48 protein-coding genes and 1 pseudogene (1 of these 49 cut by a window edge) are annotated in these 57,406 nt (G+C 71.8%); 34 read left to right on the top strand and 15 right to left on the bottom strand.

Features of this window, described 5'->3' with window-relative positions; genetic code table 11:
• Positions 1-2,424, top strand: the 3' portion of a protein-coding gene (locus ACFV9W_RS00800) for an AAA family ATPase (protein ID WP_385753911.1). 339 nt of this gene lie to the left of the window's left edge; 2,424 of the gene's 2,763 nt are visible here — the last part of the coding sequence; its start codon lies beyond the left edge, outside the window; its stop codon occupies positions 2,422-2,424.
• 244 nt (positions 2,425-2,668) lie between these two features.
• On the opposite strand, the gene ACFV9W_RS00795 is transcribed toward ACFV9W_RS00800, so the two are convergent.
• The 3 genes from ACFV9W_RS00795 to ACFV9W_RS00785 all read right to left on the bottom strand — a co-directional run bounded on the left by ACFV9W_RS00795 (position 2,669) and on the right by ACFV9W_RS00785 (position 6,120).
• Positions 2,669-3,910, bottom strand: a complete 1,242-nt coding sequence (locus tag ACFV9W_RS00795; protein WP_385753908.1) for a hypothetical protein — start codon at positions 3,908-3,910, stop codon at positions 2,669-2,671.
• A 175-nt stretch (positions 3,911-4,085) separates the two neighbouring features.
• Complete coding sequence (locus ACFV9W_RS00790; RefSeq protein WP_385753905.1) at positions 4,086-5,507, bottom strand: MFS transporter; 1,422 nt, start codon at positions 5,505-5,507, stop codon at positions 4,086-4,088.
• 10 nt (positions 5,508-5,517) lie between these two features.
• A complete protein-coding gene (locus ACFV9W_RS00785) occupies positions 5,518-6,120 on the bottom strand; it encodes a hypothetical protein (protein ID WP_385753901.1) in 603 nt (200 codons plus the stop codon).
• Positions 6,121-6,243: 123 nt separating this feature from the next.
• Here ACFV9W_RS00785 and ACFV9W_RS00780 point away from each other — a divergent pair, with 123 nt between their 5' ends.
• Positions 6,244-7,176 (top strand): LysR family transcriptional regulator, encoded by a 933-nt coding sequence (locus ACFV9W_RS00780; protein WP_385753898.1) that lies wholly within the window; start codon positions 6,244-6,246, stop codon positions 7,174-7,176.
• A gap of 57 nt (positions 7,177-7,233) precedes the next feature.
• Here ACFV9W_RS00780 and ACFV9W_RS00775 read toward each other — a convergent pair whose 3' ends face one another.
• Positions 7,234-8,118 carry a LysR family transcriptional regulator gene (locus ACFV9W_RS00775; protein ID WP_385753894.1) on the bottom strand — a complete coding sequence of 295 codons (885 nt, stop codon included), beginning with the start codon at positions 8,116-8,118 and terminating at the stop codon, positions 7,234-7,236.
• Between the two features lie 179 nt (positions 8,119-8,297).
• Here ACFV9W_RS00775 and ACFV9W_RS00770 point away from each other — a divergent pair, with 179 nt between their 5' ends.
• Positions 8,298-8,870 carry a dihydrofolate reductase family protein gene (locus tag ACFV9W_RS00770; protein ID WP_385753891.1) on the top strand — a complete coding sequence of 191 codons (573 nt, stop codon included), beginning with the start codon at positions 8,298-8,300 and terminating at the stop codon, positions 8,868-8,870.
• 104 nt (positions 8,871-8,974) lie between these two features.
• Here ACFV9W_RS00770 and ACFV9W_RS00765 read toward each other — a convergent pair.
• Positions 8,975-9,418: pseudogene (locus ACFV9W_RS00765) on the bottom strand (PhzF family phenazine biosynthesis protein); the annotation flags it as partial.
• Between the two features lie 392 nt (positions 9,419-9,810).
• Between ACFV9W_RS00765 and ACFV9W_RS00760 the strand changes: the two are divergent.
• Positions 9,811-10,182, top strand: coding sequence for a hypothetical protein (locus tag ACFV9W_RS00760; RefSeq protein ID WP_385753889.1), 372 nt, complete (start codon positions 9,811-9,813; stop codon positions 10,180-10,182).
• A 49-nt stretch (positions 10,183-10,231) separates the two neighbouring features.
• On the opposite strand, the gene ACFV9W_RS00755 is transcribed toward ACFV9W_RS00760, so the two are convergent.
• A complete protein-coding gene (locus ACFV9W_RS00755; protein WP_385753886.1) occupies positions 10,232-11,122 on the bottom strand; it encodes an NAD(P)-dependent oxidoreductase in 891 nt (296 codons plus the stop codon).
• Positions 11,115-12,080 (bottom strand): NAD(P)-dependent oxidoreductase, encoded by a 966-nt coding sequence (locus ACFV9W_RS00750; protein ID WP_385753884.1) that lies wholly within the window; start codon positions 12,078-12,080, stop codon positions 11,115-11,117. The genes ACFV9W_RS00755 and ACFV9W_RS00750 overlap by 8 nt, the downstream gene beginning before the upstream one ends.
• A 119-nt stretch (positions 12,081-12,199) precedes the next feature.
• Here ACFV9W_RS00750 and ACFV9W_RS00745 point away from each other — a divergent pair, with 119 nt between their 5' ends.
• The 5 genes from ACFV9W_RS00745 to ACFV9W_RS00725 all read left to right on the top strand — a co-directional run bounded on the left by ACFV9W_RS00745 (position 12,200) and on the right by ACFV9W_RS00725 (position 17,578).
• Positions 12,200-15,307, top strand: coding sequence for a BTAD domain-containing putative transcriptional regulator (locus ACFV9W_RS00745; RefSeq protein ID WP_385753881.1), 3,108 nt, complete (start codon positions 12,200-12,202; stop codon positions 15,305-15,307).
• Positions 15,304-15,867: a GNAT family N-acetyltransferase gene (locus ACFV9W_RS00740; protein ID WP_385753878.1), complete on the top strand. Its 564-nt coding sequence runs from the start codon at positions 15,304-15,306 to the stop codon at positions 15,865-15,867. The genes ACFV9W_RS00745 and ACFV9W_RS00740 overlap by 4 nt, the downstream gene beginning before the upstream one ends.
• A 121-nt stretch (positions 15,868-15,988) precedes the next feature.
• A complete protein-coding gene (locus ACFV9W_RS00735; protein WP_385753875.1) occupies positions 15,989-16,333 on the top strand; it encodes a GNAT family N-acetyltransferase in 345 nt (114 codons plus the stop codon).
• Between the two features lie 43 nt (positions 16,334-16,376).
• Positions 16,377-17,066: an aspartate/glutamate racemase family protein gene (locus tag ACFV9W_RS00730; RefSeq protein ID WP_385753872.1), complete on the top strand. Its 690-nt coding sequence runs from the start codon at positions 16,377-16,379 to the stop codon at positions 17,064-17,066.
• A gap of 68 nt (positions 17,067-17,134) precedes the next feature.
• Positions 17,135-17,578 (top strand): nitroreductase family deazaflavin-dependent oxidoreductase, encoded by a 444-nt coding sequence (locus ACFV9W_RS00725; protein ID WP_385753869.1) that lies wholly within the window; start codon positions 17,135-17,137, stop codon positions 17,576-17,578.
• A gap of 295 nt (positions 17,579-17,873) precedes the next feature.
• Here the strand turns inward: ACFV9W_RS00725 and gndA are convergent, their stop codons facing one another.
• Complete coding sequence (gene gndA, locus ACFV9W_RS00720; RefSeq protein ID WP_385753867.1) at positions 17,874-19,313, bottom strand: NADP-dependent phosphogluconate dehydrogenase; 1,440 nt, start codon at positions 19,311-19,313, stop codon at positions 17,874-17,876.
• A 116-nt stretch (positions 19,314-19,429) separates the two neighbouring features.
• Here gndA and ACFV9W_RS00715 point away from each other — a divergent pair, with 116 nt between their 5' ends.
• Both ACFV9W_RS00715 and ACFV9W_RS00710 read left to right on the top strand, forming a co-directional pair.
• On the top strand, positions 19,430-20,401 hold the full coding sequence (locus ACFV9W_RS00715) for an acetylxylan esterase (RefSeq protein WP_385753864.1): 972 nt from the start codon (positions 19,430-19,432) through the stop codon (positions 20,399-20,401).
• Positions 20,402-20,488: 87 nt separating this feature from the next.
• Positions 20,489-21,613 carry a transglycosylase family protein gene (locus ACFV9W_RS00710; RefSeq protein ID WP_385753862.1) on the top strand — a complete coding sequence of 375 codons (1,125 nt, stop codon included), beginning with the start codon at positions 20,489-20,491 and terminating at the stop codon, positions 21,611-21,613.
• A gap of 35 nt (positions 21,614-21,648) precedes the next feature.
• On the opposite strand, the gene ACFV9W_RS00705 is transcribed toward ACFV9W_RS00710, so the two are convergent.
• Positions 21,649-22,644, bottom strand: a complete 996-nt coding sequence (locus tag ACFV9W_RS00705; RefSeq protein WP_385753859.1) for a DMT family transporter — start codon at positions 22,642-22,644, stop codon at positions 21,649-21,651.
• Between the two features lie 301 nt (positions 22,645-22,945).
• Between ACFV9W_RS00705 and glgA the strand changes: the two genes are divergently transcribed.
• Genes glgA through ACFV9W_RS00690 form a run of 3 tightly spaced genes read left to right on the top strand, consistent with a single transcriptional unit; the run spans position 22,946 to position 25,759 of the window.
• Positions 22,946-24,103 carry a glycogen synthase gene (gene glgA / locus ACFV9W_RS00700; RefSeq protein WP_385754875.1) on the top strand — a complete coding sequence of 386 codons (1,158 nt, stop codon included), beginning with the start codon at positions 22,946-22,948 and terminating at the stop codon, positions 24,101-24,103.
• 17 nt (positions 24,104-24,120) lie between these two features.
• Positions 24,121-25,338 (top strand): glucose-1-phosphate adenylyltransferase, encoded by a 1,218-nt coding sequence (gene glgC, locus ACFV9W_RS00695; protein ID WP_385753857.1) that lies wholly within the window; start codon positions 24,121-24,123, stop codon positions 25,336-25,338.
• A gap of 49 nt (positions 25,339-25,387) precedes the next feature.
• Positions 25,388-25,759 (top strand): hypothetical protein, encoded by a 372-nt coding sequence (locus ACFV9W_RS00690; RefSeq protein ID WP_385753854.1) that lies wholly within the window; start codon positions 25,388-25,390, stop codon positions 25,757-25,759.
• Positions 25,760-25,766: 7 nt separating this feature from the next.
• Here ACFV9W_RS00690 and ACFV9W_RS00685 read toward each other — a convergent pair whose 3' ends face one another.
• Positions 25,767-26,390, bottom strand: coding sequence for a TetR/AcrR family transcriptional regulator (locus tag ACFV9W_RS00685; RefSeq protein ID WP_385753851.1), 624 nt, complete (start codon positions 26,388-26,390; stop codon positions 25,767-25,769).
• Positions 26,391-26,525: 135 nt separating this feature from the next.
• Between ACFV9W_RS00685 and ACFV9W_RS00680 the strand changes: the two genes are divergently transcribed.
• From ACFV9W_RS00680 to ACFV9W_RS00660, 5 genes are all read left to right on the top strand, one after another.
• Positions 26,526-28,076 carry a long-chain fatty acid--CoA ligase gene (locus tag ACFV9W_RS00680; RefSeq protein ID WP_385753847.1) on the top strand — a complete coding sequence of 517 codons (1,551 nt, stop codon included), beginning with the start codon at positions 26,526-26,528 and terminating at the stop codon, positions 28,074-28,076.
• 18 nt (positions 28,077-28,094) lie between these two features.
• Positions 28,095-29,294, top strand: a complete 1,200-nt coding sequence (locus ACFV9W_RS00675; protein ID WP_385753845.1) for an acyl-CoA dehydrogenase family protein — start codon at positions 28,095-28,097, stop codon at positions 29,292-29,294.
• Between the two features lie 66 nt (positions 29,295-29,360).
• The gene (locus ACFV9W_RS00670; RefSeq protein WP_385753843.1) at positions 29,361-30,581 is read left to right on the top strand and encodes a M20 family metallopeptidase; all 1,221 of its coding nucleotides are present in this window, start codon (positions 29,361-29,363) and stop codon (positions 30,579-30,581) included.
• Entirely contained in the window at positions 30,578-32,029 is a 1,452-nt protein-coding gene (locus ACFV9W_RS00665) for an MFS transporter (RefSeq protein ID WP_385753840.1), read from the top strand. The genes ACFV9W_RS00670 and ACFV9W_RS00665 overlap by 4 nt, the downstream gene beginning before the upstream one ends.
• 35 nt (positions 32,030-32,064) lie before the next feature.
• Positions 32,065-35,184, top strand: a complete 3,120-nt coding sequence (locus ACFV9W_RS00660; RefSeq protein WP_385753837.1) for an ATP-binding protein — start codon at positions 32,065-32,067, stop codon at positions 35,182-35,184.
• Positions 35,185-35,386: 202 nt separating this feature from the next.
• Here the strand turns inward: ACFV9W_RS00660 and ACFV9W_RS00655 are convergent, their stop codons facing one another.
• Positions 35,387-36,184, bottom strand: a complete 798-nt coding sequence (locus tag ACFV9W_RS00655) for an ABC transporter permease (protein WP_385753834.1) — start codon at positions 36,182-36,184, stop codon at positions 35,387-35,389.
• A complete protein-coding gene (locus ACFV9W_RS00650; protein ID WP_385753831.1) occupies positions 36,181-37,161 on the bottom strand; it encodes an ATP-binding cassette domain-containing protein in 981 nt (326 codons plus the stop codon). Before ACFV9W_RS00650 ends, ACFV9W_RS00655 begins: the two co-directional genes overlap by 4 nt.
• A 122-nt stretch (positions 37,162-37,283) precedes the next feature.
• Here ACFV9W_RS00650 and ACFV9W_RS00645 point away from each other — a divergent pair, with 122 nt between their 5' ends.
• The 3 genes from ACFV9W_RS00645 to ACFV9W_RS00635 all read left to right on the top strand — a co-directional run bounded on the left by ACFV9W_RS00645 (position 37,284) and on the right by ACFV9W_RS00635 (position 44,018).
• A complete protein-coding gene (locus tag ACFV9W_RS00645; RefSeq protein ID WP_385753828.1) occupies positions 37,284-40,103 on the top strand; it encodes a PA14 domain-containing protein in 2,820 nt (939 codons plus the stop codon).
• 19 nt (positions 40,104-40,122) lie between these two features.
• Positions 40,123-42,474, top strand: a complete 2,352-nt coding sequence (locus tag ACFV9W_RS00640; RefSeq protein ID WP_385753824.1) for a GH92 family glycosyl hydrolase — start codon at positions 40,123-40,125, stop codon at positions 42,472-42,474.
• Positions 42,475-42,650: 176 nt separating this feature from the next.
• The gene (locus ACFV9W_RS00635; RefSeq protein WP_385754871.1) at positions 42,651-44,018 is read left to right on the top strand and encodes a wax ester/triacylglycerol synthase family O-acyltransferase; all 1,368 of its coding nucleotides are present in this window, start codon (positions 42,651-42,653) and stop codon (positions 44,016-44,018) included.
• On the opposite strand, the gene ACFV9W_RS00630 is transcribed toward ACFV9W_RS00635, so the two are convergent.
• On the bottom strand, positions 44,015-44,515 hold the full coding sequence (locus ACFV9W_RS00630; RefSeq protein ID WP_385753822.1) for an Lrp/AsnC family transcriptional regulator: 501 nt from the start codon (positions 44,513-44,515) through the stop codon (positions 44,015-44,017). The genes ACFV9W_RS00635 and ACFV9W_RS00630 overlap by 4 nt on opposite strands.
• A gap of 259 nt (positions 44,516-44,774) precedes the next feature.
• Between ACFV9W_RS00630 and ACFV9W_RS00625 the strand changes: the two genes are divergently transcribed.
• The 8 genes from ACFV9W_RS00625 (at position 44,775) to ACFV9W_RS00590 (ending at position 53,089) form a co-directional block, all read left to right on the top strand.
• Complete coding sequence (locus ACFV9W_RS00625; RefSeq protein ID WP_385753819.1) at positions 44,775-45,626, top strand: polysaccharide deacetylase; 852 nt, start codon at positions 44,775-44,777, stop codon at positions 45,624-45,626.
• A gap of 20 nt (positions 45,627-45,646) precedes the next feature.
• Positions 45,647-46,696 carry a C45 family autoproteolytic acyltransferase/hydolase gene (locus ACFV9W_RS00620; protein WP_385753816.1) on the top strand — a complete coding sequence of 350 codons (1,050 nt, stop codon included), beginning with the start codon at positions 45,647-45,649 and terminating at the stop codon, positions 46,694-46,696.
• Positions 46,697-46,711: 15 nt separating this feature from the next.
• Positions 46,712-47,137, top strand: a complete 426-nt coding sequence (locus ACFV9W_RS00615; RefSeq protein WP_385753813.1) for a VOC family protein — start codon at positions 46,712-46,714, stop codon at positions 47,135-47,137.
• Positions 47,134-47,898, top strand: coding sequence for an SDR family NAD(P)-dependent oxidoreductase (locus tag ACFV9W_RS00610; RefSeq protein WP_385753809.1), 765 nt, complete (start codon positions 47,134-47,136; stop codon positions 47,896-47,898). Before ACFV9W_RS00615 ends, ACFV9W_RS00610 begins: the two co-directional genes overlap by 4 nt.
• Before the next feature lie 34 nt (positions 47,899-47,932).
• Positions 47,933-48,955 (top strand): Rieske 2Fe-2S domain-containing protein, encoded by a 1,023-nt coding sequence (locus tag ACFV9W_RS00605; protein WP_385753807.1) that lies wholly within the window; start codon positions 47,933-47,935, stop codon positions 48,953-48,955.
• Positions 48,956-48,959: 4 nt separating this feature from the next.
• Positions 48,960-49,898, top strand: coding sequence for a PDR/VanB family oxidoreductase (locus ACFV9W_RS00600; RefSeq protein WP_385753804.1), 939 nt, complete (start codon positions 48,960-48,962; stop codon positions 49,896-49,898).
• Between the two features lie 70 nt (positions 49,899-49,968).
• Positions 49,969-51,417 carry an APC family permease gene (locus ACFV9W_RS00595; RefSeq protein WP_385753802.1) on the top strand — a complete coding sequence of 483 codons (1,449 nt, stop codon included), beginning with the start codon at positions 49,969-49,971 and terminating at the stop codon, positions 51,415-51,417.
• Positions 51,418-51,565: 148 nt separating this feature from the next.
• Positions 51,566-53,089, top strand: a complete 1,524-nt coding sequence (locus tag ACFV9W_RS00590; protein WP_385753799.1) for an SDR family NAD(P)-dependent oxidoreductase — start codon at positions 51,566-51,568, stop codon at positions 53,087-53,089.
• On the opposite strand, the gene ACFV9W_RS00585 is transcribed toward ACFV9W_RS00590, so the two are convergent.
• Both ACFV9W_RS00585 and ACFV9W_RS00580 read right to left on the bottom strand, forming a co-directional pair.
• Positions 53,068-53,907, bottom strand: coding sequence for an SDR family oxidoreductase (locus ACFV9W_RS00585; protein ID WP_385753796.1), 840 nt, complete (start codon positions 53,905-53,907; stop codon positions 53,068-53,070). The two genes, ACFV9W_RS00590 and ACFV9W_RS00585, sit on opposite strands and share 22 nt — an antisense overlap.
• Positions 53,908-53,987: 80 nt before the next feature.
• Positions 53,988-54,551, bottom strand: coding sequence for an HD domain-containing protein (locus tag ACFV9W_RS00580; RefSeq protein ID WP_385753793.1), 564 nt, complete (start codon positions 54,549-54,551; stop codon positions 53,988-53,990).
• A 130-nt stretch (positions 54,552-54,681) separates the two neighbouring features.
• Between ACFV9W_RS00580 and ACFV9W_RS00575 the strand changes: the two genes are divergently transcribed.
• The 4 genes from ACFV9W_RS00575 (at position 54,682) to ACFV9W_RS00560 (ending at position 57,363) form a co-directional block, all read left to right on the top strand.
• Entirely contained in the window at positions 54,682-55,050 is a 369-nt protein-coding gene (locus ACFV9W_RS00575) for a hypothetical protein (protein WP_385753791.1), read from the top strand.
• A gap of 59 nt (positions 55,051-55,109) precedes the next feature.
• A complete protein-coding gene (locus tag ACFV9W_RS00570) occupies positions 55,110-55,880 on the top strand; it encodes a DsbA family protein (RefSeq protein WP_385753787.1) in 771 nt (256 codons plus the stop codon).
• Entirely contained in the window at positions 55,877-56,719 is an 843-nt protein-coding gene (locus ACFV9W_RS00565) for a cytochrome c biogenesis CcdA family protein (protein WP_385753784.1), read from the top strand. The genes ACFV9W_RS00570 and ACFV9W_RS00565 overlap by 4 nt, the downstream gene beginning before the upstream one ends.
• Before the next feature lie 467 nt (positions 56,720-57,186).
• Entirely contained in the window at positions 57,187-57,363 is a 177-nt protein-coding gene (locus ACFV9W_RS00560; protein WP_385753781.1) for a hypothetical protein, read from the top strand.
• The last annotated feature ends 43 nt before the right edge of the window (positions 57,364-57,406 follow it).

Genomic DNA, 57,406 nt, shown 5'->3' with positions numbered 1-57,406 from the left:
CTCAGCCTGCTGGGCGCGATCAGCGAGTCCGGCCCTGTCCTGGTCGTCGTCGACGACGCGCAGTGGCTCGACCCGTACTCCCTGGACGCCCTCGCCTTCGCGACCCGCCGCCTGGGCCGCGAGGGCGTGGTCGCCCTCTTCGCCACCCGCGACAGCGACGAGACCGCGTCCCGCCTCGCGCCCGTGGAGTCCCTGAGCCTCCAGGGGCTCGACGCCGGGGCGGCCCGCGAACTCGTCGCGGAGGAGGCCGCGCGGCCGCTGCCGCCGCACGACGTCCAGTGGCTGCTGTCCGAGGCCCGCGGCAATCCGCTCGCCCTCGTCGAACTCCCCGCCCTGCTCGCCCACGGCGGCCACCGCCCCGACACCGGCGCCCCGCTGCCCATCGGCGACATCCTCGCCCGCACCTTCCACAGCGCCATCACCCGGCTCCCGGACGCCACCCGGGACGCCATGCTGCTGCTCGCGGTCCTCGGCCCCCGACCGCTCGCCGGAACCGAACGGGTGCTGCGGGCCCACGAGTTGACCTACGCCGACCTCGAACCTGCCGAGCGGGCGGGCCTGATGACCGTGGAGGAAGGCGCGTACATCTTCCGCCACCCGCTCGTCCGCTCCGGCGTCTACCACGGGGCGAGCGCTGTCCGCCGCTGGCGCGCGCACCGCACCGTTGCGCGGGCCCTCCAGGGCGCCCGTGCCCCCGCCGCGCTCGAACGCTACGCCTGGCACCTGTCCGAATCGGGCGCCGACCCCGACGAGGACGTCGCCGCCGCGCTCGCGAAAGCGGCCTCCGGCGGCCCCGCGAGCCTCACCTTCCCGCTCGCCGCCCGCCTGTACGCCCACGCCGCCCGCTTCACCCCCGACGACGAGGGCAAGGCGCGGCGCCTCCTCGCCGCGGCCCGCGCCGCCCAGGCCGCCGGCTCCCTCGACGAGGCCGCCGACCTCCTGGACCGCGCCCTCGACCACGCCGCCCACGAACGCACCCGCCTGGAACTGCGCCAACTGCGCTGCTACGTCGACATCCAGCGCGGCCGACCCGCCCGCGCACGCGAGCAGCTGCGGTCCGCCGTCGACGAGGCCAGGCGCGTCGATCCGGTGCTCGCCGCCGTCATGCTCGGCGGCATCACCCTCACCGAACTCGCCATCGGCGACCTCACGGCGGCCCGTGCCACATCCGCCGAGTCGATGCAGCTCGCGGACGCGTTCGGCGACGCGTCGGCGGCCCTGCCCGTACGCCTGCTGCACGCGCTCGTCGAACTCCTCGGCGGCGACGCGGAAGAGGGCCGCGGCCTGCTCCACGAGCTCGAAAAGCCGCTGGCCGCACCGGACTTGTCCTTCCCGTACCCGGTCTCGGGTGTCGGTGGCCTCTGCTACCTGGCCACGGAGGAACTGGACCAGGGCCACGCCCTGCTCGACCGCGCGGTGCACGCCGCCCGCTCCTCCAGCACGGTGGGTCTCCTCGCCCACCTCCTCGGCACGCTCTCCGTCGTCGAGTTCTGGCGCGGCGAGTGGAACGCCTCGCTCGCCCACGCCGACGAGTCCGCCCGGCTCGGCGAGGACACCGGACGCGTCATCGAGGTGTGCCGCGCACTGGCGGCACAGGCCCGCACGGAAGCGGTCCTGGGCAGGGAGGCGGACTGCCGCAGCCACGAGGCGCAGTGCCGCTCCCTGGCCGCGGCCGCCGAACTCCCCATGGACGCCGCACGCGCGCGTGGCGCCCTCGGCCTCCTCGAACTCGGCCTCGGCCACTACGAGGAGGCGGCGTCCCACCTGGAAGAGGTACGCGCCTTCTCCCTCGCCAACGGCCGCGGCGACGGCCTCTACCTCTCCTGGGCCGCCGACCTCGCCGAGGCCTACGTCCACCTCCACCGCACAGACGAGGCGTACGAGGTGCTGCGCGTCCTGGAGCACGAGGCGGGCCGGGGCAGGCGCCCCATCACGGCTGCCGCGGCGGCCCGCTGCCGCGGCATGCTCGAACCGGCCTACGCCGAGCGGCACATGGACCGCGCCCTGGCCCATCTCGGCGACGTCCAGGCCCCGTTCGAGCGGGGCCGCACCGACTTCGCGTGCGGCGAGCTGTTGCGCCGCCTCGGCCGCCGCAGCGAGGCGCGGCGCCGACTCCAGCGGGCCCTCGCCACGTTCGAGCGGCTCGGCGCGGTGGGCTGGGCGTCCCGCGCCGCCGCCGAACTCCACGCCGCGGGCGGCGACCGGGTCGACGCGGGCCCCACACCGCTCGACGGCCTGACTCCTCAGGAACTCCGCGTGGCCCTGGCGGTCGGCCGCGGTGTCACCAACCACGAAGCGGCGGAGCTGCTCTTCCTCAGCGTCAAGACGGTCGAGTTCCACCTCGGCAACATCTACCGGAAGCTGGACGGGGTGCACCGGCGGGCCCAACTGGTGCGCCTGCTCAGCGAGTCGGCGCATCCCTGACGCGCCTTCGCGGTACGCACAGACAGTGGGGGTGCCCGCGCCGGGCACCCCCCGTCCCCCGTATCCCCCGTGGGTTCCCCGTTGTTTCCCCCGTCGGATCCCCCGTGTCGAAAGCCCCCGTGTGCTTTCGTGTCTCCACGATGGACCCGGCCGGGCCCCTGGGCCACGGGGAAAACCCTGGGATCGGGGGCCAGGGGCCTACGACGAACTGTGTAGACGCGGCCGGGGCCTGCCAGGTCGGCGGTCAGGTGTTCCGCTGGAGTGCCTTGAACTGCTCGAACCAGACGTTGCGGCCGAGGGTACCGCCCGCGCCCGCCCGTACCGTCCGGTTGGCGTACAGGGGGTTGAGGATCCACGGCGTCTTGTCGGCTCCCCAGCCCGTGGCCATCGAGTCGATCTGCAGGCCACCGTAGGTCGCCACCGCCAGTTTGCCGGTGTCGCGGAAGGCCTTCGTCTGCTCGGTGAGGTAGTTCCTGCTGCTGTCGAACCACTGGGTCATGGAGACGAAGTCGTTCCACTTCTGCTGCGGGAACGGCTGCTCGATGGCGTCCCCGATCACCTGCCAGACCTTACGGGCCGGGTCCACGTCGTAGCGCTTGGCGAACGCGGGGGAGACCGGGTCGTTCATGTGCGCCTTCCAGAACTGCACCAGGGAGAACTCCGTGGCGAGGAACTTCTGGTCCGGGCGCAGCGTGGGCACCACGTAGTTGACGAACTTGGCGGCGTTCTGCAGCGACGTGACGTGCGGGTGGATGTCGACGCCGTCGATCTCGGGCGTCTTGTTGACGAAGCGCAGCCACCGCTCGGTCGCGGGTGTGCGGCCCTCGGGGCTGTCGAGGTTGTTGAGCGCGCCCATGTAGAGGCTCGTGCCGGAGCCCGCGCCGCCGTGCTGCTTGCGGTACTCGATGACATGGCGGGCCAGCGCCTCGTAGAAGACGTTGAGGGTCTTGTCGCGCTCGCCCTTGAGGGTCTCCAGGAACGGCTCGTTGCCGATCGTGAGGATGTCGACCTTGCCGATGACGGCGGCGAGGACCCGGTCCACGAGGGCCAGCAGATCCTTGAGTTCGGGGCTGCCAGGGGCGGGGAGCGGGCCCTTCGTGGGGCCGAGCGCGTAGGGGAACTTGAGCGAGAGGATCGTCCTGCGGCCGTCGCCGTGCGCGGTCAGCAGGGCCTTGACGGCGCGCTGCTGCGTGACGTCGCCGTCGAGGTCGCCGGGCGTCACCGGGACGAAGCCGCGCACCCAGGTGGCGGAGAGCGCCTGCAGTTGGGCGGCGCCGAGGCCCGCGGGGTCCTCGTTGAAGTTCACACCGAGGGCGCCGTCGGGCGCGCCGCCCGGGGCCCGGCCCGCGGCGGCCTTGCCCTCGACCGCATCGGAGGACTTGGTTCCGGAAGACTTGGCGTCGGTCGACGGCGAACACGCGGCGGTCAGGAGTGCGGCGCCCGAAGCGCCGAGGAGCATGCGGCGGGAGGTGGTGTGGCGAGTCACTGCAGTCCGTTTCTGTGGGGGGATCGCTGTCCACTGCCCGGCCACCGTAGGCACGGTTGTGCGCGCAATTGTGGCGCTGTGACAGCCCCGCGACATCATCCGGACAACGGCAGAACCCCGGTCACACAAGTTTCAACAGATGTGACCGGGGCTCGGGACGCGGGCGTGGTGTGCCTCAGGCGCGGGCCGCCGCGGCCGGGACCTTCACCGCGGGGGCCTCCACCGCCGGGGCCGAACCCGGCAGTGGCCGGCCCGCGGACTCCGCCGCGAAGTAGGCGGCCACGGCGCCGATCGCGCCCGCCGCCATCAGGTAGTACCCGGGCACATTGACGTCGCCGGTGGCCTCCACCAGCAGCGCGTTGACGACGGCGGTCGTGCCGCCGAACAGCGAGACCGACAGGTTGAACGCGATCGACAGACCGCCGTAGCGGATGTCCGTCGGGAACAGCGCCGGGAGCGTGGACGGGATGGTGCTGTTGAAGCAGAGCAGCATCAGCGACATCAGGACCAGGCCGGAGAACACCGACATCAGGGTGTTCTGCTGGATCAGGAGCACCGACGGAATGCCGAGCGCGATCAGCATGCCGCAGCCGAAGTACAGCACCGGCTTGCGCCCGATGCGGTCCGAGAGCCGGCCGACGAAGGTGATGAGCAGCATGCCGATCGCGAGGACCGAGATCTCCAGGAGCTGCGCCCAGGTGGGGCTCACCGACGGGGCGAACTTGGCGATGTACTCCAGCATGTACGTCGTGAGCATGTAGTTGGTGACGTTGAAGACGAGCACCAGGCCCATGCAGATCAGCATCGGACGCCAGTGGTCGGTGAAGACCCGCTTGATCTCCTTGAGGGTCTGCTTGCCCTCACGGCCCTGCTGCTTGGCCGCGGCGGCCTTGAACGCGGGGGTGTCCTCCAGCTTGAGGCGGAGGTAGAGCCCGATGATGCCGATCGGACCGGAGATCAGGAACGGGATGCGCCAGCCCCAGGACAGCAGGTCCTCGTGCGACATGACGCCCGGCAGCTGGATGACGAGGCCCGCGACGCCGCCGAGGAGGTAGCCGGTGAGTGTGCCGAACTCCAGCCAGCTGCCGAGGAATCCGCGCTTCTTGTCGGGGGCGTACTCGGCGATGAACGTCATCGCGCCGCCGTACTCGCCGCCGGTCGAGAAGCCCTGCACGAGGCGGGCGAGCAGCATCAGCAGCGGGGCGGCGGGGCCCCACGTCTCGTAGCCGGGGATGAACGCGATCACGAACGTGCCGATCGCCATCATGATGACCGTGATCGACAGCACCTTGGTGCGGCCGATCCGGTCGCCGAGCGGTCCGAAGAACATGCCGCCGAGCGGGCGCACCAGGAAGGCGACCGCGAACAGGCCGAGGGTTCCGATCGTGCCGACGGTCTGGCTCGCGCCGGTGAAGAACACCGCGGTGAGCACCGGGGTCAGATTGGCGAAGACGCCGAAGTCGAACCACTCGGTGATGTTTCCGATGGCTGCGGCGCCGACGGCCCGCCTGGTCACCTTGGGGTCGGTCACCAATGTCTCGTCGGCCGGGCCCGCCTCGGTATCGGGAAGCTCGGAAACGGTGTGCGCGGCTGGCACGTACTACTCCTCAGGATTGCGCGGTACTGCGGGTGGGACGCCCGCACAGGGGCTTCGGGTCGATCCAATGAACGGGGAGGTGCTGCCCGCGCCCGCGTGCGGTGCGGCCGGCCTCCAGGACGAGCCCGGTCGCCGGGAAGACGAGCAGGGCGAGCGCCGAGGCGACCAGGGCCGTCGCGGTCGCGAAGGAGCTCAGCGGCGCGAGCAGCGCGGTGGCGAGCACCGGCAGGCCGAGACCCAGGCGGGTGGCGGCAGGCGTGCGCACGCCGAGGGCGGCATCCGCTCCGGCGCGGCCGAGCCCGTGCCCGCATCCGGCGAAGGCGGCGGCGCCAAGCGTCGGCCAGGTCGACGTGCCCGCCGTCAGCGACAGCACGGCCAGACTCACCAGCAGCGCGGTGAGACCGGCGAACCGCGCGCAGCGGCCGCCGACTTCGGCGGCGAGCGGCCGCGCGAGCGCCGAGCAGACGAGCACGCACAGCGGCACACCGCAGACGACGGCCGGATCGGTCCGGCCCGAGACGATCAGGGCGGCGGGAACGACGGCGAGAAACTGGCCCGCCGTGGCCCAGGCCAGAAAGCGGACGGCCCGGACCATGACGAACAAGGCGCGCATCCCCGTCGGGATCCGCTGACTCCCGTGCGGGGAAGGACTCTTGGACAACACCCGGGAAGGGTGCCAGCCGCGACTCATCGACACAATTGCGCGATCTTGCACGGGACCGTGCAAGATGGTCGAATGATCGATCCCAAGCTCAAGGTGCTCCAGATGGTCGAGGAGCACGGCGGGGTGACCGCGGCCGCCGAGGCCATGGGGCTCAAGCCGTCGACGGTCTCGTACCAGCTGAGGCAGCTTGCCGCGCAGGTCGGCGTGGTGCTCATGGAGCCCGCGGGCCGGGGCATCAAGCTGACCGCCGCGGCTCGTACGCTGCTCCAGCACGCGGCGGTCCTTGAGGCCCAGTGGGAGCGGGCGCGCAGCGACCTCGCGGCGATGGCCGACGTGCAGACCGGCTCCTTCACGCTCTGCGGCTTCTCGACGGCCGCCACGCGCCTGCTGCCGTCCACCGCCGCGACCCTGCGCGAGCGGCATCCGCAGCTCGGGGTGCGCCTGGTGGAGGCCGAGCCGGCGCGCTGCTTCGAGCTGCTGCTCACCGGGGAGGCCGACCTCGGCCTGGTCGTCGTCACGGCCGACTCGCCGCCGCTGACCGACGAGCGCTTCGAGCAGCAGCCGCTCCTGGACGACCCGCTCGACCTCGTCGTCCCGGCGGACCATCCGCTGGCGGCGCGCGAGCGGGTGGTCCTCGCGGACGCGGCCCGCGAGACGTGGATCGTCGGCACACCGGGCACGACGTACCACGACCTGCTGGTCACGGCGTGCATGGCCGCCGGGTTCATGCCCGACATGGGCCACCAGTCCGACGAGTGGGACACCGGCACGGCGATGGTGGCGCACGGCCTCGGCGTGATCCTGGTGCCGCGGCTGGCCCGTATCAACACCGAATGGCCGGTGGCCCGCATCCCCCTCTCCGGCGAACCGGCTCCAGCCCGCCGCATCCTCGCCGCCACGCGCAAGGGCGGGGCGCGGCATCCGGTGGTGGCGCAGGCCCTCGACCTGATCAAGGCGTCGGCGTCGAACCTGGTGCCTGCGGGACAGCCGCCCGCACCACTGTGAACCCGCCCGCTCTTGGCCTGCGGGCCGGGAGGCCGGCAGGTCACGTGGCCCGGACCCCTACCGTTCCAGCGGCCCGAGCTGCTCGACGACCTTGGCGAACGACAGGATCGCGTCGGTCTCGGCGCTGGTGCGCCAGATCAGGGTCCACCGGCACGGCGGGGCGTCGTGGATGGGGATGTAGGCGACGTCGGGCCGCGCGAAATAGCGGGCTGCCTGCTGGTGCGACGGCGACACCGCCTCGCCGGTGGACAAGATCGGCAGCATCTCCAGGAAATCGGAGGCCGTCGGCCCGACCGGGATGGGACGGCCGCTGGGAGTGTGCGTCGGCACCATGCCCGCCCGCCAGTAGGCAGGCGCGCAGCCGCCGATGGTGACTTGGTCGGCGAGATCCTCGTAGGAGACCGACGTCCGGAGCGCCAGCGGGTGGGCGGAGGAGACGGCGAGCACCACCGGCTCGATGTGGATCACAGGGCCCACCGTCAGATCCGGTTCCCGGACTGGGAGCCACAGCATGGCGATGTCGAGCTCTCCGGCGCGCAGCCCGGCGAAGGGATCGGAGAATCCGATGCTGCGGATCTGCACCTCGACGCCGGGGCAGGCAGCGGTGAACGCGTCGAAGTAGGGCCGCAGATCGTCCACATTGGCCGCGATCATGCCGACGCGCAGTACCCCGGTCGTCCCCCGAGCCGCCTGCTCGGCGCTTCGCAGACTCTCGTGCAACTGGCGCTGGACCGATCCCAGATCGTCGACCAGGCGCCGCCCGAGCGGAGTGAGCACCACCTTGCGGCTGGTCCGCTCGAAGAGCGTCGCGCCTATGCGGCGCTCCTGCGCCTTGACGCACTGGCTGACCCGGGACGGAGTGATGTGAAGCCGCTCCGCGGTCCTGCCGAAGTGCAACTCCTCGGCGAGCACCAGCAGGATCTCGATGTCCCGCAGCTCCATGACAACCCCCGTGATGTGACCTGCTTGGGAACGCGCCACGCTACCGCGCTGCGGGCCGGCGCACCGGATCGTGTAGCTGCGGGTTAACGCCGCTGCCGGATTCGAGCGTTGATCCCCTCAAATGCCGTGGCGCAGTCTGGGACGGCACCACCAACCACCAAGAAAACAGGAGACGTTCGATGCGCACTCTGATCAGTTCCGCCTTTGTCTCGCTCGACGGTGTGGTGGAGGCGCCGGGCGGCGAGTCCGGCTACCGCAACTCCGGATGGACGTTCAAGGACATCGAGTTCATCGAGGCCGCCTACGAGATCAAGGGCCAGGAGCAGAAGGAAGCCGCCGCCATGTTGTTCGGTCGCACCAGCTACGAGGCGTTCAGCCCCGTCTGGCCGGACATGGCGGAGTTCGCCGACTACAAGGACCTGCCGAAGTACGTCGTCTCCAGCACTCTCGCCGAGCGGGAGTTGGTGGGCGGCTGGGGCAGGACGACGATCCTTCGGTCGCTGGAGGAGGTCGCCTCGCTGAAGCAGTCCGACGGTGGTCCGATCATCATGCACGGCAGCGCCACGTTGAACCGCAACCTCTCCGACGCCGGCCTGATCGACCGCTACCACCTGCTCGTCTTCCCGGTCCTGCTGGGCGCGGGCAAGCGCCTCTTCAGCACCACCGACAAGGACCAGCAGAACCTGCGGCTGATCGAGCACGAGGCGTACGCCAACGGCATGCAGAAGAACGTCTTTGACATCGTGCGGTGAGGCGTTGTGCGGTGACAGGGCCTCCGCAGAGGCGGGTGCTCAAGAGGTGGCGATCGCGGCTCCGGTGACACGCACCCGCGGATCGTCGGCGTGCAGGTCGACCGGTCCAGATCGGCCAGGCGCTCGCGGGTGCCTGCGGCCAGTACGAGGTGGCGCACGCCCGCGAAGGCGATCCTCGGTGGCAGGGCGGCATCGAGCTCGCCGGGCTGCCAGCCGAGCGCCGCCAGGGCCTCCGCCACATCGGCAGGGTCGGCGTCGTGCGCCCAGGGCTCGACGCTGGTGAGGGTGGCCTTGAGCACGCCGTTCTCTTCGCGGACGGTGACGGGCACGTGGCCCGCGGCGGTGTGGAAGCCGAAGTCGCCTGCGCCGAGGCGCTCGCCGAGCGCCACCGCGGTGGCCACCGTCGCATGGCCACAGAAGTCCACCTCGGCCCTGGGGCTGAAGAACCGCAGCGTGAACGACCGGCCGTCGTCCGGGTCGGGTCCGGGGGTGACGAAGGCGGACTCCGAGTAGCCGAGTTCGGCGGCGATCGCCACCATCTCGGGGTCGTCATGGAGAGATCATCGAAGCCAGTCACTTCGTCACTCATCAAAGTGTGGATGTCATACGCTGCGCTGATGAGGGACGAGCCGCTCAAGCGGCAGACCGACATCGCCCGGACCGCGGCCCTGGTCGCCGACCCCTCGCGGGCCCTGATGCTCAAATGCCTGGGTGACGGCCGCGCCCTGCCCGCGTCCGCGCTCGCAGGCGAGGCTGGTGTCAGCGCCGCCACCGCTTCTACCGCCTGGCCGGCCCGGACGTCTCCGCCGCCCTGGAAGCCCTCGCACTGATCGCCCCGCCACTGCCTGTCGCCTCCCTGAAGCAGAGCAACCGAGCAGGCGCCCTGCACCGTGCCCGCACCTGCTACGACCACCTGGCCGGACAGCTCGGCACCGGCCTGATGGGCGCGCTGCTCGACCGCGGCGTGCTGACCGGCTACGACGGGGTGCACCGCCCCGAGGAGGCCCTGCGCGACCGCCCCGCCTCCTACGGACGCGACATCCGCTACGAGGTCACCGACAGCGGCCGGGCACAGTTGCGTGAACTCGGCGTCGACACCGGCCGGTTGCCGCCACGCCGCCCGGCGGTGCTCTACTGCGTCGACTGGAGCGAGGACCTCCACCACCTCGCCGGCGGACTCGGCGCGGCACCGACGGCCCGGCTGTTCGCGCTGGAGTGGGTGCGCTGGGGAGCGGCGCCGCGCGTGGTCCAGCTGACCGACGAGGGGGCCACGGGTTTGGAGCGTGCGCTGGGCCTGACACTCGCGCGGTAGCGCGACGGCCGACGTGTGCGGCCTCCTCCCGTCGTCCCGTGCTCTGCGTTCATTGCTGCTCAGGGGCTCGTGCTCTCAGCAGCTCGAACACGCTGGAGAAGCTGTCCTGCCCGTGGCCGTCGGCCGATCGCCCGTCGAGCAGGGCCTTGAGCGGTTCATGGACGTCGGTGGTGATGCCGCTGGCTCTGCTGAGCTGGATGAGGCTGTCGACCCCGGCCCGGTTGAGGTCGACCGTGGAGGTCCCGCCCGCGTACGCCGCCCTTCCTGCCTCGCCGGCCAGTTCGGGCAGGAACCCGGCCATCCCGTGCAGCCATCGGGCCGCCAGTGGTGCGAACACCTCGGGGGAGGTACCGACCGTGTCGAGCAGTGCCGCGGCGTGCAGAAACCCGGTGAGGGCCGCGTATCCCGTGCCCAGCAGGGCCAGATCGTGGATCTCCGCAGCGCCGGGGTCGGCGCCGAAGTAGTGGGCCGGTGCCATCACTTCCAGCTCGCGCCGGTACGTGGTGAAGGCACGCCGGGAACCGCTGTAGAGGAAGAAGCCGTCCGGGGTGGCGACGGTCTCGGGGAGGGCCAGCATCGCGCCGTCGAGGTAGTCGGCGCCGTGGCCGGTGGCCCAGGCGGCCAGGTCACGGGCATGGTCGGGGGTGCTGTTGGCGAGATTGACCAGCGTGCGGCCCCGCAGGACGGAGGCGATGGGGTCGAGGGCCTGCCGGACAGCGGCGTGGTCGAGGAGCGGGGCGATCACCAGCGAGCCGGCCGTGACCGCCTCCGCGGCGGTGGCCGCGCGGACGGCGCCTTGCGCGACGAGTGCGTCGGCTTTGGCGGCGGTGCGGTTCCATACGGTGACCGGGTAACCGGCGACGAGGAACGCGGAGGCGATCGGTGCGCCCATGCGGCCCAGGCCCAGGACTGTGACGTGGGGCTTCGTCCGGTCAGACATTCCGCTCGCCCTTCGTGATCGTCTCGATGACGCTGGCGATGCCGTCGGAGCCGTGTCCGGTGGCCGCCGCCCGGTCCAGCAGGCTCCCGATCAGCTCCGGAACGTCGGTGCCGAGGCCGTGGGCCCGGCTGGTGTCCAGGAGGTGCTCCATCGCCGCCGCGTGCACCTCCACGGTGCCGTCGTCGTCCGGGAAGCGGCCGTCCTTGATCTGCCGGGAGTGGTCGGCCATCAGCGAGGTGACGAACGGCATGTGTTCCGTCGCGACCGCCGCGAACGCCGCCGGGTCGACGCCGGCCGAGCCCGCCAGGGCGACGGCGTGGTAGAAGCCCGCCAGCGCACCCCAGGCCATGCCGAACAGCGCGGTGTCGTACACCGGGGCAAGCGCCGGATCGGCGCCGAGGTGGACGGAGTTGCCCAGGCTCGCCAACACCGTCCGGTGGGTGGTGAAAGCCTCCCGGGAACCGCTGAAGACGAACAGCGCCTCGGGCCGCCCGACAAGACGGGTGCCGCTCATGGCAGCGCCGTCGAGGTAGCCGGCGCCGTGCTCAGCCGCCCAGGCGGCCATCCCGGCGGCATCCTCCGGAGTGCCGGAGGTCAGGTTCACCAGAACCCGCCCGCGCAGGCGCGTCACCACCGGTCCGAGCAGATCGCTCACGGTTGCGTAGTCCGGCAGGCAGACCACGACCAGGGCACTCGCGGTGGCCGCCTCATCGACGGTCGCCGCACGGACGGCGCCCTGGGCGACGAGTGCGTCGGCCTTCGCGGCGGAGCGGTTCCATACGGTCGTGGCGTAGCCGGCGGTGAGGAACGCCTGGGCGAGCCGGGACCCCATCTGCCCCAGTCCGATCACCGACACCGCGGCCTGCTCGTGGTTCTCGTTCTCCGACATGAGGTGTCTCCTGATTCTTTGGTTCTTGGTTCTTCGTTTTTGGCGCTTTGGTTCTTCGACTGACCGCACCGCACGGTTCGTTCGGTGTGCGGTGTGTTCTCACTGTGCCGACCGGCGCCGGCGGAACTCTGTCGGTGCGCTGTCGGTTCCGAGACCGCGGCTGTCGGTCGGCCGGATAGCGTGCAGCCATGTACTTCTCGGTGCTCGGCCCGCTCACCGCCCGGACGACGGCCGGCCACACGGTCGACATCCCTGAGGTGAAGGTGCGTGCCCTGCTGGCCGCTCTGCTCGTCCACGCCGGTCAACCGGTCTCGGTCGACCGGCTCGTGGACGATCTGTGGGGCGAGCGGCTGCCCGGAAATCCTGCCGGTGCCCTCCAGACGAAGGTCTCGCGGCTGCGCCGTGCACTGGCGCGGGCCGAACCCGGGGCCGAGAGGCTGGTGGAGTCGAGGCCCCCGGGATATCTGCTGCGCACCGGCCCCGATGATGTGGACTCCCGCCGGTTCACCGACCTGACCGCCACCGCGTACGACACCGAGGACCCGCGCACCAGGTCGGAGCTGCTGACCGAAGCCCTGGGGCTGTGGACGGGGGAGGCCTTCGCCGGCCTGGGCGACCTGGAGTTCCTTCGCGCCCCGTCAGAACGCCTCGCGGAGCAGCGCCTCACGGCCCTGGAAGCGCTCGCCGAGACCCGCCTCGAGATGGGTCAACACCACACACTGATCGGTGAATTGGGCGAGCTGGCGGCCCGCCACCCGCTCCGGGAGCGGCTGCGCGCTGTCCAACTGCGGGCGCTGTACCGGGCCGGTAGACAGTCCGAGGCGCTGACCGCGTACGACGAACTGCGCAAGCAGCTGGCCGACGAACTGGGCGTGGACCCCGGGCCGGAACTGGCCGCCCTGCACCAGGCGATCCTCGAACACGATGCGGCTCTTGAGGCGCCGCCGGTCTCCCCGAAGAGGAGACACGGCGACCTGGCGGCCCCGCTCACCGACCTGATCGGCAGGAGGGATGCGGTGCCCGCGCTGGGTGAACTCCTCGCCGCCCACCGGCTGGTGACGCTGACCGGCCCCGGCGGGGTGGGCAAGACCCGCCTGGCGGAGGAGGCGGCAGGCCGTGCGGCCGACACCTACCCCGACGGCGTACGGATGGTCGGGCTCGCCGGATCCACCGAGGTGGCCGAGCAGCTCAGCGCCGCCCTCGGCGTACGGGAAGAGGGGGCGACAGCACTGGAGGACGCGCTGCGTTCGAGGCGACTCCTGCTGCTCCTCGACAACTGCGAGCACGTCGTCGACTCGGCGGCCGACGTCGTACGCCGGGTCCTGGCCGCCGCCCCCGGGCTGAGCGTCCTGGCCACCAGCAGGGAACCTCTCGGCCTGGCCGCGGAGGTGGTGTGGACGGTGCCGCCGCTGCCGCAGGCCGAGGCCGAGGAGCTGTTCGCCGCGCGGGCCGCGGCCGGGGCACCCGGATTCGCCGTCACCGAGGACAACGCGGAGGCCGTCGCGACGATCTGCCGCCGTCTCGACCGCATACCTCTGGCCCTGGAACTGGCCGCCACCCGAGTCCGTGCGCTGGGAGTGCACGAGCTGTGCGCCCGTCTCGACGACAGGTTCCGTCTCCTCGCCGGCGGCCGACGGGACGTGCCACCACGCCAACGAACTCTCCGGGCAGTGATCGACTGGAGCTGGGAGCTGCTCGGCGACGACGAGCGAAGGCTCCTGCGCCGCCTGGCCGTCTTCACCGACGGCTGCACTCTCGAGGCGGCCGAGGCGGTGTGCGGCGGCGATGGCGAGGACGTCCTCGATCCCCTGATCCGCCTGGTGGACCGCTCACTGGTCAGCGTCACCGACAGCCGTCGCTACCGGCTGCCGGAATCGATCGCGGCCTACGCCCGTGAACGCCTGGCGGAGGCGGGCGAGTCCGCCGCCCTCGAACTGCGCCACCAGGCCCACTGCATCGAACTTGCCGAACATGCCGCGGCCCGGCTCCACGGCCCCGAGCAGCAGAGCTGGCTGACCCGCCTTGATCAGGAGAGCGCCAACCTGCGCGCGGTCCTGGAACGCGCCGTGCGGCGCGGGGATGCCACCGGCGCCGTGCGGATGGTGCTCGCCTCGACCTGGTACTGGTTCCTGCGCGGTCGGCTGAGTGAGGCCCGGCGGGCCCTGGGGGAGGCCCTGCACGTCAGTGGGGACGCGCACACGCCGCTCCGTTCCCGAGTTGCCGTGGCTGCCGTCTGGTACGCCGCTTTCAACCTGCTGGCCGGGGAGGGGCAGAGCGGCACGACCCATCCGCCCGACGTAGCGGTGGGCGGCGAAGCCGGTGGCGCACGTGCCACCTGGTTCCTCGGCTACGCCGCGCTCCACGCGGGAGAGGATCTGGCCCGCAGTGAAACTCTGGCGGACCGCGCCCTGGCCGACTCCCGCACGGCGGGCGACCGCTGGGGTGTCGCCGCGGCTCAGAGCACCCGGGCCACCCAGGCCCTGCTGCGGGGCGACCTCGCGACACTGCGCCACAGTGCCGAGGACGGCCACGCACTCTTCACGGAACTGGGCGACCGGTGGGGGCAGTTGCAGACCACCTATCCATTGGCGGCACTGGCCGCGATCACCGGCGACTACCCGCGCGCCGCAGGGCTGCACCAGGACGGCCTCCACCTCGCCGAGGAACTGGGCTTCTGGCCGGACGCCGCCGACCGGCTCACCGGTCTTGGCAGGGTCGCCCTCCTGGCAGGTGACTTCCCTCGGGCCAAGGAGCTCCACCACAAGGCGATGGCCCTGGCCGCCGAACACGGCTACGCGGCGGGCGAGATCCACGCCGAGATCGGCCTCGCCCTCACGGCCCGGCGCGAGGGTGACTTCGATGGCGCCGAGAAGCACCTCCACCGCACGCTCGCATGGCACCGCGAAGTCGAGTTCGGCCCCGGCCCCGCGCTCCTCCTCGCCGAACTCGGCTTCCTCGCCGAACAGCGCGGTGACGCATCCGAGGCCCTGTCCCTGCACCGCCAGGGCCTCTCCGTCGCCAGTGACAGCGGCGACCCCCGGGCCCTGGCTCTCGCCCACGAGGGCCTCGCCGGTGCCTACGCCCTCGCAGGGCAACCCGTTCAGGCCGCCCGCTTCCTGGGCACAGCCGCTCGGGCCCGGGAGTCCTCCGGCGCCGCGCTCCCGGAGGCCGAGCGCGGCGATGTCGAGCGCATCAGGGCCAAGGCTGTCGCAGTGTTGGGCACGGCGATCTTCGCCGCTGAGTTCTCCGCCGGTGTCGAAGGCGACGCCGACCCCGCTGGGGAGGCCTCCCGATGATGACCTGGCGGCGGCTCACCGAGCACGACTTCCCGTTGCTGATCTCCTGGTTGGAACAGCCGCACGTGGCCCGTTGGTGGAACCATGAGACCTCGCTCGATGCGGTGTCACGGGACTTCGGCCCCGCCGCCAGGGGCGAGGAACCCTCGGAGGATCTGCTTGTCCACCTCGGTGGCAGACCGATCGGCCTGGTGCAGCGTTGCCGGCTGTCCGACTACCCCGAATACCTGACCGAGCTCGCCACCGTGGCCGAGGTGCCTCCCGGAGCGATGACCATCGACTACCTGATCGGTGAGCCACAGCAGACCGGCCGAGGGCTCGGACCCCGGATGATCCGATCGGTCATCCGGGCGACCTGGAACGACCACCCCGCCGCGCCCTGCGTCCTGGTCCCGGTGCCGACGGCCAACCGGGCATCCTGGCGGGCCCTTGAGAAGGCCGGACTGCGCCGGGTCGCCGAGGGCGACCTGGAGCCGGACAACCCCGTCGACGACCGTGCCCACTACGTCTACCGCATCGATCGGCCGGGCGCGGCAGGATCAGGGCGGACGCCCTCGTGATCATCCTTGGCTACTGTCAGGCTGAGGATGCCGAAGCGCGCACCCTGCGGGCAGGTGACGCGCGGCCCGCACGCGGTACCCGCGGGCCGAGAACCGGTCCGGCCACGACGCAGGAGAGCCCATGAGTGACATCGAGATCCGCGACGACCGCGAGCACGGGCTGCTGCGGGCCAGTTCCGGCGGCGAAGTCGTCGGCCGCATCCAGTACTTCGTGCTGGAGGAGCCCGAGCGGGCGCTCGTCGCGGTGCACACCGTCGTCGAGCCGGAGCACGAGGGCAAGGGCATCGCGGGCTCGCTCACCCGGGAGCTGTACGGCATCGCGGCGGCCGAGGCGCTGGCCGTGGCGCCGCTGTGCCCGTTCGTCGTCCGCTGGGCCGAGCGGCATCCGGGCGAGGCGCCCCAGGCCTCCGCCGACCTGCTGCTGGCCGCGAAGGCCGCCCTCGAGGCCGACCCCGACAAGTGGTGAGACGGCCCGGCGCGCGATGATCACCCGCGCGTAGGGTCCGGTCATGAACCTGACGCTCCTGCACACCTCGCCCGTCCACGTGCCGGTCTTTGACGCCCTGCGCGACGCCGACCACCCTGGTCTTGAGCTGCGCCACGTCGTACGCGAGGAACTGCTCGCGCGGGCCGGCGCCGAGGGGCCCGAGGCCGTCACCGACGAGGTCCGGGCGCTGCTCGCGGCGGCCGTCGCCGACGGGGCGGACGCCGTGCTGTGCACGTGTTCCACGCTCGGCGCCGTCGCGGAGGGCCTCGCCGCGGAGGCCGGTGTGCCGGTGCTGCGCGTGGACCGGCCGATGGCCGCGCGGGCCGTCGCCGAGGGGAATGGGGTCTCCCCTGCTCGAACGGAGTTGAGAGCTCGGGGAAGGGTCGCCGTCGTCGCCACGGTGCGCAGCACCTTCGGGCCGACCCTCGACCTGATCGGGGAGGAGGCCGCGCGGGCCGGGCGCGCGGTGGATGTGCGGACCGTGTTCGTCGAGGGCGCCTGGGAGCTGTTCCTCGCGGGGGACCAGGACGGGTATCTCGCGCTCGTCGCCACCGCCATCGACGGCATCGCCGGCGCCGACGTGATCGTCCTCGCCCAGGCCTCCCTCGCCGACGCCGCCGAGCGGACCCGCACCACCCTGCCCGTGCTCTCCAGCCCACGCCCCGGACTCGCCGCGGCCGCCTCGGAATGCGCGGGCGCCAAGAGCGCTTAGCTTGAAGGAAGTTGTCCGCACCGGTACAGCGGTCCCGGGCAGGAACCCCGCAGCAGGAGGCAGCGCACATGACCGACCCCGACACCGACGTCGTCGTCAGCCCGAGCGGCTGGGCCGCCGAGCAGGCCCGTACCTACGAGGAGTCCGGCGGCACCAAGGGCACCACCATGCAGGGGGCGCCGTGCCTGCTCCTCGACTACGAGGGGCGCAAGAGCGGCCAGTGGCGGCGCACCGTCCTGATCTACGGCACGGACGGCGCCGACCAGCTGATCGTGGCGTCCTACGGCGGCTCGGACAAGCACCCGCAGTGGTACCTGAACCTTCAGGCCAATCCGGAGGTCCGGCTGCGCGTGGGGACCGAGCGGTTCACGGCCCGCGCCGAGACCCTTTCGGAGCAGGACAAGGCGCGGGTCTGGGACTCGCTGGTGGAGCTGTTCCCGCCGTACGCGGAGTACCAGAAGAAGACGAGCCGCGACATTCCCGTCGTCAGGCTGGTGCGAACCGACGGCTGACGACGCGTGGACTCGGCGGGCGTGGGCACGCGAGCCGGGAGACAGTGGAGAGGTCCCCTCCGAACCGTTGGAGGAACCAACGATGACCCATCCGTTCCCCGATCCCGTCCCGCCGACCCCCACGCCGGGGCCGGGCCCCGGGCCCGACCGGCCGGATCCCGGCCCGATGCCGGACCCGTTCCCGACGCCGGTGCCCGAGCCCACGCCGCGGCCCTCGCCGTCCCCGACGCCGCCGCTGCCGGACCCGGACCCCGACCCGCACCCGCCGGAGCCCGAACCGTCACCCGCTTAGCGGTCAGGCCTCGACCTCGGAGCGGTCACCGCCCCACAGCGTGTGGAACGAGCCCTCCCGGTCGACCCTGCGGTACGTGTGCGCGCCGAAGAAGTCCCGCTGGCCCTGCGTGAGCGCGGCCGGCAGGCGCTCGGCGCGCAGCGCGTCGTAGTAGGCGAGCGCGGCGGCGAAGCCCGGCGTGGGCACGCCCTGGATGGTCGCCGCGACCAGGACGGAACGCCAGTCGTCCTGCGCCGCGGCGATCTCGTCGGCGAAGCCCTTGTCGGACAGCAGCGAGACCAGGTTCGGCTCCGCCTCGTACGCCGCCGTGATCCGGTCGAGGAACGCGGCGCGGATGATGCAGCCGCCGCGCCAGATCCGGGCCACCGCGCCCGAGTCGATGTTCCAGTCGTACTGCTCGCTGCCCGCGGAGATCTCGTGGAAGCCCTGCGTGTACGACACGATCTTCGAGGCGTACAGGGCCTGTTCGACGCGGTCGGCGAACGCGGCGGCCTCGGACTCGCTCAGCGTCACGGCGGTGGGCCCCGCCAACTCCCGTGAAGCGGTGCGCAGTTCCGCGTGCCCGGACAGGGAGCGCGCGAACACCGCCTCCGCGATGCCGGACACCGGCACGCCCAGGTCGAGCGCGATCTGCACCGTCCAGCGGCCGGTGCCCTTCTGTTCGGCCTGGTCCTGGACGACGTCCACGAAGGGCTTCCCGGTCGCCTCGTCGACGTGCGAGAGGACCTCCGCGGTGATCTCGATCAGGTAGGAGTCGAGGCGGCCCGTGTTCCACGTGCGGAAGATGTCGGCGATCTGCGCGGGGGAGTACCCGGCCACGTCGCGCAGCAACTGGTAGGCCTCGCCGATGAGTTGCATGTCGGCGTACTCGATGCCGTTGTGCACCATCTTCACGAAGTGGCCCGCCCCGTCGGGGCCGACGTGCGTCACGCAGGGCGCGCCGTCCTTCGCCTTGGCGGAGATCTTCTCCAGCATCGGGCCGAGCGAGGCGTAGGACTCGACGCTGCCGCCGGGCATGATGCTCGGCCCGTGCAGCGCGCCCTCCTCGCCGCCCGAGACGCCGGTGCCGACGAAGTGGATGCCCTGCTCGCGCAGCTCCTTCTCGCGGCGCCGGGTGTCCGCGAAGTGCGCGTTGCCGCCGTCGATGATCATGTCGCCCTCTTCCATGAGGGGTGCGAACTCCTTGATCACCGCGTCGGTCGGCTCGCCTGCCTTCACCATGACGACCAGGCGGCGCGGCCGTTCGAGCGCGGCCACGAACTCCTCGGCGGTCTCGGTCGGGACGAAGATGCCCTCCTCGCCGAACTCCTCGACCAGCGCGTGCGTGCGGGACGCCGTGCGGTTGTGGAGGGCGACCGTGTAACCGTTGCGGGCGAAGTTCCGGGCGAGATTGCGCCCCATGACAGCGAGCCCCGTGACACCGATCTGGGCTGTAGTGCTCATGTCTGCCGCTCCTGTATGTGGAAGATGAAGGATTTTGTTCATTGTTGGTCGGCGGACGGGTTACCTTGGCGTCCGCCCGCCCCCACCGTGGACTCTCTACGAATTTGGAGCCGTGCGTGCCTCATTTCGACCTGTCGCTCGACGCGTTGCGTGACTACCGCCCGGAGCTGACCGCCCCCGACGACTTCGACGCCTTCTGGGAGAAGACGCTCGTCGAGGCCAGGGAGCACGACCTGGACGCACGCTTCGAGCCCGTCGACGTCCCGTACACGGCGGTCGACGTGTTCGACGTTACGTACGCGGGCTTCGGCGGGCATCCCGTGAAGGGCTGGCTGGTCCTTCCGGCAGGCACGAACGAGCCGCTTCCGGCCGTCGTCGAGTACATCGGCTACGGGGGCGGACGCGGCCTCCCGCACACCCACCTGCGCTGGGCCGCCGCCGGGTTCGCGCACTTCGTGATGGACACCCGCGGGCAGGGCAGCGGCGGCAGCGTCGGCGACACCCCCGACCCGGTCGGCTCCACGCCGTCCCAGCCGGGATTCATGACCAAGGGCATCCAGGACCCGCACGAGTACTACTACCGGCGCGTCTACACGGACGCCGTGCGCGCCGTCGACGCCGCCCGCTCGCATCCGCTGATCGACGCCTCGCGGGTCGCCGTCACCGGCGGCAGCCAGGGCGGCGGCATCACCATCGCCGTGGCGGGACTCGTGCCCGACCTCAGGGCCGCCGCGCCCGACGTGCCGTTCCTGTGCGACTTCCGGCGCGCCGCCACGCTCACCGAGCGTCACCCGTACCGCGAGATCGCGCTCTACCTCAAGGCGCACATCGGCGAGGACGAGCGCGCCTTCCGCACGCTCTCCTACTTCGACGGCATCAACTTCGCGGCCCGCGCCACGGCGCCGGCGCTGTTCTCCGCCGCCCTGGAGGACCTCACCTGCCCGCCGTCCACGGTCTTCGGCGCGTACAACCACTGGGCGGGCTCCGAGCGGTCGATGGAGGTGTACGCCTTCAACGACCACGAGGGCGGCGGCCCCTTCCAGCAGGCCGCACAACTTCGGTGGATTCCTGGTCACTTGAGGGACTGAATCCCGCCAAGGTGGCTCGGGGCACTCTTGTCCACTTACGTAGGAGCGGCTAATTTGCCGCTCCTACTTGTGGCTGAGGGGGCATTCATGGCGTTACGCGGCCGGCACCGCCGGTACCAGCCGAGCCGGGTCAACCGGGCGTCGCTCACCGTGACGGTGGGCGGTGTGGGCATGGCCATCCCGATCGTCGGCGCGGGCACGGCGCAGGCCGCCGACGCGCACACGTGGAACAAGGTCGCCGCGTGCGAGTCCTCGGGCAACTGGAGCATCAACACCGGCAACGGCTTCTACGGCGGGCTCCAGTTCACCCGCTCCACCTGGGCGGCGTACGGCGGCACCGCCTACGCGGCGCGCGCCGACCTCGCCACGAAGGACCAGCAGATCGCCGTGGCGGAGAAGGTCCTCAAGGGGCAGGGCCCCGGCGCCTGGCCGGTGTGCTCGCAGCGCGCGGGCCTGACCCGTACGAACGCGACACCGGACGTACGGCCGCAGACCACGCCGCAGTCACGGGCGGGACGCGCCCAGATGTACCGCGTGGTCAGCGGGGACAGCCTCTCCGGCATCGCCGCCGAGCGGTCAGTGAAGGGCGGCTGGCGGGCGCTGTACGCGGCGAACCGCGCCACGATCGGCGGCGACCCGGACCTGATCACGCCCGGGCAGCGCCTGTCGATGCCGGGCGGGAAGCAGTCGCAGGCCGGGAAGAAGGCCGCACCCAAGGCGACCCCCAAAGCCGCCCCCAAGCCGACCACTCCCAAGGCCGCCCCGAAACCCGCCGCCAAGAAGTCCGACACGGCGAAGGCCACCGCGCACAACGCCGTCGCCCCCGTCGCTGCCTCCCTCGGCACGCCCTACCGCGCCGCCGGTTCCTCCTGGTCGAAGGGCTACCACACGGGCGTCGACTTCGCGGTGCCCACCGGGACGTCCGTGAAGGCGGTCTCCGCGGGCAGCGTCGTCTCGGCGGGCTGGGGAGGCTCGTACGGCTACGAAGTGGTGATCCGGCACGCCGACGGCAAGTTCAGCCAGTACGGGCACCTGTCGGCGCTGACGGTCAAGAGCGGGCAGCGCGTGGTCGCGGGCCAGCGCATCGCCCGCTCCGGCTCCACGGGCAACAGCACCGGCCCGCATCTGCACTTCGAGGTGCGGACGGGGCCCGGCTTCGGCAGCGACGTGGACCCGCTGGCGTATCTGCGGGCCCGCGGCGTCAGGATCTGAGTCCGTCGGCCCGGCGCGGGGCGACGGGCCGGGCGTCAGGAGCGGATGTCCTCGGCCGTCCAGCCGCCGCACGGCGGCTCCTGCCGGGACTTCGGCGCGCGCGGCGGCAGCGGCACCGAGTCGAGACCGGCCGGGCTGTCCGGCACCACGGGCGGGATCGCGGGCGGCCCCGCGTGCGCGACCACGGAGGCGCCTGCCCGGCGGCCGCGCCCGATGCGCTCCGTCGTCAGCAGGATCAGGCCGCCCGCCGCCACGACACCGCAGCCCAGCGCGAGCGCCGTGCCGATCGTGCCGTACCGGAACGATTCCCCGAACATGGTGAGGCCGATGGTCGCCGCCACCACGGGGTTCACGACCGTCGCGGTCGCCAGCGGCGCGGCGAGCCCGGCGCCCCGGTAGGAGGCCTGCGACAGCAGCATCCCGGTCACGGCGAGGCCCGCGATGGCCAGGAGCGTGGCGAGCTGTTCCAGCGGCCGCCCGGTCCAGTTCTCGGTCACGGACTTCGTGAACACCGACGCCATGCCGAACGCGCCGCCGGCCGCCACCGCCAGGAGCACCGCACGCACCACGGGGTGCCGGTGTGCCACGCGCGCGGACGACATGAGGGTCAGCACGCCGCCCACGGTGATCAGGCCGACGAACAGGCGCTGCGTCGCGTCCAGCGACTGCTCGGTGGTCGCCCCGGTCAGGGACAGCAGCCCCGCGAGCCCGACCGTCGCCATGATCGCGCCGCGCCAGGCCGTCGCACCGGCCCTGCGCCCCACCAGGAGCGCCGACATCGGCAGCGCCAGCACGATCGTCAGGGCGCCCAGCGGCTGCACGACGCTCAGCGGGCCGAAGGCGAGCGCCGCGACGTGCAGCAGCGCGCCCAGGCCGTTCAGGCAGCCCGCGCCCCACCAGGCGGGCCTGCGCAGGGGGGCGTACGCCGCCTTGGGCGACGTCGCGGCCACGCGCTCCTGCACGATCGCCCCGCCCGCGTACGCGACGGCGGAGACGAGCGAGAGCAGCACGGAGAGCACCAGGTCGCTCATGTGGCGCTCCTGGAGGTGCGGCGTGGCGCACGGTCGCTTCTCATACCCTCCACGATCGCTCTTTTCGGCCCTCCGCGTCGTCCGACTTGAGCACTCATTGAGTCCTACTCCCGTTGGAGTAGGTCGCATCCTGATTCATCCCCAGGGCGGGTGCCGCAGGGACGCGCGGGAGACTCGGCACCGGTTGCCGTCCGCGCCCTTCCGTGCGGGCCCCTCCATGGGTGACCATGAGGTGCGCTTTCGAAACAGTGATCCAGGAGCGAGTGTCGCCGACCGACGACTACGGGGGCCGCGCGTGCGTGTGGGACTGCTGACCAGGGAGTACCCGCCGGATGTCTACGGCGGGGCCGGAGTGCACGTGGAGTTCCTGGCGCGCGAACTGCGCCCGCTCGTCGACCTCGAGGTGCACACATGGGGCGAGGGAGCGGCCGACGGCGTGCGCCGGCACCGGGCCTGGCCCGCGCTCGACGGGGCGAACGACGCGCTGCGCACGCTCTCCGTGGACCTGGCCATCGCCGCGGCGCTGGAAGGCCGCGAGATCGCGCACTCCCACACCTGGTACACGAACCTGGCCGGGCACCTGGCGGCGCTGCACCTCGGGATACCGCACGTGATGACCGCCCACTCCCTGGAGCCGCTGCGCCCCTGGAAGGCGGAGCAGCTCGGCGGCGGTTACGCGCTGTCGGCGTGGGCGGAGCGGACCGCGATCGAGGCCGCCGACGGCGTGATCGCGGTGTCGCACGCGATGCGCAAGGACATCCTCGCCTGCTACCCGGCCCTGGAGCCGAAGAAGGTCCGCGTCGTGCACAACGGCATCGACGTCTCGCTCTACCACGCGGACATCGGCAAGGACGTGCTGCGCCGCTACGACATCGACCCGCAGCGCCCGTACGTGCTCTTCGTCGGCCGCATCACCCGGCAGAAGGGCGTGCCCCATCTGCTGCGCGCGGCCAAGGAGCTGACCAAGGACGTCCAGGTCGTGCTGTGCGCGGGCGCGCCCGACACCCCGGAGATCGGGCGTGAATTCCGGGAACTGGTCGACGAGTTGAAGGCCACGCGGGACGGGGTGCGCTGGATCCCGTCCATGCTGCCGCGCACCGATGTCATCCAACTGCTCACGCACGCCTCGGTGTTCGTCTGCCCGTCCGTGTACGAGCCGCTCGGCATCGTCAACCTGGAAGCGATGGCCTGCGGCACCGCGGTGGTCGCCTCGCAGGTCGGCGGGATCCCCGAGGTCGTCGCGGACGGTGAGACCGGGCTGCTCGTCCCGTACGAGGCCGCGGAGCCGCAGGGCTTCGAGGCGGGCCTCGCGGACGCCCTGAACCGGGTCGTCGCCGATCCGGACGCGGCACGGGAGATGGGCCGGGCGGGCCGGGAGCGGGCGGCCGCGGAGTTCGGCTGGGACGCGATCGCCCGGCGCACGGTCGACGTGTACGAGGAGATTCTCAACGGTACGTGAATCACAGGGGGGTTGGGATGCGCGGCGGACCTTCGGTGCTCGGGATCGTACTGGCAGGCGGGGAGGGCAAGCGGCTGATGCCGCTCACGGCGGACCGGGCGAAGCCCGCGGTGACCTTCGGCGGCACGTACCGTCTGGTCGACTTCGCCCTGTCCAATCTCGTCAACGGTGACATCCTGCGCATCTGCGTGCTGACGCAGTACAAGTCGCACTCGCTGGACCGGCATGTCACGACGACGTGGCGGATGTCGAGCCTGCTCGGCAACTACGTCACGCCGGTCCCGGCCCAGCAGCGGCTCGGCCCGCGCTGGTACTCGGGCAGCGCCGACGCGATCCTGCAGTCCCTCAACCTGGTCCACGACGAACAGCCGGACTACATCGCGGTGTTCGGAGCCGACCACGTGTACCGGATGGATCCGCGGCAGATGCTCGCCCAGCACCTGGAGTCGGGTGCGGGTGTCACGGTGGCGGGCATCCGGGTGCCGCGCGCGGAGGCCTCCTCCTTCGGTGTCATCACGCCGGCCCGCGACGGCACGCGCATCGACGCGTTCCTGGAGAAGCCGACCGACCCGCCGCCGCTGCCCGGCACCCCGAACCAGGTGTTCGCGTCGATGGGCAACTACCTCTTCACCACCAAGGTGCTCGTCGACGCACTCCAGACCGACGCCGAGGACGACAACTCGGCCCACGACATGGGCGGTTCCATCGTGCCCATGCTCACCGAGCGCGGCGTCGCCCAGCTCTACGACTTCGACGGCAACCACGTGCCGGGGGAGACGGACCGCGACCACGGCTACTGGCGCGACGTCGGCACCCTCGACGCCTACTACGAGGCCCACATGGACCTCATCTCGGACACCCCGGTCTTCAACCTCGACAACCGTCGCTGGCCGATCTACACCCACCCCGGCCAGCTGCCGCCGGCCAAGTTCTGCGCGGGCGGCATCGCGTCGGAGTCCATCGTCAGCCCCGGCTGCGTCATCCGCGGCCAGGTCACCCGCTCCGTGCTCTCCCCGGGCGTCGTCGTCGAGGACGGCGCGGTCGTCCAGGGCTCGGTCCTGCACGACAACGTCCGGGTCGGCAGGGGAGCGGTGGTCCGCGGCGCCGTCCTCGACAAGAACGTAGAGGTCCCGGTCGGCGCCACGATCGGCGTCAACCCGAGCCGGGACGCGGAGCTCTACACGGTGTCGAAGACGGGCGTGATCGCGCTGGGGAAGGGGCAGGCGGTGCACTGACCGGGCGGACCGGCCGGGGCGCGTCGGCGAACGGTGCTCTACTGGGCACATGCTGCTGATCTGGCCCGCGCTGCTCGGTGTGGTTGTCCTGCCGTCGCTCGGCCTGTGGCTGCTCGGACGCCGCCTGAACGTCCCGGCCTGGCTGCTGTGGCTGTTCCTGGCGGCCGGTTGGCTGACGGTGATCGTCGGCTGGTTCCTCTCGCAGCGCGCGCAGCCGTTCCTGTTCCCGGACACCTCACCCTGCTACGGCGCCGGCATCCCGGTGTCGCGCTACTTCCCGCCGGATTCGTACTGCCGCCACGCAGACGGAGAACTGCGGACCGTCAACGGGCCGTTGGGCAAGATCGTGTTCTGGACCGCCCTGGGCACGACGGTCGCCGTACCGGTCGCCGTCCTCGTGCGGCGCCGGCTGGAGTCCTAGTACCCGCTCACCCGGGGTCCGGCACCGGTGGTTCGCCCTCGAAGCCGTTGGCCCAGTAGCGGCCGCGGAGGGACAGGTCGAGGAGCATGCGGGTGGCCTCCTCCGGGGGCATCGGGCGGGGGTCCTCCTCCAACCACCAGCTGAGGACGGCCAGTTGCTCGCCCACCCACGCGCGTGCGAGGACGTCGACGCTGATCCGGGTGGTGACGCCCTCGTGCTCGGCGCGGGCCCGGAAGACCCCGGCCGTCGCCTCCGCCTGCGCCCGCGTGAACTGGCGCAGGGCCCGGCCGTCGCCCTCGCCGCGCAGGATCATCCGGTAGGCGTCCCGCTCCTCGTCGGCGTGCCGGAAGATCTCCAGGGCCGGCTTGCCGGTGAAGCCCACCTCGGAGGCCTGGACGAGCGGGCTCAGCCGGTCCTGCAACTCGTCGAGCAGGTCGGTCACCACGCGGTCGAGCAGGTCGTCCTTGTCCGTGTAGTGCTTGTAGAAGGTGGCCCGGCCCAGGTCGGCCCGCTCCGTGATGTCCTCCACGGTCACGGTCGCGTAGCCCCGTTCCAGTGACAGCGACACCAGCGCGTCGCGCAACAGACGTCGGGTGCGGCGTACTCGGCGATCGCCCGCTTTCGGCGGCATGGTCCGGCTCCTCTCGCGTCCCCCGGTCGATTGCGGAAGCCTACACCCGATCATTGACACTCCGAAGGTTTGTAGACACGCTGTCTCCAACTGGTCGCCATGGCGATTTGAGCCGACGAGCGTGGGAGCAGTCCGTTGAACCTGGGCACGTACATCACTCGAAGCAGCACCTTCTGGCCCGAACGCGAGGCCCTCATCTGCGGGGAACGCAGGCTGACCTACGGAGAGCTGGAGCGGGTCACCAACTGCCTGGCCTCCGCCCTCATCGGCCGCGGCCTCGAACCCGGGCAGGCCGTCGCGACGTACGCGGGCAACTGCGCGCAGGCCGTCGAGACCGAGATGGCCCTCTCCAAGAGCGGCCTCGTACGGGTGCCGATCAGTCCGCGGCTCTCCGTCGACGAGGTCGCGCACATCCTCGACGACGCCGATGTGCGTGTTCTGTTCGTGGACAGTGAGCGCGTCGAGGCCGCCCGCGCCGCCTTGGAGCGGGCCTCTGTGGACTGTCTCCTGGTTGATTACGGGGAGCAAGGCGCCCTCGCGTACCAGGAGTTGCTCGACGAGGGAGTCGAAGACGCCGTCGCCGTCGAGGTCGACCAGCACGACGCCGCCGTCCTCAACTTCACCTCCGGCTCCACCGGCAAGCTGAAGGCCGCCGTGCAGACCCACGGCAACCGGCTCGCCAATATGCGCAAGCGGATGATGAGTTCGGACGGGAGTCCCTCCTCGCCCGAGTGCTATCTCGCCGCCGGGCCGATCACGCACGCCCCCGGCATGCCGCTGCTCGCCCTCCTCGCCTCCGGCGCCACCGTCGTCGTCCTGCCGCGCTGGGACGCCGAGGAGTTCCTCGCCACGGTCGAGACCGAGCGGATCAGCGCGACCTTCCTCGTGCCGACCATGCTCGGCATGCTGCTCGCCCACCCGAAGACCGCCACCGCCGACCTGTCGAGCCTGCGGTCCCTGCACGTCGGCGGCGCGCCCGTCTCACCGCAGCGGCTGCGCGAGGCCGTCGAGGCGTTCGGGCCGATCGTGATGCAGGGCTACGGGCAGGTCGAGACGACCAGCGGCATCACCGTGCTCACCCGTGAGGACGTCCTCGCGGGCACCACCACCGACCCCGACCTGCTGCTGTCCTGCGGCCGGCCGGTGTTCGACACCGAGATACGGGTCGTGGACGAGGCGGGCACCGCGCTGCCCGCCGGAAGCATCGGTGAGGTCGTCGCCCGCGGCCCCGACTGCGTCACCGCGTACTGGCACGAACCCGAACTGTCCGCCGAGACCTTCAAGGACGGCTGGGTGCACACCGGTGACCTGGGCTATCTGCGCGAGGACGGCTATCTGTTCATCGTCGACCGCAAGAAAGACATGATCATCTCCGGTGGGTACAACGTCTATTGCAGCGAGGTCGAGGCCGTCCTGTACGCCCACCCCGCGCTCGCCGATGCCTGCGTCGTCGGTGTCCCCGACGAGAAGTGGGGCGAGGCGGTGAAGGCGGTCGTCGTGCGCAGGCCCGGCGCGTCGGTCAGCGAGGGTGAGGTCGTCGACTTCTGCGCCGAACGCCTCGCCCGCGTGAAGAAGCCGCGGACCGTGGAGTTCGTGGACGCGCTGCCCGTCAACCGCAACGGGAAGATCGACCGCCGCGCCGTCCGCGCGCGCCACTGGGCCGGCGCCGAACGCCGCGTCCACTGACAGGAGACGAGCACCATCATGACCTTCACCCTCACCCCCACGTACGAGGACAATCCGCGGCTCCAGGATCTGGTGGGCCGACTGCGCGACTACCTCGACGGTGAACTGGCCGAATATGAGCAGCAGTTGGGGCTCACTCCGGAGGGCGGCTACACCCGCGCCCAGCTCGAACCTGTCTGGCGGCGCAGCCGCGAACTCGGCTTCTACGGCATCCACCTGCCCAAGGAGCACGGCGGCCAGGACCTCACGTACACCGAACTCGCCGCCCTCAAGGAAGAGGTCGGCGCCTCCGGGCGGCTCCTGCAGCACAGCGTCCTCGGCGATATGGGCGGCCCGCTGCGCGCCGGATCGATCCTCCAGTACGCCACCGAGCAGCAGATCAAGACGTACCTGGAACCGGTCGTCCGCGGCGAGCGCGCCTGCTGCTTCTCGCTCACCGAGACCGACGCCGGCTCCGACGTGCGCGCCATGAGCACCCTCGCCACGCCCGAAGGCGACGGCTGGCGGATCACCGGGCACAAGGTGTTCTCCTCCGCCGGACCGTTCGCCGACTTCTCCGTCCTCATCGCTCGGATGGCGCCCGAGCCGGACGCACCTGAAGATGCCAAGCCGGTGTTCTCCGCGTTCCTCGTCGACCTCGATTCCCCCGGCTGCACGGTGCTGCCCGGCGAGACACCGATGTCCGGCGAGCACATCGAGAGCGACATCGTGCTCGACAACTGCCGTGTCGAGGCAGGGCAGTTGCTCGGCAAGGTCGGCGACGGGCTGCGCATCGGGCTCGGCCGCGTCACCACCAACCGGCTGCTGCACTGCCCGACCGTCCTCGGCCAGGCCCGCCGCGCCCTCGCCCTCACCGTCGACTTCGCCCGCACCCGGCAGGTCTTCGGCGCACCGCTCGGCGCCCTCCAGTCCGTCCAGCACAAGCTCGCCGACATGGCCACCTCGTACTACGCGGCCCGCAGCATGACCTACGACGCGCTCGCCGACCTCGATGCCGGAAGGGAACCGCGCACGGAAGCCTTTATGTGCAAGCTGTTCGTCGCCGAGAACGCCTTCCGGATCGCCGACGAGGCCGTGCAGATCCACGGCAAGGCGGGCCTCGTGCGCGGCGCCGAAGTCGAGGCCATCTTCCGCAAGCTGCGGATGTTCCGCGTGCTCACCGGCTCGTCCGAGATCCAGAAGAACGGGATCGCCCGGCAGTTGCTGATGCCCGGCTGACCGGCACGGCACCACGGCGCCACCGCACGTCCCGCTGTGCTCACCCCACCAGGAGGTTTGTCCCGCATGTCGTCCGTCACCGCACCGTCGTACACCGGGCGCGCCCGCGACCTTCATCCCGAACTCGTCGCGCTGCGCCGCGCCCTGCACCGCGAACCCGAACTCGGCCTCCAGCTGCCCCGCACCCAGGAGAAGATCCTCGCGGCCCTCGACGGGCTGCCCCTGGAGGTCACCACCGGCAAGGACCTCAGCTCGGTCACCGCCGTCCTGCGCGGCGGCAGGCCCGGCGGCGCCGTCCTCCTGCGCGCCGACATGGACGCCCTGCCCATCACCGAGAACAGTGGCGTCGACTACGCCTCCCAGCTGCCCGGCGCGATGCACGCCTGCGGCCACGACCTGCACACCGCCGGACTCGCCGGCGCGGCACGGCTGCTTGCCGAACGCCACGAACACCTCGCGGGCGACGTGGTGTTCATGTTCCAGCCCGGCGAGGAGGGCTTCGGTGGCGCCCGCGTCATGCTCGACGAGGGGCTCCTGGACGCGGCCGGAAAGCCCGTCGACGCGGCGTACGCGCTGCACGTCGCCGCCGACCGGCTGCCCGGCGGCATGGTCTCCAGCCGGGCCGGCACCGTCACCTCCGCCTCCGACGTCCTGCGCGTCACCGTGCGCGGACAGGGCGGCCACGGCTCGACCCCGCACGCCGCCAAGGACCCCATCGCCGTGGCCTGCGAGCTCGTCACCGCGATCCAGACCTGGGTGACCCGGCGCTTCGACATCTTCGATCCGGCCGTAGTCACCGTCGGCACCTTCCACGCAGGTACGCAGCAGAACGTCATCCCCGAGACCGCGACGTTCGAGGCCACCGTGCGCAGCTACTCCGAACCCGTCCACGCACGCCTCATCGAGGGCCTGCCGCGCCTGGTGCGCGGCATCGCCGAGGCGCACGGCGTCGAGGCCGAGGTGACGTACCACGTGCAGTACCCGGTCACCGTCAACGAGCCGGACGAGACCGCCTTCGCGCTCGACACCGCCCGCGAACTGTTCGGCGGCGACCAGGTCCACGAGTCGCCCAAGCCCGCCAACGGCTCCGAGGACTTCGCCTTCGTCCTCCAGCGCGTACCCGGCGCGATGCTGCTCGTCGGCGCCGCCCCCGAGGGCGTCGACCCGGCGGGCACCGCGGGGAACCACTCGCCGCGCGCCGTCTTCGACGACCGCGTGCTGCCGCGCCAGGCCGCGCTGCTCGCCGCGCTCGCCGAGGGCCGCCTCGCCCGGGGAGCCGCCGCATGAGCGCGGCGACCGCACCGCCCGCGGGCGGCAAAGTGCGCGCCGTGGTCGGCCTGCTCGTCGCCTTCGAGCTGATCAGCGGCTTCCTCCAGGGCGCCACCATCCCGCTGGTCCCCGAGCTCCAGCGCTGGCAGGGCATCGGCACAGGACAGGCCCAGTGGATCACCTCGGTGCAGTACCTGGCCGCCGCCGTCAGCGTCCCCGCTCTCGGCCGCCTCGGAGACCTGTACGGGCACCGGCGGATGATCCGGATCGCGCTCGCCACCATCGCCGTCGGCGCCCTGCTCGTCGCCTGCGCGCCCAACCTCGGCGTACTCCTCCTCGGCCGCGCCCTGATGGGGCCGCTCGCCGCGCTGCTGCCGCTGGAGATCGGCCTGGTGCGCGACCGGCTCAGCGTCGACGGCGGCCGCCGGGCCGTCGGCCTCCTCGTCGGCGCGCTCACCCTCGGCTCCGTCCTGGGCCACGCCCTCGCTGGACCGCTGCTCGCGCTCCTCGGTGATCTGCGGCCCACCCTGTTCGCCCTCGCCGCACTGGCGGTCGCGTGCGTCGCGCTGTCGTTCATGGCGATCCCCGAGTCCCGCACCCGGGCGAAGGGCCGCATGGACTGGTCGGGGGCGGCCCTGCTGGCCGTGGCCCTCGTCCTGCTGCTCGGCACCGTCTCCCGCGGCTCCAGTTGGGGCTGGGCGTCGGCTCCCACGCTCGGCGGCCTCGCCGCGGCCGTGGCCCTGCTGTACGTCTGGGCCCGCCTCCAACTCCGCAACCCCCAGGCACTGGTGGACGTGCGCGCCCTCGGCCGCCGGGCGAGCGCCCCGTACTACGCCTCCGGGTTCGTGCTCGGCGCCGTCCTCCTGGGCGGCCAGACCGTCGCCGTCAGCTTCATGGCGACCGCGCCGAAGGAGACGGGCTACGGGTTCGGTCTCGCGGCCTGGCAGATCAGCCTGTGCGGGATCATCCCGCACGTCATGGCCTTCCTCGGCTCCTCGCTGTGCGCGAACCTCGCGGGACGGATCGGCTACCGCCGCCTCCTGCTGTTCGCCTTCACGCTGCTGACCTGCGGATACGGCGGGCTGATCGCGCTGCACACCGGCCTGGTGCCGTTCACCGTCGCCAACGCCCTGGTGGGCTTCGGCGTCGGCCTCGCGCTCGGCGGGCTGCCCACCGTCATCGTGGAGAGCAGCGCCGCGGACCGCACGGCGAGCGCCACCGCCGTCTACAACAACTTCAAGACACTGGGCGGCAGTGTCGGCGGCGCCGTGTTCGGCGTGGTCCTCGGCTCCCTCGTGATCGGCTCGACGAACACCCCGACCCTGTCGGCGTACGTGACGATCTGGACCTGCGCCGCGGTGGCCTGCCTGGCCGCGGTCGGCGTCCAACTCCTGGCGCGCCCGCCCCTGGCCACGGCCACGGAGCCCGCCGCCCCCGCCGCGCCGGCGCCGAGCCCGTCCGCCTGAGGCCCGCACCCTGCGCCCTTGGCTAACCTGCACGGATGACCACCGACCTGACCCTGCTGCCCCGCGTCGCCCACCGCGGCCAGGAGGTCACCGCGCCCCGGCTGCGCGGCCTGCTCGCCCTCCTCGCGAGCGAGCCGCACACCGGGTGCAGCACGGAACGGCTCGTGGCCGGGCTGTGGCCGGACGAGCTGCCGCAGCGCCCCGGCAAGGCGGTGCAGGTCCTCGTCGCACGGGCGCGGGCGCAGCTGGGCGCCGACATCATCGCGAGCACACCGACCGGCTACCGGATCGGCCTCACCGAGGACCAGGTCGACAGCTCCGCGCTGCTGCGGCACGCCGCCGTGTGCGCGGAGCGGGCCGGGGCCGGGGACCATACCGGCGCCCTGGCCGCGGCCGAGGCCGGACTCGCGCTGTGGGAGGGCACCCCGGAGGAGGACGGCGGTGTTGTGGACGACCCCGTGGCCGCGCTGCGCGCCGAACGCGCCCCGGTCCGCCACGGCCTCGCCCGCGCCCGGGCTCTCGCGCTCGCCCGGCTCGGCCGGTACGCGCAGGCGACGGGGCCGCTGGTACAGACCCTCGCGCGGCAGCCGCGTGACGAGGAGGTCCTGGCCGAACTGCTGCGCGCCGAGGCGGCCACGGCCGGACCGCCCACCGCGCTGGCCCGCTACGAGACGTACCGCCGCGCGATCCGGGAAGAACTGGGCGCAGACCCGGGCAGCCAACTCCGTGCCGTCCACGACGAGTTGCTGCGCGACGAACCGACCCCCGTCCGGCACGTCGTACCCCACGAACCGAACCAACTCCTCGGCCGAGAGCAGGACATCGCCGAAGTGGAGCGGCTGCTGGGCGACGCGCGGGCCGTCACCGTCGTCGGCCCCGGCGGACTCGGCAAGACCCGGCTCGCGTACGCCGTGGCACGCCGGGCAGCCCAACGCGTCGTGCACGCAGTGCCGTTGGCCGCCGTTCCCGCGGACGCCGACATCGCCGCCGAAGTGGCCTCCGCGCTCGGCGTGGGGGAGGGGCGGCACGGCGCCGTCGGCGGGCACGCCCCGGCCGACCCGGTGTCCGGCATCGTCGGGACGCTCGGTGCCGGCCCTTCGCTACTGGTCCTCGACAACTGCGAGCACGTCGTCGGGGGCGTCGCCGACCTCGTCCAGGCACTGCTGTCCCGCGCCCGCGACCTGCGCGTGCTCGCCACCAGCCGGTCACCGTTGGGGCTGACCTCCGAGGCCGTGTACGCGCTGCCCGAACTGGGCCCCGACACCTCCGCCCGACTGTTCGCCCAGCGGGCCACGGCCGCCCGGCCGGGCGTCGACCTGCCACCTGCCGCCGTCGCCGAACTGTGCGGACACCTCGACGGGCTGCCGCTCGCCGTGGAGCTGGCCGCGGCGCGGGTGCGGTCCCTGTCCGTGCCGGAGATCGCGCGCCGCCTCGCCGACCGCTTCGCCCTGCTGCGCGGCGGCGTACGCGACGTGCCGGAGCGGCACCGCACCCTGCACGCCGTCGTGGAGTGGAGCTGGAACCTGCTCGCCGACGAGGCCCGCGCCGCCATGCGGACGCTGTCCGTCTTCCCCGGCGGCTTCACCGCCGACGCGGCGGAACGGGTCCTCGGCGACACCGCGATGGACGTACTGGAACAGCTCGTCGAGCAGTCGCTGCTGACCGTCGCCGACACCCCGTCGGGTGTCCGGTTCCGGATGCTGGAGACTGTACGGGAGTTCAGTGCGGCCCGACGCACCGAATCCGGCGAGGAGGAGCGGGCCGTCGATGAACTGTGCGACTGGGCAAGGGAGTTCGGTGTCGCCCACCACGACACCCTGCTCGGCCCGCGCTCCCCGGACGCCCGGGAGCCGATCAAGGCCGAGCAGGACAACCTTGTGACCGCACTCCGGTACGCCCTGGACCGCGGCGAGGGAACCACCACCGCGGCCGTCACCGCCGTGCTCGCCGCCCTGTGGTCCACCGACTCCGACTTCGCCCGGCTGTCCGCCCTCGCGGCCGACACCGGCGGCCCGCTCTCGCACTACCGCCCCGAACCCGACTACGTCGAAGTGGCGCGTGCCGCCGCCGTGTTGTGCGCGGCGAGCCTCATCGTGGACCACGCGCCGCGCGTCCTGCGCCATCTCGCGACCCTACGCAGACTGCCGGCGGCCCCGCCGGACACGCTCCTGCGCGCCATCGCGGTGGTGCTGGTCGCCGTGCCCGAGATGCGGCCTCCCGACTACGGCGTGCTGCGCGAACTCTGCGACAGCGACTACCCGTTGGTGGTGTCGGTCGCCGAGAGTGTCGCCACGTACGTCTGGGAGTACGAGCACGACATCGACCGCACGCTCGCCTCGGCGCGCCGGGTCGTCGACGTCCTCGGGCCGGTCGACAGCCCGCCCCTGGAGGTCATGGGCTACTCACGCCTCAGCCAGTTGTGCCTGACGACGGGGGACGGCGACGCCGCCTACCGCTACCTCGGGGCGGCCCGCGAGGCACTGCCCCGGTTCGGCGACGAGAACGACTACGTCGGCATCCGCTGGGGCTTCGCGCTCGCCTGTCTGCAACGCGGGGACCCGGACGAGGCCGAGACCTGGCAGCGCCGCGCGGAGGCCGACGGCACCGCGCAGAAGGACCCCTTCTACAGCCCCGACCTGGGCGTACGCGCCGAGATCGCGCTCGCCCGCGGCGACACCGCGACCGGACTCGACCTGTGGCGCCGCGCCGTGGCCCGGCTGCCCGCAACCGGCGCGCAGTACGACGGTGAGCTGTGGCACGACCCGTGGGCCCTGCAGATCCAGGCGACGGCGGTGACGGCGCACGCCTACGCGGGCCGCCTCGCACCGGTCGCAGACACGGTCGACCGGCTGCGGTCGGTGCTCGCCGGACCGGCCGCCGCACTCGTCTCGCTCCCCGTCCTCGGCACCGTGCTGCACGCACTCGGCACGGCCGGCCTCACGGACCGCGCCCCCGATTCCGCGCGGGCCCTCGCCCTGGCCGAACGCCTGTGGGTGCTCCGCGACTTCCAGCCCACGATGTCCCCCGCCCGTTCCCGCCGCGCGGCCGAACACGCGGACCGGGCGGCGTACACGGCAGCGGTGACCGAGTACGCCGCCCTGGGCCGGGAGGAACTGTGGGAGGCGGCGCGGGCGTCTACCTTGGGTGGCTTGTGAGCCCTGAGCCGAGTGCTTGTGACGCGTTGAGGGGGGGGGGGCACTGTGGAAGGCGATCCGCCGTGGTGGGCCATCTTCGTGATCTCAGCCGTGGTGACGGTGGTCCTGGGGGCGATCCTGCTGTCGGTCATCGCCGCGGTGGTCCTCGGCGCGGGCTGGGTGAGAAGGAGGCGCCGCCCCCGTAAGTCCCCTGCTTCGGCCCCTACGTCGGATCGCGGTTGAACAGCGCCCGCGACCAGCAGAACCCGAGCGCGGTCAGGGCCACGCACCAGGCGACGGCGAGCCACCCGTTGTGACCGATCTCCGAGCCGAGCAGCAGTCCGCGCAGCGTCTCGATCAGTGGTGTGAACGGCTGGTACTCGGCGACCGGTTGGAACCAGCCGGGCATCGCGTCGATGGGCACGAACGCGCTGGAGATGAACGGGAGGATGATCAGCGGCATCGCGTTGTTGCTGGCCGCCTCGGCGTTCGGACTGGCCAGGCCGAGACCGACCGCCACCCAGCTCAGCGCCACGGCCACCAGCACCGTCAGGCCGAACGCCGCCAGCCACTCCAGGACCGTCGCGTCCGTGGACCGGAAGCCGATGGCCACCGCCACCGCGCCGACGACCAGCACACCGGCGACCGCCTGCAGCACGCTGCCCACCACGTGCCCGATCAGTACGGACCCCCGGTGGATGGCCATCGTACGGAAACGGGCCATGATCCCCTCCGTCATGTCCATCGTGACGGAGATCGCGGTTCCGGCCGGAACCGCGCCGATGGTCATCAGCAGGATGCCCGGCACGAGATAACCGATGTACGCGGCGCGGTCCGCGGGGCCGCCGCCGATCCCCGCGCTCATCACGTCGCCGAAGACGTACACGAAGAGCAGCAGCAGGACGATGGGTGTCAGCAGGATGTTCAGGGTGAGCGACGGATAGCGGCGGGCGTGCAGGAGGTTGCGGCGCAGCATCGTGGACGAGTCGCGCACGGCGAGGGACAGGGCGGTGCCGCTCATCGCAGGGCCTCCTCGGTCGCGGAGGTGTGCTCGGCGTCGCCGGTCAGGGCGAAGAACACGTCGTCGAGGTCAGGGGTGTGCACCGACAGCTCGTCCGCCTCGACGCCCGCCGCGTCCAGCCAGTCCAGCACGGAGCGCAGCTCGGCCTGCGTGCCGTCGCTGGGGATCCGCACCGTCAGCGCCTCGTCGTCCGTGGTGACATCGCGGAGCGCGGCGACGGCGGCCCGGTAGCCGCCCGGATCGGTGAACCGCAGCCGCACATGGCCGCCCGGCACCAGCCGCTTCAACTCCTCGGCGGAGCCCGTGGCGGCGATCCGGCCCTCGCTCAGCACGGCGATCCGGTCGGCCAGTTCATCGGCCTCGTCGAGGTACTGCGTGGTGAGGAAGACGGTGACACCGTCGGCGACGAGCTCGCGGATCGCGCGCCACATGGTGTGCCGGCTGCGCGGGTCGAGCCCGGTCGTCGGCTCGTCGAGGAAGAGGATCCGCGGGGAGCCGACGAGCGTCATGGCGATGTCGAGGCGGCGCGTCATGCCGCCCGAGTACGTCGACGCGGGCTTCCTCGCGGCCTCGGTGAGGCCGAACCGGTCGAGGAGCTCGGCGGCCGCCCGACGGCCCTCGCGCCGGGGCAGATGGTTGAGGTCCGCCATGAGGTGCATGTTCTCCTCGCCGGTGATCAGCCCGTCGACGGCCGAGAACTGCCCGGTCACACCGATCGCCGCGCGCACGGCCTGCGGGTCGCCGGCGAGGTCGTGCCCACCGACGGACAGCTCGCCCGCGTCGGCGGTGACGAGCGTGGAGAGAATCCGGACGGCGGTGGTCTTCCCCGCACCGTTCGGCCCGAGCAACGAGAACACGGAACCGGCGGGCACCGCGAGATCGATCCCGTCGAGGACGGTCCTGCCCCCGAATGCCTTGCGCAGGCCGCGCGCTTCGATGGCGAGGGGTGGTGGGGAGGCGGCGGTCGTGGTGGTCATGCGGCAGAGAGTGCGGCACGGCGCACTCAGGCCGGTTTCACCGTGGTTTCAGCCGGGGCGCCCGCCCCTGAAACCGATGGCTCGTTCCCGCGGTCTTGCCGGACGCCCCCGCCCGTGCTGTGATGCCAACTGCCCGTCCTCGCAACAATGTTCAACGAAGTCCAACGCAATGCACCGCAGTTGCACAGACCCGAGCGGCGAGCCGCCACTCTTCCTCGACGCGTTCCAGCACAGGAGGATCCGTGCGCACCAGAAGACTCACCAGCGTCAGACGACTCAGCAGCGTCAGAAGACTCAGAAGCGTCAGAACTTCCGGAGAACCCCGAACCCTCAGACGTCGCGCGAGCGCCAGGCACCTGTCCCTGCTCCTCGCCGCGGCCCTGGGCCTCAGCGTGCTGGCCGTCGTCCCGTCCGGCGCCGCCGCCGGCGCGGACGACGATCCGGTCGTGGCCCACGGGCTCAAGGGCGAGTACTACACCCAGTCCGCCGCCGGAGCCTTCGACTTCGACGAGCTCAAGGCCACCGGCTTCGACCCGCAGATCGACTTCGACAGCCTGGAGTCCCGGCTCTCGTCCGCGACCGGGCGGGCGGACGACGCGAGCGTCCGCTGGACCGGAAAGCTGGTGCCGGAGAAGTCCGGGCCGACAACGTTGTCAATGATCGGTGACAACGGCTTCCGGCTCTGGGTCGACGACAAGCTGGTCATCGACCACTGGGTCGACGACTGGGACAAGGAGCAGACCTCCCAGCCCGTCGACCTGACCGCGGGCAAGGCGGTCGACATCAAGGTCGAGTACTTCGAGCACTACGGCGGCTCCAACCTCCATCTGCGCTGGACCGAGCCCGGCGCGCAGAAGGAGGCCATCCCGTCCTCCGCGTTCCGGCTGCCCGACGACTGGAAGTACGACGGCGCCATCGGCACCACCGTGCTCGGCGACGGCCGCACCCTGAAGCTGGACTTCGCACAGAAGCTGGGCGCGGTCCCCGGTGACGTCGACGGTCATCTGAAGGCCGTCATCGGCGGCGCCGCCTGGCCGCTCGGCAAGGTCGAGGCCGACCCCGACGACCCGCGCGCGCTCCTCGTGGGCCTCGACGAGCCGGTCGTCGGCAACAAGGACGGCGACGCCCCCGGCCAGGCCGATGTCACGTACGACGGCAAGGGCGGGCTGACCGGCAGCGACGGCACGGCCGTCGGCTCCTTCTGGTCCAGCGGCCCGAACCACTCGACACACCAGCTGACCACCAAGTGGGGCGACGACGTCACCCCGGCCAACGCCCACCGGGAGTACCCGCGCCCCCAGCTCACCCGCGACAAGTGGCGCAACCTCAACGGCAGTTGGCAGTTCGCCGCAGCCAAGGAGGGCGAGCAGCCGCCCGTCGGCAAGAACCTCGGCGAGAAGATCCTCGTGCCCTACCCGGTCGAGTCCCAGCTCTCCGGCATCGAGCGCCACGAGGACCGCATGTGGTACCGCCGCACCTTCACCGTGCCCGCCGACTGGAAGGTCGGCGACAAGCAGCGGCTGCGGCTCAACTTCGGTGCCGTGGACTGGAAGTCGGAGATCTACGTGAACGGCGAGAAGGTCGCCGATCACAAGGGCGGCTACGACAAGTTCAGCGCCGACGTCACCGACGCACTCAAGCCGGGCCGCACCCAGGAACTGATCGTCGGCGTCTACGACCCGACCGACGCCGACAACGCCGAGAACCCGCCCATGGGCAAGCAGCGCCTCGACCCCAGCGGCATCTGGTACACCCCGTCCTCGGGCATCTGGCAGACCGTGTGGATGGAGCCGGTCGCCGCCGACCACGCCACCGACCTGAAGGTGACGCCGAATGTGAAGACCGGCGAAGTGGCCGTATCTGCCACGGGAGTTCGGGACGGTGTCCCCGTCACGGCGACCGCGTACGCGGACGGCAAGAAGGTCGCCACCGCCACCGGCACCTCCGGCGCACCCCTCACCCTGAAGATCGCAGAGCCGCGCCTGTGGTCGCCCGACGACCCCTTCCTCTACGACCTCAAGGTGAGCGTCGGAAGCGACAGGGTCGGCAGCTACTTCGGGATGCGCTCGATCTCCGTCGAGAAGGTGAACGGCACCCCGCGCACCCTGCTCAACGGCAAGCCGACGTTCCTCATGGCCACCCTCGACCAGGGCTTCTGGCCGGACGGCCTGCACACCGCGCCCAGTGACGAGGCGCTCGCATACGACCTGAAGATGCACAAGAAGATGGGCTTCAACTCGGTCCGCAAGCACATCAAGGTGGAACCCGACCGCTGGTTCTACTGGGCCGACAAGCTCGGCCTGATGGTCTGGCAGGACATGCCGTCGATGGAGGCCGGGCGCAACCCCTCCACCGAGGCGCGCGCCGAGTACGAGCGCGAGATGAAGACGATGATCGACCAGCACATCAACCACCCGTCCATCGTCATGTGGGTCACCTTCAACGAGGGCTGGGGCCAGTACGACGAGGGCCGCATCGCCGAGCAGGCGAAGTCCTGGGACCCGACCCGCCTGATCAACGGCCAGTCCGGTCTCAACCTCGGCCGCGACGGCGGCGCCGGCGACATCATGGACGAACACGGCTACCCGAGCCCCGCCCTGCCGCCGAAGCCCGACGGCGAACGCGCCCTGGTCGCGGGCGAGTACGGCGGCCTCGGTCTCGCGGTGCCGGGCCACGCGTGGTCGGTCCAGCAGTCCTACGTCGACGTGGACCCGGCGACGTACACGGACGACTACCTGAAGAAGCTGGACGAGGTGCACAAGCTGGCCTGCAAGGGCGGCAACGGCGCCGTCTACACGCAGATCTCCGACGTCGAGGGCGAGCTGAACGGCCTGCTCACCTACGACCGCCGCGTCGTCAAGCCGGACGTGAAGCGGGTGTCCGACGCCCAGCGGGCGCTGATCCGCGACGCCTCGCAGGACACCGTGGCGAACTGCTCCTGACCAGGAAAGGTGCATCAGCATGAGTACACGTCACCATCGGTTCAGATCCCGGGCGTTGGGGGTGATGGCGGCCGCCGCGGCCCTGCTCGGCGCCGGGCTCGCGGCGCCCGCCGCGGCCTCGGCCGCCGCCGACGACGGCCGCCTCACCGATCTCGTCAACCCGTTCATCGGCACGGAGAACGAGGGCAACACCTACCCGGGCGCCGCCGTGCCCTTCGGGATGGTGCAGCTCGCGCCCGACACCGGGCACAACACCGGCTACGACTACTCGGAGAACCACATCCGCGGGTTCTCCTCCGTCCATCTGTCCGGCGTGGGCTGCGGCCTGGGCGGCGATCTGCCGGTGCTGCCGACCGTGGGCGACATCGGGAGCACGGACTACGCGAAGTACGCGGCCGAGTTCAGCCACGACGACGAGAAGGCCTCGCCCGGCTACTACAAGGTGGGCCTGAAGTCCGGAGTCGACGCCGAGCTGAGCGCCACCAAGCGGACCGGCGTGCAGAAGTACACGTTCCCGGCCACCGGCAAGGCCAACGTGATGTTCAACGCGGGCCAGTCGCTGCACAAGAACGTGCACACCAAGGTCGACATCCTCGACAGCCGGACGGTGCGCACGGCCATCACCGGCAGCGGCTTCTGCCAGGACACCAAGGAGTACACGCTCTACACGATCACGAAGTTCGACCGCCCGTTCGCCTCGTCAGGCACCTGGAAGGGTGACACCGTCACCGCGGGCTCCAAGTCCTCGGCCGCGGACGCCGAGCGCAACGGCGCGTACGTCCGCTTCGACACCGGCAAGGACCGCACCGTCGAGGCGACCACCGCGATCTCCTACGTCGACGAGCGCGGTGCCGCGCTCAACCTCGCCAAGGAGGGCGGGCGCTCCTTCGACTCCGTGCGTGGCGCCGCGCGGTCCGCGTGGGAGGACCGGCTCGACGACGTGAAGGCGCAGGGCGGCAGTGAGACCCTGCGGCGGACCTTCTACTCCTCGCTGTACCGCTCGTTCCTCGCGCCGAACATCGGCAGCGACGTCGACGGCCGCTACACCGGCTGGGACCAGAAGATCCACCGCGCCGACGGGTTCACGTACTACCAGAACTGGTCGCTCTGGGACACGTACCGCACCCAGGCGCAGCTGCTGTCCCTGCTCGCCCCGCGCGAGTCGCGGGACATGGCGCTGTCGGTGATCCGGATCGACCGGGACAGCGGCTGGCTGCCCAAGTGGGGCTACGGCACGGTCGAGACGAACATCATGACCGGCGACCCGGTCACCCCGTTCCTCACCAACGCCTACCAGCAGGGCCTGCTCAAGGGGCACGAGGAGGACGCCTACCGGGCCCTGAAGAAGAACGCCGACGGCGTGCCGCCGGCCGACTCCGCCCCCGTGGGCCGCGAGGCCAACAAGGAGTACCTGGCCGACGGGTTCGCGCCGTACATCAAGGGCCGCGAGCACGTGAAGCCCGGTGACTCCGATTACGACCACGGGGCCTCGGCCACCCTGGAGTACGCCCTGTCCGACGCCATGCTCGGCCAGATGGCGAAGGAACTCGGCCACGAGGACGACGCGAAGCGGTACGCCGAGCGGGCGCAGAACTACCGGAAGATCTTCGACGACTCGACCGGATTCTTCCGCGCGCGCGACGCGTCCGGCGCCTTCACCGGGCCCGCCGACCCGGCGAAGAGCGAGGGCTTCCACGAGGGCACGTCCTGGCAGTACCAGTGGCTCGTGCCGCAGGACCTGCCCGGCATGGTGGGCCTGATCGGCGGAAAGGAGGCCGCGAACAAGCGGCTCGACTCGTTCTTCGCCTACGAGGAGCTGGTGAAGGACCCCGCGAAGACCGCCCGGGAGGTGTGGGTCAACGGCCCGTACGACTACTACAACGCGGACAAGTACAACCCGCAGAACGAGCCCGACCTGATCGCGCCGTACACGTATCTCTCCACCGGCCAGCCGTGGAAGACCACCGACGTGGTGCACGCCGCGCTGACCCTGTTCACCGACACGCCGACCGGCATGACCGGCAACGACGACCTGGGCACGATGTCCGCCTGGAACGTCCTGTCGTCGATCGGGATCTTCCCGGTGCAGCCCGGCACGGACACGTGGAGCCTGTCGACGCCCGTCTTCGAGCGGGTCGACGTCACGCTCGACCGGCGCTACTACCCGAAGGGCGCGCTGACCGTCCGGGCGCCCGGCACCTCGGAGGGCAACCGATACATCCAGTCGGCGCGGACGGACGGCGCCGCGTACGACAAGACGTATCTGACCACGGAGGATCTGCGCGGTCTGCGGAACCTGTCCTTCACCGTCGGCGGCGAGCCGTCGGCGTGGGGGACCGGCGCCGACGCGGCGCCTCCCGCACTCAAGTGACGTAAAAGACACGCCACTTGAGTGGTCCACTGAGTCACATGAGACCCGCCTCTCCCAGAGGGGCGGGTCTTCATCAGTTGTTAACGCAGCGTGGCGTGATCGTACTTGACCGTAATCGACTGCGGAGGGTTGACTGCCCTCTCCCGTTGTCGACGCGAGAGCCCTCCATGACCTCTCTGAGTTCGGACTTGCTCGCTCCACTCGACCTGACCTTCTGGAACATCGAGACCGCCGAACACCCCATGCACCTGGGGGCGCTCGGCGTGTTCGAGGCCGAAGGGCCCGGCGCCGCCCAGCACGCCTTCGAACTGCTCGCCGCCCGCGCCGCGGGCGTGCCGGGCCTGCGCATGCGGATCGCCGGGGTACTCGTGCCGGTCGGCGGCGCGGCCCGCGTGCCCGCCACCGACTTCGACCCGCTCGACCACGTGTGGCTGACCGGGCCCGTGGAGGACTTCCACGCCGCGGCCGGCGCGCTCATGGAATCCCCGCTCGACCGCGCCCGCCCGCCGTGGGAGGCGCACGTCCTGCCGGCCGCCGACGGCGCGTCGTTCGCCGTGCTCTTCAAGTTCCACCACGCCCTGGCCGACGGCCTGCGCGCCCTGACCCTCGCCGCGGGCGTGATGGACCCCATGGCCCTGCCCGCCGGACGGGCCCCGAAGGAGGCGCCCGCCGCGCGCCGCGGACTGCGGCTGCCGGTCCCCGGCATGCGCGAGATCACGCTCGGCGACCTCGACCCGCGCCGCTACGCCGACCACGTGCGCACCCTGGCGGCCACCGCCACGCAGGCCGTGTCCATCGGCGCCTCCGTCGCCCGCGCCACCTGGGGCGTCCGCACGTCGCCCGCGCTCACCTCGAAGGCCAGCGGCACCCGGCGCACCGCCGGGGTCGTCCTCGACCTCGACGACGTGCACCGCATCCGCAAGACGGTCGGCGGCACGGTGAACGACGTACTGATCGCCGTGGTCGCAGGAGCCGTCCGCCGCTGGCTCGACGAGCGCGGCGACGGCAGCGAAGGCGTCGAACCCCGCGCCCTCGTCCCGGTCTCCCGCCGCAGGCCCCGCACCGCGAACCCGCAGGGCAACCGGCTCTCCGGCTACCTGGTCCGGCTCCCCGTCGCCGAGCCCGACCCCGTGGAGCGGCTGCGGGCCGTCCGCGCGTCCATGGACCGGCACAAGGACGCCGGGCCCTCGCGCGGGGCGGGCGCCGTGGCCCTGCTCGCCGACCACGTGCCACCGATCGGGCTGCGCCTCGGCGGCGGCCTCGTCGGCCAGAACGCCCGCCTGCTGTTCGACCTGCTGGTCACGAGCGTCCCGCTGCCCAGCCTCGGCCTGAAGCTCGGCGGCTGCCCGCTCACCGAGGTCTTCCCGCTGGCGCCGCTCGCCCAGGGCCAGTCCCTCGCCGTCGCCGTGTCGACGTACCGCGGACGGGTCCACTACGGGCTCGTCGCCGACGCGGCCGCCGTGCCGGATCTGGACGTGCTGGCGCGGGCGGTGCGGGACGAGGTGGCCGAACTCACGGCCGCGTGCGAGAAGGTGACCGGCTAGAAGGGCGTGGACGGCTTGTCGTCGGGTGACACCTGCGGCGAGCCGTGGCCGTCGAACCAGAGTTTGTGCACGGCCGCCTCCAGGGTCGACTCCGTCTCCAGTACGCCGTCGAGCGAACGGACCCGACTTTGGAGGAAGGCCCACAGTTCCTTGGCGTCGGCGACGAGCACCTGGGCGAACACGTCCCACTTGCCGAGCGTGGTCGACACGTAACTCACCTCGTCGCAGGCGCACAGCGCCGCCACGACCGCGTCGTGCCGCTCCGGCGCGACGCGTACGAACAGCAGGGCCAGATTGCCCCTGCTGAAGCGGCCGGGATTCGCGAACGCGGTGATCTTGACGATGCCCGCCTCCTCCAGGCGGCGGAACCGCCCGCGCACCGTGCCTTCGGAGACGTCGAGGGACCGGGCGATCTCCCGGAACGCCCGGCGTCCGTCCTCCTCCAGCGCGGAGATGATCGCGCGGTCCAGTTCGTCGAGGTCGTCGAGTTCCGTCATGAGGGTGATCCTAGGCGCGATGCGCGGGACATCGTCCGTCGACCTCGTGTGATGCGTCGCGCGGAGTGCACGCGGCTCCTGATCGCGTAGCGAAAGCCACCCCCAGGTTTCCGATTGCGTAGAGCGGGACCCTTGATGTTCGCGCAATGCGCAGCGTATGTTTCCCGGCGTGACGCGATGCGCCCCCGAAACCCTTCCTTGCTGCGCAATCCGGGGCTGTCGTCGCGAGCTGGTACGCAATGCGCTGAGGAGTGTGAGTATGTCGACGCAAGCGATGCTGCCCGAGGTGGGGGAGTGGGAGTGGCCCGGCGGTGCGGAAGCCGCCGTCTCCCTCACCTTCGACGTGGACGCCGAGGCCGGATGGCTCGGCGAAGGGCCCGCCTACGAACGCCGGTTGACGACTCTGTCCGAGGGCCGGTACGGCGTCGTGCGCGGCATGCCCCGCATCCTGCGGCTGCTGGCCGAGCACGGCATCCGGGCCACGTTCTTCGTGCCGGGGTACACCGCGCAGATCCACCCCGGTCTGGTGGAGAGCATCCTGACGGGCGGTCACGAGATCGCACACCACGGACACCTCCATCTACGCAGCGACAAGGTGTCGCCGGACGCGCAGCGCGCGGAGATCGAGCAGGGGCTCGCCGCGCTGGAGAAGGCGGGCGCACCGCGGCCCACCGGCTACCGGTCCACGTCCTGGGAGCTCACCCCCGAGACCTTCGACCTGCTCGTCGAGCACGGATTCGGCTACGACTCGTCCTGTATGGGCGACGACCGTCCGTACTACGAACTCCACGACGGCAACGCCCTGTTGGAACTTCCGGTGCACTGGTCCCTCGACGACTGGCCGCGCTACGGCTGGAACATCGACACCGGCGGCAACACCGCCGCGCCCGGCGAGCTGTACACGTCCTGGCTCGCCGAGTTCGACCTGGCCAGGGCCGAGCGCCGGCACGTCGTCTACACGATGCACCCCGAAGTCATCGGCCGACCCCAGCGCTACGTCGAACTCGCCCGGCTCATCGAGAAGTTCGCCGAGCGCGGCGGCGCCTGGTACGCGCCGCTCGCCGATGTGGCCGACCACGTACGCCCCCGCCTCCCGGTGACCGGACGGTGAGCGCGGCGCACACACGGTTCGTGTCGACCGCGCTCGAACCGAGGGCACGCGGACGGGAATTCGGAGAGACGTGGCGCGACCGGGTCGCCGCGACCGTCGCCGGATACCGGGAGCTGTTCGGGCGCGGCGGCCTGACCGATCTGACCGTCCCCGGTCGTGCGGCCCTCGCCGCCGTCGAACGCTGGGCACCCGAACTCGCCCTGGAAATAAGGGGGATCGCCGAGGGCTCCGGACAGCCCGTGGAGGCCGTCGCCGCCGTCAACGCCAGGACCGAACTCCTCGCGGACGCCCGCCGCGGGCCCGCGGCGGGAGAGTGCAGTACCGTCGTCGCGCTCCGTGGACCGGGGCAGGAGCCGCTCGCCGCGCAGAACTGGGACTGGTACGCCGGACTCGCCGGTAACTGGCTGGAGTGGGAGATCCCGCACCCGTCCGGCGAAGGGCCACCGCGGCGCACCGTCACCCTCACCGAGTACGGCATCGTCGGCAAGATCGGTGTCAACGACCGAGGTGTGGGCTGCCTGTTCAACATCCTGCACCACCGGCACGACGGGGGAGCGCCGGGCGTCCCCGTCCACGTGATCGCCCGCCGGCTCCTCGACACCTGCGACACCGTGACCGAGGCACTCGCCGTCCTCGGCTCCGCCCCCGTCTCCGCGTCCACCACGCTCACCGTCGTCGGCGGGCTCGACGCCGGGAAGACCGCCGTCGCCGCGGAGTTGTGGCCCGGCGGCCCCGCGCACGTGCTGCCCGACCCCGACGGGCTGCTGCTGCACACCAACCACTTCCTCGTCCGCCCCGCGGCCGACGGCGACACCGAACCGGTCACCGACCCCGACACCCTCGTCCGCTACGAGGTGCTGCGCCGCACCCTCACCGGACGCGGCGCCGACCTCGGCGACACCGAGGCCCTCGACGCACTGCGCGACCACAGCGGAGGCGTCTGCGTGCACGCCCCGCACGGCCGCGCCGACGCCTTCCAGACCCTGGCGAGCGTCCGGATCGACTTCGCGGCCCGCGCGCTGCGCATCGTCCCCGGACCGCCCTGCCGCACCCCGCACACCAGCGAGTAAGGAGCAGCACACCGCATGATCAAGGTCAAGCGCATCGACAACATGGACATCCTCACCCACGACGTGCAACGCCTCGTGGACTTCTACCACGGCACCCTCGGCCTGCCCTTCCACCTCCCGTACCAGCCCGAGGAGGAGTGGGCCGCCATCGACCTCGGCAACCTCACGCTGTACCTCTTCAAGTCCGAGACGGGAGCGCACGCCCCGCGCCGCACCGAGGTCAACGCCGAGAACGCCCCCGGCCTCGACTCGATCGCCTTCGCGGTCGACGACCTGGACGCCGCCCACGCCGCGCTCGACGGCACCGTCGAATGGGTCACCGACCAGCAGATCGACTGGCACCACCCGTCCGGCACCTGGTACCGGTACCGGCCCTTCTACGACCCCGACGGCAACATGCTCTACGTCACCGAGCCGCACCCCGCGGGAGCCGCCGCGTGAGCACCGCCCCCATGAACACGGATCTCGCCGGCCGCCGCGCACTGATCACCGGCGCCGCCCGCGGCATGGGCCGCGCGCACGCCCTGGCCCTCGCCGCGCGCGGGGCGCAGCTCGCCCTCGCCGACCTCGACGTCGCCGAACTCGCCGACACCGCGGGCGAGATCACGGCGGCGGGCGGCACGGCCGTGCCGTTCACCGCAGACATCACCGACCGCGACCAGGCAGAGAAGCTGGTCGCAGGGGCCGTCGCCGCACTCGGCGGGATCGACATCCTCGTGCACAACGCCGGCCTGATCCACTCCATGACGGGTCTCGCGGACACCGACGACGCCGACTTCGCCCGGCTGCTCGCGGTCAACGTCTGGGCCCCGCTGCACCTCACCCGCGCCGCCCTGCCCGAACTCCGCCGCAGCGCCAACGCCCGCGTCGTCTTCGTCAACTCGCAGTGGGGGCAGGTCCCCGACGGCCACAGCTACGGCTACATGGTGTCCAAGGCCGCGCAGCTGGGCCTGATGAAGACCCTCGCCCAGGAGTTCGCCGGCGAACGCATCCTCGTCAACGCCGTCGCGCCCGGCGCCGTCGCCACCCGCATGGTGCCCGACGGCAACTACGAGGCCGAACTGGCCGCCGTGCCCATCGGGCGGATCGCCCAGCCCTCGGAGATCGCCGACGTGGTCGCCTTCCTCGCCGCCGACACCGGCGCGTTCATCACCGGCCAGACGATCCCCGTCAACGGCGGCGCCCTCGTCGTCGGCATCTGACCCGGACCCCACCCCGTACAGACAAGGTCTCTTGATGACCCAGCAGACCCTCACCCTCAGCAAACGCGAGCAGGCAGAGCGCGCCATGCGCCACTCCTGGTTCCCCGTCGCCCGCTCCGTCGACCTCGGCGCGCCGCAGCCCGCCGTCCTCCTCGGCGAGCAGCTCACCGTGTTCCGCGACGACGAAGGCACCGCCCGCGTCACCGCCCGCCGCTGCCCGCACCGCGGCGCCGACCTCTCCCTCGGCAAGGTCCACGGCCGCTCGATCGGCTGCCCGTACCACGGCTGGCGCTTCGACGGCGCGGACGGCGCGTGCACCTACGTGCCCTCCCTCGCCGACCAGGGCCGCATCCCGCCGAAGGCGAAGGTTCCGGTGTACCCGGCCGTCGAACGCTTCGGGCACGTGTGGACCGTGCTGGAGGAACCCGTCACCGAGCTGTACGACCCCGAGGCATGGCGCGGCCGCGACCTGGAATGGCTGGCCGCCGAGCCGCTCCACTCGCCCACCGGAGTCGCCGTCGCCATCGAGAACTTCCGCGACGTCGCACACTTCCCCTTCGTCCACCAGGTGTCCATGGGACCGACCCCGGAGGTCGTCGAGCCCCTCGAAGTGCGCCGCGACGGACTCGACGTGCACATGGAGCGCCCCCTGGACGCGGGCAGCGGCGACTGGGCCGCCCAGGGCGACTGCATGATGGCCTACCAGTGCACCGCACCGGGCCTCGCCAGCATCAGCTACCACTACGCGAGGGCGGGCCTGCGCATCGTCGCCGGGTTCCCCTCCCCGGTCTCGTACGAGCAGGTCAAGATCTTCTGGGGCGTCGCCAACGACCGCGACTTCCAGGGAGACTCGATCGAGGAGTGCCTGCGCGTGGAGGAGATGGTCTATCTGGAGGACCTTCCGATCGTGGAGAACATCCGGCCGCGCGAGGTCCCCTGGGACGGCGAGGTGCCCGAGTTCTCCGCGCCCGCCGACCTCTTCACCCTCAATTACCGGCGCGCGTTCGGAGAGTTGATGCGCCGCACCGAGGCGGCGCTCGCCTCCGGGCAGGGATAGCGCGATGGCCCCCGGCACCCCCGAACCCGCGGTGGACCGCCTCCTGGTCCGCGCCGTGGAGCGCGTCGCCGACGGCGTGGTGGCGCTCACCCTGGCCCGTCCGGACGGAGCCCCGCTCGCCCCCTGGACGCCCGGCGCCCATCTGGATCTGCACCTCGCCCCCGGCCTCGTACGGCAGTACTCGCTCTGCTCCGACCCCGCCGACCTCGGGCACTACCGCGTCGCCGTGCTGCGGGTGCCCGAGGGCCGCGGCGGCTCGGCCCACGTCCACGACGAGCTGCGCCCCGGCGATCTGCTGACGGTCTCGCGCCCCCGCAACAACTTCGAACTCGCCGACGCGGGACGGCATGTGCTCGTCGCCGGCGGCATCGGCATCACCCCGCTGCTCCCCATGGCCCGCCGGCTCGCCGCGCGCGGCGCACCATGGCGGCTGCTGTACGGCGGCCGCTCCCGCGCCACCATGGCCTTCCTCGACGAACTGCCCGAAGGATCCGTCACCCTCGCCCCGGAGGACGAGACCGGCCGGCCCGACCTCGCCGGATTCCTCGCCGAGTGGCCCGACGCCACCGTCCACGCCTGCGGCCCGCCGGGACTGCTCGACGCGGTCCGCGCCGCGCACCCCGGCCCCGTCCGCACGGAACGCTTCACACCCGCGCCCCAAGTGTCGAGCACGGGAGGGGAGTTCACCGTCCGGCTGGAGCGCTCCGGGATCGACGTCGACGTGCCCGCCGGCCGCAGCGTGCTCGACGCGGTCCGCGGCGCGGGGGTCGCCGTCGACTCGTCCTGCGAGATGGGCCTGTGCGGGTCCTGCGAGACCAAGGTCCTGGCAGGAGACCCCGACCACCGCGACGACCTCCTCACCGACGAGGAGAAGCACACCGCCACCACCATGATGCTCTGCGTCTCGCGCTGCCTCGGCAGCCGCCTCGTCCTCGACCTCTGAGAACCCGGCCCTCACGACGGCGGGGCCCGCGCCCCGCCGCACCCCCCATGCACCCCGAAGGGGATCACGCATGTCCTCCCGACTCGACAACAGCAACCGGCCCCCGGCCACGGAACCGGCCCCCGCCCAGGACGCCCTCGGCAAGAAGATGCGCTGGTACGACGGTTTCGCCCTGTCGCTCACCATGCCCGCCGCGCTCATCGCCTCCCTCGGCGGCTCCATCGGCGGACTCGGCGCCTGGGGCGCCCTCGCCCTGTGGGCCTTCGCCACCGTCCTGGCCACCGCCGCGAACTGGATCTACACCGAACTCGCCGCGATGTTCCCCGACTCCTCCGGCGGCATCACCCACTACGCCACCGAGGGCTGGAGATCGCGCGCACCGGTCGTCGGCCCGCTCGCCAGCATCGGCTACTGGTTCCCCTGGTCCACCGCGCTCGCCGTGTACGCGGGCATCGTGGGCTCCCTCGTGCAGGCCCAGTGGTTCCCCGGCCAGGACTGGTCGTGGAGCCTCGGCCCCGTCACCGTCGACTTCCCCGTCGCCGTCGGCCTCGCCGTCATCGTGCTGCTCTTCGCCGCCGCGATGACCGGCCTGCACGTCGCGATGGGTGTCGTCTACGTCACCGGCGCCATGCTCCTCGTGCCGCTCGCGGTGTTCATCGTCGGCCCGTTCCTCAGCGGCGACTGGTCCGCGGCGAACCTGCACTGGAGCCTGCAGGGCGGCGCGGCGGGGCTGCGCGAGGCGCTGGTGTGGCTGTACATCATGGCGTGGACCTCGTTCGGCGTGGAGGTCTGCGCGACCTTCGCCCCCGAGTACAAGGACACCGTCAAGGACACCTCGCGCGCCCTGCGGGCCGGCGTCCTGTTCTGCCTCGGCGTCTTCGTGCTGATGCCGCTCGCTCTCGGGGGGTACGTGGGCGAGGGCCCCATCGCGGCGGAGCCGACCACCTTCTACGTCACCGCGTTCCAGCGCCTCATCGGCGGCGGCGCCGACCTCATGGTCGTCTTCCTCATCGGCTCGCTGCTGCTCATCATGATCACGGGGCTCGCCGACGGCTCCCGTGTGCTCTATCACATGGGTGTCGAGGGCACGACGATCCGGCAGGCCGGTGTCCTCAACAGGCGCGGGGTCCCCGCCAGGGCCCTGGTCGTCGCCCTGATCCTGAACATCGTGGCGCTCACCACCCTGGGCACCCCGTTGGCGATCATCGTCACCGGGAACCTCGGCTACATCCTCACCCACGTCCTGGCTCTGTCGGGCTTCGCGCTGCTGCGCCGCGACCGCCCCGACATGGCCCGGCCGATCCGGCTGCCGAACGTGTTCGTGCCCGTCGCCTGGGCCCTCGCGGGCCTCCTCCTGGTCATCCTCGTCGTCGGCGCCACGGGCTTCTCCGTGAGCGGCTACGGGGGGTACAAGGAGCTGGCCGTGGCGCTCGGCGTCCTCACCACCGGCGTCCTGCTGTGGCTGTACCGGACGAAGGTGCAGGACGCCCGGGACCGGCCGGAGCCCGAGGGGGAGTGACGCCCGTCATTTGGCCGACCCCACTCCCGCCAGTATCCTCCGGATCTGGCGGGATCAACCGAGTGACCTGTAAGGTGCCGCCTTTTGGCAGCCGCGCGATCCCGACGGATTCCTCGCGGCACGAGCGACACGAGGAACAGCAGCGGCGATGACCGTGACAGACGACAACCAGGCCGCCGACGCCGCCGAGGGCACGGACACCGCCGAGCACGACGATCCCGCCCTCGGCCCCGGCATCGACCCCGAGCGGCTCGCCGTCTGCCTCAGCGTCCTGGAGGAACTTGACGAGATCGACGTCGACCACCCCGACGCGATCACCGTCCGCCGCGCCACCGCAGGCATCTACCGGACCGTGAAGCAGCGCCGCCGCCAGGAGCGCCGCGCCGCCAAGACCGCCCACGACAAGGCGGTCACCGAGGCGACGGCGACCGGGTCCGCGCAGCGCATCGACGACGAGACCGAGGGCATCCTGCCCTCCTCGCAGACCGAGGAGGGGCGGCTCGCCGGGGTACTCCAGCGCCCCCGCTCCTGCTACACGTGCAAGACCCGGTACGTGGAAGTCGACTACTTCTACCACCAGCTCTGTCCCGACTGCGCCCGCCTGAACCGGACCAAGCGCGACGCCCGCGCCGACCTCTCCGGCAAGCGCGCCCTGCTCACCGGCGGCCGCGCCAAGATCGGCATGTACATCGCGCTGCGCCTCCTCCGCGACGGCGCGCACACCACGATCACCACCCGGTTCCCCAAGGACGCCATCCGCCGCTTCAAGGCGATGGAGGACTCGGCGGACTGGATCCACCGCCTGGAGGTCGTCGGCATCGACCTGCGCGACCCGGGCCAGGCCGTCGCCCTCGCCGAGCAGGTGTCCGCCGCCGGCCCGCTCGACATCCTCATCAACAACGCGACGCAGACCGTGCGCCGGCTGCCCTCCGCCTACGCCGCCCTCGTCGACGGCGAGAGCGCGCCGCTGCCCGCGGGCGAGCTGCCGCCGCACACCGTCATCGGCGCCTTCAACTCGGGCTCCGTCGACGGCATCCAGGCGCTGCCCATCGGCACCAGCGGCATCGACGCCCAGAAGGTCGCCGACCTCGCGCTCGTCGCCGGCAACGCGAGCGTCGAGCGACACCTCGACGGCTCCGCGATCGACGCGGGCGGCCTCGTCCCCGACGTCGTCGAGTCCAACACCTGGGTGCAGACCATCGACCAGATCTCCCCGGTCGAGCTCCTCGAGACCCAGCTGTGCAACTACACCTCGCCGTTCATCCTGATCAGCGCGCTGCGCCCGGCCATGTCCGATGCCGCGAAGAAGGCGGAGAGCGGTCGCGCGTACGTCGTGAACGTCTCGGCGATGGAGGGCGTCTTCGGCCGCGGCTACAAGGGCGCGGGCCACCCGAACACCAACGCCGCCAAGGCCGCGATGAACATGGTGACGCGGACCAGCGCCCAGGAGATGTTCCAGGCCGACGGCATCCTCATGACGTCCGTCGACACCGGCTGGATCACCGACGAGCGCCCGCACTACGACAAGCTGCGCCTCGCCGAGGAGGGCTTCCACGCCCCCCTCGACCTGGTCGACGGCGCCGCCCGCGTCTACGACCCCGTCGTGCGCGGCGAGTCCGGCGACGACGTCTACGGCGTCTTCCTGAAGGACTACGAGCCCGGCAAGTGGTGACTCAGCCGCTGGTGGACGGCGTCGTTCGCGGCGCCGCCCGCTGAGGCCGCACGCACCCGCGTACCGCCGTCCACAAGCAGCTCCGCCCCGGTGATCCAGGACGCCTCGTCCGACACCAGCCAGCGCACCGCCCGCGCCACGTCCTCCGGCTCCCCGATCCGCCCGGCCGGAAGTCCCGCCGCCACCGACTCCTCGGCCCGCTCCCACACGAAGCGGGCCATCTCGGTGCGCACCAGGCCGGGGGAGACCGAGTTGACCCGCACCAACGGGCCCATCTCGCCCGCCAGTTGAGCGGTCAGGTGCAGCAGCGCCGCCTTGCTGGTGCCGTACGCGCCGACGTTCGGGCCGACATGGGCCGCGCCCTCCGTGCACACATTGACGACGGCGCCGCCGTGCTCACCCATCCACGCCCGCCACGCGCACTGGATCAGGCGCAGCGGCGCCTCCACGTTGACCGTGAACGCCGTGCGCCAGGCGTCCGGATCGGCGTCCATGAGCGGCCCGTACGGCTGGTTGGTCGCCGCGTTGTTCACGACGACGTCGACCCGCCCGAACTCCGCCATCGTCCGCTCCGTCACCTCCCACAGATGCGCCGGATCGGCGACGGACCCGGGCACACCCACTGCCTGCGCGCCGCGCGCCCGCAGCGCCGCGACGGCCTCCCGCACCCCGTGCGGATCCCGGGCGGTCACGCACAACAGGGCGCCGCGGTCGGCGAGTTCCTCCGCGATCGCGCGGCCGATGCCGCGCGAGGCACCGGTGACGACGGCCGCCCTGCCGTCGAGCACACGCGGGTGATCCGTGGGACGCGAGGTCATGGGCGTACGGTCTCATGGGCGGCCCGTGCGTGACGATGTGTCAGCCGTGCACGGTTCGTGGGTGGTTGGTAGAGGCCGCGCTAGCGGACGTACGAGGCGTGGGTGGCCGCCACGAGTTCGAGGACCGGGCGCCAGTCCTCCAGGACCCCCGCGTCCAGGCCCACGACCTTGCCCGCGTCGTCCGCCTGCCGCACCGTCACCGCGTCCTCCGCGTGCGGGTCCGCCTCGAACTCCGCCACCTCCCGCGGCGTCATCGGCCCGCCCTGAACGCCCAGCGTCAGCGCGCTCTGCGCGGACAGGCCGCGCCCCGGCTCGGTCGTCGCCAGATACCGCTTCGCCGGGACGTGCAGCCGGACGAGCTGCGCCACCCGCTCGCCGAGCAGCCCGCGCACCGCGTCCGCTGCCCGGTCCGCGTGCCCCTCGTCGTCGCCCGGGCACAGCAGATGCCCGAGGTCGTGGACGAGCCCCGCGACCTGCAACTCCTTGTCGCTGGGCCGGGAGCGGCGCAGCAGCGCCGCCGTCTGGAGCGCGTGATCGTGCAGATCGACGGGGTCACCGCTGCGGTCCGGGGTGTCCCAGGCGCCCCGGCAGGCGTTCAACGAGGCCATCAGTTCCTCGACGGTGCGCAGTTCGACGCGTTCCATGGACGACTCCTCCCGAAGCTCTTCCGCAGCCTGTCCGGAAGCAGACCATGGCGAACCGAGGCCCAGCCGACCCACCGGTCAACGGGACGTGAACGCTGTCCCTTTTCCCCCATGGTGCAGAATTGCCCGCATGCGCCGCCTCACCGTCCCCGCCCTCCTGGTGACCCTCCTGGTCACCGTGCTGGGCGTGGCATGGGGCAGTGACCTCGGTGGCGCGCCCGTGCAGCCGGCCCCGGTCCTCGCGTCCGTGCAGCAGGTGTCGTCGCCCGGCGGCACGACCGACTGCGACCCGTTGGGACCGCACGCCCCCGACAGCCGCCAGGGCGTGCCCTCGCGCGGCACGAGCGCCCACGAACTCCTCGCCCCGCTCGCGTACGCGCACGGGCACGGCGTCACCGCGCCGCTCGCCGGCATCGTGCCGCCGACCCCGGCGGGCCGCGGTCCGCCGCCGCCCAACGATCCGCCCACCCCGGTCGAACTGTCCGTCCTGCGCGTGTAGATGACGCCCTGCCCCACCCGTCATCACGCATTCCCCACGCACGCAAGGACCACTTCGGCATGCCCAAGAACACCGACACGACCGCCACCCGCACCAAGCAGCGCCGCTCCGCCGCCATCGCCGCGGCGGTCGCCGTGGCCGCGATCCTCCTCGGCACCGTCTCGTACACCGCGACCAAGCCGGAGGCCCGTACCGACGCGGCCGACGTGTCCGATCAGCAGGCGGACACCACCGAGGCCAAGGATGAGCTGACCGACAAGCTCACCAAGCTGGCCCGGCGCGACGCCAAGGACCCGCTCGCGCAGGGCCGCGCCGACGCGCCCGTGGTCCTCATCGAGTACGCCGACTTCAAGTGCGGCTACTGCGGCAAGTTCGCCCGCGACACCGAACCCGACCTCGTCAAGAAGTACGTCGACGACGGCACGCTGCGCATCGAGTGGCGCAACTTCCCGATCTTCGGCGCCGAGTCCACGTCCGCCGCGCGCGCCGCCTGGGCGGCCGGGCAGCAGGGCCGCTTCTGGCAGTTCCACAAGGCGGCCTACGCCGACGGCGCCAAGGACAAGGGCTTCGGCGCCGACCGCCTCGACGCGCTCGCCCGCGAGGCCGGGGTGAAGGATCTCGACCAGTTCCGCACCGACCTCGAGGGCAAGGCGGCGCAGGCCGCGGTGAAGCAGGACAGCGACGAGGCGTACGCGCTCGGCGCCACCTCCACGCCGTCCTTCCTCATCAACGGGACGCCCATCGCGGGCGCCCAGCCCGAGGCCGCGTTCGAGCAGGCCATCGAGGCGGCGAAGGAGCAGTCCGCCGCGAAGTCCGGCGGCGACAAGTGAGCGACATCGGCTACTTCGCCGCCTTTCTCGGCGGCCTGCTCGCGCTGCTCAGCCCGTGCAGCGCGCTGCTGCTGCCCGCGTTCTTCGCGTACTCCATCGACAGCCCGACCCGGCTCGTCGCCCGTACCGGCGTCTTCTACCTGGGCCTCGCCACCACCCTGGTCCCGCTCGGCGCCGCGGGCTCCTACGCGGGCCGCTTCTTCTACGGCAACCGTGACCTGCTCGTCTCCGTCGGCGGCTGGCTGATCATCGCGCTCGGCGTGCTGCAGATCGCGGGCCGCGGCTTCGCCTCCCGCCGCATGTCGGAGCTCTCCGGCCGCATCCGGCCCACCAACGCAGTGTCGGTGTACGCGCTCGGGGCGGTCTACGGACTCGCCGGATTCTGCGCGGGACCGATCCTCGGCAGCGTCCTGACGGTCGCGGCGCTCGGCGGGCACCCGGTCTACGGCGGGGCGCTGCTCGCGGTGTACGCCCTGGGCATGGCGGTGCCGCTGTTCCTGCTCGCCCTGCTGTGGGAACGGTTCGACCTCGGCAAGAAGCGGTGGCTGCGCGGCCGCCCGGTCCGCATCGGCCGTTTCGAGACGCACTCGACGTCGCTCGCCTCCGGCCTGTTCTTCCTGGCGCTCGGCACGCTGTTCCTCGTCTTCGACGGGACGACGGCGCTGCCCGGACTCCTCGACGTCGACAACTCCTTCGCTGCCGAGCAGTGGGCGCGCGGCATGGGCGACCGGGTGCCGGACCTGCTCGTCCTCGTCGTGACGGTCGTGCTGGTGGGGGCGTTCTTCCTCGTACGGGCCCTGCGCGGGCGCACCGAGAGCGTGCCGGTCGAGGGCGATTAGCACGTGGTGGCGGGGGCGAGTTGACGCCAATCTCCCGCGTCGACCGCCCCGCCCCACGCACCCCGCCGGCCCCGGGCGACGCTTCGGGCGGCGTATTCACCGCACGGCGACACGCCGCGATGTCCTGAAGTGCCCCCGTACGAGCGAAAACCCTTCGCGCCGGACCCGGTGGTCGTGGCTGAATGAACGCCAGGCGACCTCCGAAAGACCCAGAGATTTCAGCCCCAGTGAGCGGACCCCCGCTCATATGGTTAGGCTGTAGCCGCACGGTTACCGCAAGTGGGTCCGACACCTTGACCCATGGTGGCCGTACAGGGAGAGACCGAGAACCACGGCCGATCCCACCAGCGACAACCGGCGCCACCGCGCCCGAACTGGCCCTCTACACCAGCCCATCGGGCGCCGGACCCCGCGCGACGCTGGGCCGGACAGCCGGAGCGGGTTACCCGACACACAAGGAGTGCGCGGTGACACCAGAGAAGACGAATCGCGAACAGAGCCCCAAGGACCGAGCAGAGCGGACCGGCCGGCGCAGGCCGGAGAAGCTCGGCAGTCTCGACGTCTGGGCGAGGTCGGCGCCGATCCGCCTCGCGGGGTACGAGGACGATTTGGCGGAGCCGCACATTCTGCCCAGTGTGGATTGAAACCGGCTCGGCAAATTGAGCCCCGCCGGTGATTGAGGCGCGG

The organism is Streptomyces sp. NPDC059897 (assembly GCF_042730865.1).
In the GTDB taxonomy this organism is placed as follows: domain Bacteria; phylum Actinomycetota; class Actinomycetes; order Streptomycetales; family Streptomycetaceae; genus Streptomyces.
This window is presented reverse-complemented; position numbering and strand designations above follow the sequence as displayed.

Coding starts and splice junctions, on each gene's coding strand:
- ACFV9W_RS00615 (WP_385753813.1), top strand. CDS start 46,712: ATGATCAAGGTCAAGCGCATCGACAACATGGACATCCTCACCCACGAC.
- gndA (WP_385753867.1), bottom strand. CDS start 19,313: ATGAGCACTACAGCCCAGATCGGTGTCACGGGGCTCGCTGTCATGGGG.
- ACFV9W_RS00775 (WP_385753894.1), bottom strand. CDS start 8,118: ATGGAGCTGCGGGACATCGAGATCCTGCTGGTGCTCGCCGAGGAGTTG.
- ACFV9W_RS00755 (WP_385753886.1), bottom strand. CDS start 11,122: ATGTCTGACCGGACGAAGCCCCACGTCACAGTCCTGGGCCTGGGCCGC.
- ACFV9W_RS00625 (WP_385753819.1), top strand. CDS start 44,775: ATGTCGACGCAAGCGATGCTGCCCGAGGTGGGGGAGTGGGAGTGGCCC.
- ACFV9W_RS00725 (WP_385753869.1), top strand. CDS start 17,135: ATGACCGACCCCGACACCGACGTCGTCGTCAGCCCGAGCGGCTGGGCC.
- ACFV9W_RS00670 (WP_385753843.1), top strand. CDS start 29,361: ATGTCGTCCGTCACCGCACCGTCGTACACCGGGCGCGCCCGCGACCTT.
- ACFV9W_RS00590 (WP_385753799.1), top strand. CDS start 51,566: ATGACCGTGACAGACGACAACCAGGCCGCCGACGCCGCCGAGGGCACG.
- ACFV9W_RS00645 (WP_385753828.1), top strand. CDS start 37,284: ATGCCAACTGCCCGTCCTCGCAACAATGTTCAACGAAGTCCAACGCAA.
- ACFV9W_RS00705 (WP_385753859.1), bottom strand. CDS start 22,644: ATGAGCGACCTGGTGCTCTCCGTGCTGCTCTCGCTCGTCTCCGCCGTC.
- ACFV9W_RS00630 (WP_385753822.1), bottom strand. CDS start 44,515: ATGACGGAACTCGACGACCTCGACGAACTGGACCGCGCGATCATCTCC.
- ACFV9W_RS00690 (WP_385753854.1), top strand. CDS start 25,388: ATGCTGCTGATCTGGCCCGCGCTGCTCGGTGTGGTTGTCCTGCCGTCG.
- ACFV9W_RS00600 (WP_385753804.1), top strand. CDS start 48,960: ATGGCCCCCGGCACCCCCGAACCCGCGGTGGACCGCCTCCTGGTCCGC.
- ACFV9W_RS00735 (WP_385753875.1), top strand. CDS start 15,989: ATGAGTGACATCGAGATCCGCGACGACCGCGAGCACGGGCTGCTGCGG.
- ACFV9W_RS00785 (WP_385753901.1), bottom strand. CDS start 6,120: ATGCGCGCCTTGTTCGTCATGGTCCGGGCCGTCCGCTTTCTGGCCTGG.
- ACFV9W_RS00730 (WP_385753872.1), top strand. CDS start 16,377: ATGAACCTGACGCTCCTGCACACCTCGCCCGTCCACGTGCCGGTCTTT.
- ACFV9W_RS00685 (WP_385753851.1), bottom strand. CDS start 26,390: ATGCCGCCGAAAGCGGGCGATCGCCGAGTACGCCGCACCCGACGTCTG.
- ACFV9W_RS00650 (WP_385753831.1), bottom strand. CDS start 37,161: ATGACCACCACGACCGCCGCCTCCCCACCACCCCTCGCCATCGAAGCG.
- ACFV9W_RS00575 (WP_385753791.1), top strand. CDS start 54,682: ATGCGCCGCCTCACCGTCCCCGCCCTCCTGGTGACCCTCCTGGTCACC.
- ACFV9W_RS00585 (WP_385753796.1), bottom strand. CDS start 53,907: ATGACCTCGCGTCCCACGGATCACCCGCGTGTGCTCGACGGCAGGGCG.
- ACFV9W_RS00745 (WP_385753881.1), top strand. CDS start 12,200: ATGTACTTCTCGGTGCTCGGCCCGCTCACCGCCCGGACGACGGCCGGC.
- ACFV9W_RS00665 (WP_385753840.1), top strand. CDS start 30,578: ATGAGCGCGGCGACCGCACCGCCCGCGGGCGGCAAAGTGCGCGCCGTG.
- ACFV9W_RS00760 (WP_385753889.1), top strand. CDS start 9,811: ATGGGCGCGCTGCTCGACCGCGGCGTGCTGACCGGCTACGACGGGGTG.
- ACFV9W_RS00660 (WP_385753837.1), top strand. CDS start 32,065: ATGACCACCGACCTGACCCTGCTGCCCCGCGTCGCCCACCGCGGCCAG.
- ACFV9W_RS00605 (WP_385753807.1), top strand. CDS start 47,933: ATGACCCAGCAGACCCTCACCCTCAGCAAACGCGAGCAGGCAGAGCGC.
- ACFV9W_RS00640 (WP_385753824.1), top strand. CDS start 40,123: ATGAGTACACGTCACCATCGGTTCAGATCCCGGGCGTTGGGGGTGATG.
- ACFV9W_RS00675 (WP_385753845.1), top strand. CDS start 28,095: ATGACCTTCACCCTCACCCCCACGTACGAGGACAATCCGCGGCTCCAG.
- ACFV9W_RS00770 (WP_385753891.1), top strand. CDS start 8,298: ATGCGCACTCTGATCAGTTCCGCCTTTGTCTCGCTCGACGGTGTGGTG.
- ACFV9W_RS00655 (WP_385753834.1), bottom strand. CDS start 36,184: ATGAGCGGCACCGCCCTGTCCCTCGCCGTGCGCGACTCGTCCACGATG.
- ACFV9W_RS00580 (WP_385753793.1), bottom strand. CDS start 54,551: ATGGAACGCGTCGAACTGCGCACCGTCGAGGAACTGATGGCCTCGTTG.
- glgC (WP_385753857.1), top strand. CDS start 24,121: ATGCGCGGCGGACCTTCGGTGCTCGGGATCGTACTGGCAGGCGGGGAG.
- ACFV9W_RS00740 (WP_385753878.1), top strand. CDS start 15,304: ATGATGACCTGGCGGCGGCTCACCGAGCACGACTTCCCGTTGCTGATC.
- ACFV9W_RS00780 (WP_385753898.1), top strand. CDS start 6,244: ATGATCGATCCCAAGCTCAAGGTGCTCCAGATGGTCGAGGAGCACGGC.
- ACFV9W_RS00710 (WP_385753862.1), top strand. CDS start 20,489: ATGGCGTTACGCGGCCGGCACCGCCGGTACCAGCCGAGCCGGGTCAAC.
- ACFV9W_RS00595 (WP_385753802.1), top strand. CDS start 49,969: ATGTCCTCCCGACTCGACAACAGCAACCGGCCCCCGGCCACGGAACCG.
- ACFV9W_RS00570 (WP_385753787.1), top strand. CDS start 55,110: ATGCCCAAGAACACCGACACGACCGCCACCCGCACCAAGCAGCGCCGC.